Source organism: Pseudohongiella acticola (assembly GCF_001758195.1).
GTDB classification, from domain to species: domain Bacteria; phylum Pseudomonadota; class Gammaproteobacteria; order Pseudomonadales; family Pseudohongiellaceae; genus Pseudohongiella; species Pseudohongiella acticola.
Genome location: NZ_MASR01000001.1, coordinates 2,650,207 through 2,707,877 on the forward strand (window position 1 = coordinate 2,650,207; position 57,671 = coordinate 2,707,877).

General features: G+C 56.4%; 45 protein-coding genes (1 of these 45 running past the window's edge). 32 read left to right on the forward strand and 13 right to left on the reverse strand.

Going from position 1 to position 57,671, the window contains the following annotated elements:
• Positions 1 to 267: the 3' end of a carboxylesterase/lipase family protein gene (locus tag PHACT_RS11500; RefSeq protein ID WP_070117896.1), read on the forward strand. The gene continues 1,329 nt to the left of window position 1, outside the view; the window shows 267 of its 1,596 coding nt (coding positions 1,330-1,596); its start codon lies beyond the left edge, outside the window; the stop codon is at positions 265 to 267.
• On the opposite strand, the gene PHACT_RS11505 is transcribed toward PHACT_RS11500, so the two are convergent.
• The gene (locus PHACT_RS11505) at positions 248 to 1,198 is read right to left on the reverse strand and encodes a LysR family transcriptional regulator (protein WP_070117897.1); all 951 of its coding nucleotides are present in this window, start codon (positions 1,196 to 1,198) and stop codon (positions 248 to 250) included. The two genes, PHACT_RS11500 and PHACT_RS11505, sit on opposite strands and share 20 nt — an antisense overlap.
• Before the next feature lie 144 nt (positions 1,199 to 1,342).
• Between PHACT_RS11505 and PHACT_RS11510 the strand changes: the two genes are divergently transcribed.
• Together PHACT_RS11510 and PHACT_RS11515 are read left to right on the forward strand one after the other, a co-directional pair.
• Positions 1,343 to 2,212 (forward strand): pirin family protein, encoded by an 870-nt coding sequence (locus PHACT_RS11510; protein WP_397389506.1) that lies wholly within the window; start codon positions 1,343 to 1,345, stop codon positions 2,210 to 2,212.
• Between the two features lie 108 nt (positions 2,213 to 2,320).
• On the forward strand, positions 2,321 to 4,093 hold the full coding sequence (locus PHACT_RS11515) for an SLC13 family permease (protein ID WP_070117898.1): 1,773 nt from the start codon (positions 2,321 to 2,323) through the stop codon (positions 4,091 to 4,093).
• Between the two features lie 20 nt (positions 4,094 to 4,113).
• Here the strand turns inward: PHACT_RS11515 and PHACT_RS16255 are convergent, their stop codons facing one another.
• The gene (locus PHACT_RS16255; RefSeq protein ID WP_070117899.1) at positions 4,114 to 6,252 is read right to left on the reverse strand and encodes an outer membrane protein assembly factor BamB family protein; all 2,139 of its coding nucleotides are present in this window, start codon (positions 6,250 to 6,252) and stop codon (positions 4,114 to 4,116) included.
• A gap of 92 nt (positions 6,253 to 6,344) precedes the next feature.
• Between PHACT_RS16255 and PHACT_RS11525 the strand changes: the two genes are divergently transcribed.
• Both PHACT_RS11525 and PHACT_RS11530 read left to right on the forward strand, forming a co-directional pair.
• Positions 6,345 to 9,851, forward strand: coding sequence for a 7TM diverse intracellular signaling domain-containing protein (locus tag PHACT_RS11525; RefSeq protein WP_070117900.1), 3,507 nt, complete (start codon positions 6,345 to 6,347; stop codon positions 9,849 to 9,851).
• Between the two features lie 37 nt (positions 9,852 to 9,888).
• Positions 9,889 to 12,168, forward strand: coding sequence for an outer membrane protein assembly factor BamB family protein (locus PHACT_RS11530; RefSeq protein WP_070117901.1), 2,280 nt, complete (start codon positions 9,889 to 9,891; stop codon positions 12,166 to 12,168).
• Between the two features lie 26 nt (positions 12,169 to 12,194).
• Here PHACT_RS11530 and PHACT_RS11535 read toward each other — a convergent pair whose 3' ends face one another.
• Positions 12,195 to 13,133: a helix-turn-helix domain-containing protein gene (locus tag PHACT_RS11535; protein ID WP_070117902.1), complete on the reverse strand. Its 939-nt coding sequence runs from the start codon at positions 13,131 to 13,133 to the stop codon at positions 12,195 to 12,197.
• Positions 13,134 to 13,233: 100 nt separating this feature from the next.
• On the opposite strand from PHACT_RS11535, the gene PHACT_RS11540 reads away from it, so the two are divergent.
• The gene (locus tag PHACT_RS11540; RefSeq protein ID WP_083264537.1) at positions 13,234 to 13,719 is read left to right on the forward strand and encodes a rhodanese-like domain-containing protein; all 486 of its coding nucleotides are present in this window, start codon (positions 13,234 to 13,236) and stop codon (positions 13,717 to 13,719) included.
• Positions 13,697 to 15,040 (forward strand): inositol monophosphatase family protein, encoded by a 1,344-nt coding sequence (locus tag PHACT_RS16625; protein ID WP_083264538.1) that lies wholly within the window; start codon positions 13,697 to 13,699, stop codon positions 15,038 to 15,040. Before PHACT_RS11540 ends, PHACT_RS16625 begins: the two co-directional genes overlap by 23 nt.
• A 15-nt stretch (positions 15,041 to 15,055) precedes the next feature.
• On the opposite strand, the gene PHACT_RS11550 is transcribed toward PHACT_RS16625, so the two are convergent.
• On the reverse strand, positions 15,056 to 17,398 hold the full coding sequence (locus PHACT_RS11550; RefSeq protein ID WP_070117903.1) for an efflux RND transporter permease subunit: 2,343 nt from the start codon (positions 17,396 to 17,398) through the stop codon (positions 15,056 to 15,058).
• Positions 17,395 to 18,309, reverse strand: a complete 915-nt coding sequence (locus PHACT_RS11555; protein WP_070117904.1) for a LysR substrate-binding domain-containing protein — start codon at positions 18,307 to 18,309, stop codon at positions 17,395 to 17,397. The genes PHACT_RS11550 and PHACT_RS11555 overlap by 4 nt, the downstream gene beginning before the upstream one ends.
• A 135-nt stretch (positions 18,310 to 18,444) precedes the next feature.
• Here PHACT_RS11555 and PHACT_RS11560 point away from each other — a divergent pair, with 135 nt between their 5' ends.
• Positions 18,445 to 19,215, forward strand: a complete 771-nt coding sequence (locus PHACT_RS11560; RefSeq protein ID WP_070117905.1) for a ferredoxin--NADP reductase — start codon at positions 18,445 to 18,447, stop codon at positions 19,213 to 19,215.
• A gap of 84 nt (positions 19,216 to 19,299) precedes the next feature.
• Here the strand turns inward: PHACT_RS11560 and PHACT_RS11565 are convergent, their stop codons facing one another.
• The gene (locus tag PHACT_RS11565) at positions 19,300 to 19,896 is read right to left on the reverse strand and encodes a redoxin domain-containing protein (protein WP_070117906.1); all 597 of its coding nucleotides are present in this window, start codon (positions 19,894 to 19,896) and stop codon (positions 19,300 to 19,302) included.
• 289 nt (positions 19,897 to 20,185) lie between these two features.
• On the opposite strand from PHACT_RS11565, the gene PHACT_RS11570 reads away from it, so the two are divergent.
• Complete coding sequence (locus PHACT_RS11570; RefSeq protein ID WP_070117907.1) at positions 20,186 to 22,693, forward strand: efflux RND transporter permease subunit; 2,508 nt, start codon at positions 20,186 to 20,188, stop codon at positions 22,691 to 22,693.
• Between the two features lie 90 nt (positions 22,694 to 22,783).
• Entirely contained in the window at positions 22,784 to 23,371 is a 588-nt protein-coding gene (locus PHACT_RS11575; RefSeq protein WP_070117908.1) for an ATP-dependent Clp protease proteolytic subunit, read from the forward strand.
• A 68-nt stretch (positions 23,372 to 23,439) separates the two neighbouring features.
• On the opposite strand, the gene PHACT_RS11580 is transcribed toward PHACT_RS11575, so the two are convergent.
• Positions 23,440 to 23,895, reverse strand: coding sequence for a hypothetical protein (locus tag PHACT_RS11580; RefSeq protein ID WP_139141517.1), 456 nt, complete (start codon positions 23,893 to 23,895; stop codon positions 23,440 to 23,442).
• Positions 23,896 to 24,288: 393 nt separating this feature from the next.
• On the opposite strand from PHACT_RS11580, the gene PHACT_RS11585 reads away from it, so the two are divergent.
• Both PHACT_RS11585 and PHACT_RS11590 read left to right on the forward strand, forming a co-directional pair.
• Entirely contained in the window at positions 24,289 to 25,191 is a 903-nt protein-coding gene (locus PHACT_RS11585; protein WP_070117910.1) for a hydrogen peroxide-inducible genes activator, read from the forward strand.
• Positions 25,192 to 25,335: 144 nt separating this feature from the next.
• Entirely contained in the window at positions 25,336 to 27,324 is a 1,989-nt protein-coding gene (locus PHACT_RS11590) for a hypothetical protein (protein ID WP_139141518.1), read from the forward strand.
• A gap of 64 nt (positions 27,325 to 27,388) precedes the next feature.
• Here the strand turns inward: PHACT_RS11590 and PHACT_RS11595 are convergent, their stop codons facing one another.
• A complete protein-coding gene (locus PHACT_RS11595; RefSeq protein ID WP_070117912.1) occupies positions 27,389 to 29,623 on the reverse strand; it encodes a xanthine dehydrogenase family protein molybdopterin-binding subunit in 2,235 nt (744 codons plus the stop codon).
• On the reverse strand, positions 29,620 to 30,117 hold the full coding sequence (locus tag PHACT_RS11600) for a (2Fe-2S)-binding protein (protein ID WP_070117913.1): 498 nt from the start codon (positions 30,115 to 30,117) through the stop codon (positions 29,620 to 29,622). The genes PHACT_RS11595 and PHACT_RS11600 overlap by 4 nt, the downstream gene beginning before the upstream one ends.
• 140 nt (positions 30,118 to 30,257) lie before the next feature.
• Here PHACT_RS11600 and PHACT_RS11605 point away from each other — a divergent pair, with 140 nt between their 5' ends.
• Together PHACT_RS11605 and PHACT_RS11610 are read left to right on the forward strand one after the other, a co-directional pair.
• Entirely contained in the window at positions 30,258 to 31,436 is a 1,179-nt protein-coding gene (locus PHACT_RS11605) for an iron-containing alcohol dehydrogenase (RefSeq protein ID WP_070117914.1), read from the forward strand.
• A 252-nt stretch (positions 31,437 to 31,688) separates the two neighbouring features.
• Positions 31,689 to 32,060 carry a hypothetical protein gene (locus PHACT_RS11610; protein ID WP_070117915.1) on the forward strand — a complete coding sequence of 124 codons (372 nt, stop codon included), beginning with the start codon at positions 31,689 to 31,691 and terminating at the stop codon, positions 32,058 to 32,060.
• Positions 32,061 to 32,249: 189 nt separating this feature from the next.
• Here the strand turns inward: PHACT_RS11610 and PHACT_RS11615 are convergent, their stop codons facing one another.
• Positions 32,250 to 32,513 (reverse strand): MoaD/ThiS family protein, encoded by a 264-nt coding sequence (locus PHACT_RS11615; protein ID WP_070117916.1) that lies wholly within the window; start codon positions 32,511 to 32,513, stop codon positions 32,250 to 32,252.
• 180 nt (positions 32,514 to 32,693) lie between these two features.
• On the opposite strand from PHACT_RS11615, the gene PHACT_RS11620 reads away from it, so the two are divergent.
• Together PHACT_RS11620 and PHACT_RS11625 are read left to right on the forward strand one after the other, a co-directional pair.
• On the forward strand, positions 32,694 to 33,884 hold the full coding sequence (locus tag PHACT_RS11620; protein WP_245730714.1) for a TAXI family TRAP transporter solute-binding subunit: 1,191 nt from the start codon (positions 32,694 to 32,696) through the stop codon (positions 33,882 to 33,884).
• Positions 33,884 to 35,827 carry a TRAP transporter permease gene (locus PHACT_RS11625; RefSeq protein ID WP_070117917.1) on the forward strand — a complete coding sequence of 648 codons (1,944 nt, stop codon included), beginning with the start codon at positions 33,884 to 33,886 and terminating at the stop codon, positions 35,825 to 35,827. The genes PHACT_RS11620 and PHACT_RS11625 overlap by 1 nt, the downstream gene beginning before the upstream one ends.
• A 34-nt stretch (positions 35,828 to 35,861) precedes the next feature.
• On the opposite strand, the gene PHACT_RS11630 is transcribed toward PHACT_RS11625, so the two are convergent.
• Positions 35,862 to 38,198 carry a DUF6351 family protein gene (locus tag PHACT_RS11630; protein WP_139141520.1) on the reverse strand — a complete coding sequence of 779 codons (2,337 nt, stop codon included), beginning with the start codon at positions 38,196 to 38,198 and terminating at the stop codon, positions 35,862 to 35,864.
• A 119-nt stretch (positions 38,199 to 38,317) separates the two neighbouring features.
• Here PHACT_RS11630 and PHACT_RS11635 point away from each other — a divergent pair, with 119 nt between their 5' ends.
• Positions 38,318 to 39,088, forward strand: coding sequence for a DUF4159 domain-containing protein (locus PHACT_RS11635; RefSeq protein WP_070117918.1), 771 nt, complete (start codon positions 38,318 to 38,320; stop codon positions 39,086 to 39,088).
• A gap of 29 nt (positions 39,089 to 39,117) precedes the next feature.
• On the opposite strand, the gene PHACT_RS11640 is transcribed toward PHACT_RS11635, so the two are convergent.
• Positions 39,118 to 39,930 carry a ChaN family lipoprotein gene (locus PHACT_RS11640; RefSeq protein WP_070117919.1) on the reverse strand — a complete coding sequence of 271 codons (813 nt, stop codon included), beginning with the start codon at positions 39,928 to 39,930 and terminating at the stop codon, positions 39,118 to 39,120.
• Positions 39,931 to 40,072: 142 nt separating this feature from the next.
• Entirely contained in the window at positions 40,073 to 40,570 is a 498-nt protein-coding gene (locus PHACT_RS11645) for a SixA phosphatase family protein (protein WP_070117920.1), read from the reverse strand.
• 211 nt (positions 40,571 to 40,781) lie between these two features.
• On the opposite strand from PHACT_RS11645, the gene PHACT_RS11650 reads away from it, so the two are divergent.
• The 15 genes from PHACT_RS11650 (at position 40,782) to PHACT_RS11720 (ending at position 57,574) form a co-directional block, all read left to right on the forward strand.
• On the forward strand, positions 40,782 to 41,513 hold the full coding sequence (locus tag PHACT_RS11650; RefSeq protein WP_070117921.1) for a DUF481 domain-containing protein: 732 nt from the start codon (positions 40,782 to 40,784) through the stop codon (positions 41,511 to 41,513).
• Between the two features lie 74 nt (positions 41,514 to 41,587).
• Complete coding sequence (locus tag PHACT_RS11655) at positions 41,588 to 42,460, forward strand: FAD binding domain-containing protein (protein ID WP_070117922.1); 873 nt, start codon at positions 41,588 to 41,590, stop codon at positions 42,458 to 42,460.
• Positions 42,457 to 42,948: a (2Fe-2S)-binding protein gene (locus tag PHACT_RS11660; RefSeq protein WP_070117923.1), complete on the forward strand. Its 492-nt coding sequence runs from the start codon at positions 42,457 to 42,459 to the stop codon at positions 42,946 to 42,948. Before PHACT_RS11655 ends, PHACT_RS11660 begins: the two co-directional genes overlap by 4 nt.
• Positions 42,945 to 45,227 (forward strand): xanthine dehydrogenase family protein molybdopterin-binding subunit, encoded by a 2,283-nt coding sequence (locus PHACT_RS11665; RefSeq protein WP_070117924.1) that lies wholly within the window; start codon positions 42,945 to 42,947, stop codon positions 45,225 to 45,227. The genes PHACT_RS11660 and PHACT_RS11665 overlap by 4 nt, the downstream gene beginning before the upstream one ends.
• Positions 45,228 to 45,297: 70 nt before the next feature.
• Positions 45,298 to 45,735 carry a MarR family winged helix-turn-helix transcriptional regulator gene (locus PHACT_RS16260; RefSeq protein WP_070117925.1) on the forward strand — a complete coding sequence of 146 codons (438 nt, stop codon included), beginning with the start codon at positions 45,298 to 45,300 and terminating at the stop codon, positions 45,733 to 45,735.
• A gap of 3 nt (positions 45,736 to 45,738) precedes the next feature.
• Positions 45,739 to 47,313: a bifunctional ADP-dependent NAD(P)H-hydrate dehydratase/NAD(P)H-hydrate epimerase gene (locus PHACT_RS11675; RefSeq protein ID WP_070117926.1), complete on the forward strand. Its 1,575-nt coding sequence runs from the start codon at positions 45,739 to 45,741 to the stop codon at positions 47,311 to 47,313.
• Entirely contained in the window at positions 47,297 to 47,809 is a 513-nt protein-coding gene (gene tsaE, locus PHACT_RS11680) for a tRNA (adenosine(37)-N6)-threonylcarbamoyltransferase complex ATPase subunit type 1 TsaE (protein ID WP_070117927.1), read from the forward strand. Before PHACT_RS11675 ends, tsaE begins: the two co-directional genes overlap by 17 nt.
• Before the next feature lie 31 nt (positions 47,810 to 47,840).
• Positions 47,841 to 49,367, forward strand: a complete 1,527-nt coding sequence (locus tag PHACT_RS11685) for an N-acetylmuramoyl-L-alanine amidase (protein ID WP_169819452.1) — start codon at positions 47,841 to 47,843, stop codon at positions 49,365 to 49,367.
• A 75-nt stretch (positions 49,368 to 49,442) separates the two neighbouring features.
• Positions 49,443 to 51,329 (forward strand): DNA mismatch repair endonuclease MutL, encoded by a 1,887-nt coding sequence (gene mutL / locus PHACT_RS11690; protein WP_070117929.1) that lies wholly within the window; start codon positions 49,443 to 49,445, stop codon positions 51,327 to 51,329.
• A gap of 73 nt (positions 51,330 to 51,402) precedes the next feature.
• On the forward strand, positions 51,403 to 52,365 hold the full coding sequence (gene miaA, locus PHACT_RS11695; protein ID WP_070117930.1) for a tRNA (adenosine(37)-N6)-dimethylallyltransferase MiaA: 963 nt from the start codon (positions 51,403 to 51,405) through the stop codon (positions 52,363 to 52,365).
• Positions 52,366 to 52,467: 102 nt separating this feature from the next.
• Positions 52,468 to 52,743, forward strand: coding sequence for an RNA chaperone Hfq (gene hfq / locus PHACT_RS11700; RefSeq protein ID WP_070117931.1), 276 nt, complete (start codon positions 52,468 to 52,470; stop codon positions 52,741 to 52,743).
• A gap of 13 nt (positions 52,744 to 52,756) precedes the next feature.
• The gene (gene hflX / locus PHACT_RS11705; RefSeq protein WP_070117932.1) at positions 52,757 to 54,025 is read left to right on the forward strand and encodes a ribosome rescue GTPase HflX; all 1,269 of its coding nucleotides are present in this window, start codon (positions 52,757 to 52,759) and stop codon (positions 54,023 to 54,025) included.
• Between the two features lie 146 nt (positions 54,026 to 54,171).
• Positions 54,172 to 55,389: an FtsH protease activity modulator HflK gene (gene hflK / locus PHACT_RS11710; RefSeq protein WP_070117933.1), complete on the forward strand. Its 1,218-nt coding sequence runs from the start codon at positions 54,172 to 54,174 to the stop codon at positions 55,387 to 55,389.
• Entirely contained in the window at positions 55,390 to 56,256 is an 867-nt protein-coding gene (gene hflC, locus PHACT_RS11715) for a protease modulator HflC (protein WP_070117934.1), read from the forward strand.
• Positions 56,257 to 56,380: 124 nt separating this feature from the next.
• Positions 56,381 to 57,574, forward strand: a complete 1,194-nt coding sequence (locus PHACT_RS11720; protein ID WP_070117935.1) for an ATP phosphoribosyltransferase regulatory subunit — start codon at positions 56,381 to 56,383, stop codon at positions 57,572 to 57,574.
• Positions 57,575 to 57,671: the final 97 nt, after the last annotated feature.

A 57,671-nucleotide genomic window follows, 5' to 3' on the forward strand; every position in this document is an offset into this window, starting at 1 on the left:
TCGGAAATAGCCTATGTGTTCAATAATGTCGACACGTTGCCCAACCAGGCGTCGGCCATGGATCACCGTCTCGGCGATATCATGTCAGACTACTGGGTAAATTTTGCTCACCATGGCGTCCCCAGTGCAGCGGGCCAGCCGGAATGGCGCCCCTACACCAACGCCGAGCGACATTATCTGCTGCTGGGCACTCAGGTGAGTGCTGAACAGGATCTGCTGCCAGACAACTGGGCCGTGTTTGACCGTGTCATGGACCGTCGTCGCTAGTGCAGCCTGACGGCGTCCGTAATGGGGCCAGGTCGCCCGAGCCAGCAAAATGCTGCTTAAGCAATTCAGCCAGGGCGGATGTTGCCGGGCCGCAACTGTCGCTGGCTGCCATCATCATATAGATGGGCAGCTGGCGTTCCGCGCCCAGACTCAACGGCACTATTTTTAGCGTGCCCTGCTGGATGTCCGTTGCCACCCAGTCATAAGGAATAAAGGCGAAAGCGAGACCGACTCTGAGCACTTTCAATGTCGTGGAGAAATGGCTGACAGTCCAACGTTGCTCGGAGCCCAGCCAGCCAGCATCCTGTTCGCGACGGGTGCCACTGTCACGCAGGACAACCTGTCGCCAGCTCCGTAACTCCCAGTCATTGATGCCTGCGTCTGCTCCGGTCTGGCACAATGGGTGATCGGGATGGGCGACAGCAACCATGCGAATCGACTTTAGCGGCGTGCCCAGGTGGCCAACGGGCACCTGATTGCCAAGCACAATGTCAGCCTTTTTTTCCAGCAAGGCTTCTGTCGTGCCGGACAATTGTGTCTCCAGGAGACGCAGGCGAGTCAGGGGGTAACGTTGCGAAAATTGGTCGAGGACAGGAATCAGTTGTCCCGGTTCCAGCAAGCCGTCGATTGCCAGCACGATTTCTGATTCAATGCCACGCGCCAGCAGTTGCGCGGTTTGCTCTGCCGCCTCTGCCTGGGCCAACAGTTGTGTCGCCCGTCGGTACATGACCTTGCCTTCGCGCGTCAGCACCGCTTTGCGACCCGCCAGCTCAAGCACGGGTGCGGGCAACAGGTCATTCAGTCGCGCGATGGCGTAGCTGACACTGGATTGGCTCTTGTTGAGTGATTCAGCCGCTCTGGCGAAGCTGCCCTCGTCGACCACCGCTTTAAACGCGGCCCATTGTTCCAGGCTGATACGCGGTAACTTCATCGTTGAGTCCTGCCGCTGAATACGGTGCCACGGTGGATAGTTCGGATAATTGAATATAAAAGCCGTTAAAATTGCATCATAACATCAGATCATTGCCGGTAATATAGATCCCATAGGTCATCATGCTGATGACAGGAGGTGAAAATGATGAACATTAAAGCGGTCCAGGAAATTATTGCTGCTCGTGCGTCTTCCGATGGTGATGGTGTGAAGCTGCTGCGTGTTTTCGGTGGCGCTGGCGATCCCGCCCGTTTTGACCCGTTTCTGATGATGGATGAATTCGGCTCCTACGATGCCAGCGATTATATTGGTGGTTTCCCGCCACACCCTCATCGTGGTTTCGAAACTATCACCTACATGCTGGAAGGCCATATGGAACATCAGGACCACATGGGTAATGTTGGTGATCTGCGCAACGGAGATGTGCAATGGATGACGGCTGGAGCGGGCATCATACACTCGGAGATGCCGAAGCAGATGGAAGGTCGTATGCGTGGTTTTCAGGTATGGTTGAACCTGCCATCGCACAGCAAGATGCAGCCTCCTGCCTATCGGGATATTGCGTCAGCGACGATTCCTGTTGTCGAGCTGTCAGGCGTACGAGCCACACTGATTGCCGGTCATGCCGATCTGGACGGACAAGCACTCGATGGCCTGGTATCGCGTCCTGACACGGCGCCGGTTTATCTGGATCTGGAATTCAGCAAGAGCCAGGCAGTTCATACGCTAAAAGTAGCTGAGGGTCATACTGTCATGGTTTATGTTTATGAAGGCACAGTGGCCCTGGGCGAGGACGCAACGCAGGTTAAACGGGGGCAGGTTGCCCGGTTGGATCGTGATGGTAATACGGTTACGATCACACCAAAGGACGCGGATACCAGGCTGATAGTGTTGACTGGCAAACCCCTGCAGGAGCCGATTGTGCAGTATGGCCCCTTTGTCATGAACACACGGCAGGAAATTGAACAGGCGCTGGCAGATTATCAGCGTGGCGAGCTTGCCCAGTCTTTTTAAGCCATAAAAGGAATATCTTAATTATTAAATATTCTTTAATGGAATAAGAAAGACAGTCTATACTGTCGCTCCATTGGTTCATAAACAGACACCGGAGAGACGTTGATCATGGAGTGGCAGGGCTGGTTATCGTTGAGTTTGACGCTGGGCGTGTTGGGCGTGCTGATCGTCACACGCCTGGCGCCGCACGTTGTGTTGCTCGGCGCGCTGGCCGTGTTGAGCATGACGGGTGTGCTGACTGCAGGGGAGGCGCTTGCCGGCTTTGGCAACCCGGGTCTGATCACGGTGGCTGCCATGTTTGCAGTGGCGGGAGGCCTGCATGCCTCGGGCGGTATTGATCTGCTGGTCAATAAATTGCTGGGACGCCCCAAAACCCTGCGTGCCGCCATGACCCGGATGTTGTTGCCGGTTCTGCCGTTAAGTGCATTTCTCAATAATACGCCGGTGGTGGCGACCATGATTCCGGCAATCAATGCCTGGTCGCGCAAAATCGGCATTGCACCGTCTCGCCTGCTTATACCATTAAGCTACGGCGCCATTGTTGGCGGTACCCTGACCATGATCGGCACCAGCACCAATCTGGTGGTGTCCGGCCAGTATGAAGCCCTGACCGGCAACAGCGGGTTCGGTATTTTCGCAATTACGCTGGTTGGTCTGCCGGTAGTCCTGGTGTCCGTGGTGTTCATGTTGCTGGTGCTGCCCCGATTATTACCCGACCGCAGTGCCAAACGCCCTTTTGCCAATATGCGCGAGTTCACCGTCGAAGTGGCGGTAGACGGCCACGGCCCTCTGGTCGGCCTGACCGTGGAAAAAGCCGGTTTGCGCGCACTGGAGCGGTTGTATCTGGTTGAGATTCTTCGTGGCGACACCGTTGTCACGGCGGCACCATCAGAGGAGATTCTGTTGGCTGGCGATCGTCTGGTGTTCGCCGGCGAGACGGAGGCGGTTACCGACCTGCTGCGTATTCATGGCATCACTGCGTCTGTTGGCAGCGGCAATGATACGTTAATGCAGGACCGTGCCGAGCGTCGTCTGGTTGAGGTTGTGGTGTCGCAGTCCTGTGCCGCCGTGGGAGAAACTGTGCGCAGTTCAAGGTTTCATGATCGTTATGGCGCCATTGTGCTGGCACTGGCCCGCAATGGCGAGCGTATCGCAGGCAACCTCGGCAATATTATCATCATGCCGGGCGATACCATGTTGCTCGAAGCGCGACCGGCGTTTGTCACGCGGCAGCAGTACAACAAAGACTTTCTTGTTGTTAACGATCTGGACAAGGAAACGCCCCGACATGAAAAGGCGCTGCTGTCCTGGGGCATTCTGCTGTTTGCTGTAGGCGCCGCCGGCCTGGGCGTGATCTCCATGTTGAATGCGGCCCTGCTCGCGGCTGGTTTGATGCTGGCGACCGGGTGTCTGAGCATTTCACAAGCGGAAAAAAGCCTCGACCTGCCAGTCCTGATCACCATTGCAGCGTCATTCGCGCTGGGGGCGGCATTGCAGAAAACCGGCGTTGCCGGCCTGCTGGCGGAGATCATGGTCACTTACAGTGGCGGGCGCCCCTGGTTGTTGTTGATCCTGATGTATGTCGCAGTCTCACTGCTGACGGAAACCATCACCAATAACGCTGCCGCTGTCATCATGGTGCCGCTGGCACTGGCGATCACGCAGCAGGCGGGACTTGATCCGGTACCCTTCATGTTTGCCATCATGATCGCCGCATCGGCCAGTTTTGCCACACCACTGGGGTATCAGACCAACCTGATGGTATATGGTCCTGGCAGTTATCGTTTCAGCGACTTTCTGCGTGCCGGCATACCAATGAATATCATCGTCGGCATAACCACTATCGGCGTTTTGCTGCTGTTCTGGCCGTTGCGTCTCTAGCAAGTGGCAACGGCGACGATTCAGGGCAACGAGAATACGTAAACAGCGTTACCGTCTGGCGGCGGCGCCAGATCGGGCGCTACCGCGCGTGGCACCATGCGCGGACTGGTACCCCCGTTTGCCGTGGTTACAGCGATGTACTGCTTGCCGTCGATTGTGAAGGTCAGTGGGTGGCCCTGTACGGCGGTGCCCAATCGCGTTTCCCAGACAATCTCGCCATTGCTGACATTGAATGCTCGGAAGCGTCGATCCAGATCCCCGACAAAGGCAAGGTTTCCGGCCGTTGACAGCACACCCGTTATAAAGGATGCGCGCTGTTCGTAACTCCAGAGTTCGGTCAGTGTGCTGACGTCATAGGCGGCGAGTTTGCCCAGGTTGCCATTGGTGCCAGGCATCTCATGAAAGCGACGGTTAGAAGCGAGTCCCCCTGACCCGGCCACCAGTTCCACCGCCCGCGCCCGGTTATCAAGACAGGTCTGACTCAAGGGCGCGATCAGGGCGCCGCTGGGCTCATGGTAGCTCATGGCATGCCAGTTCTTGCCCCCTGCGCTGCTGGGGCAGGCATTGACCCACTCATCAAGACGCGCATTGATGATATCGTCGCGATAGGTCACAGCGCCGGTTTCCGGGTCGATATGAGTAAACACATTCTGATACATGGTTTCGGTGTAACCCAGAAATTCACCGGTATCGCGATCGTTCTTCCACAGAATGCCGTGTTTGCCGATGGACAGCACCAGTTTTTGACCGTCACGGTCGACCAGCACGCGTTCAAAGACTTCATCCAGGTCCAGCGCTTCGCCGGGGACATGTTGGAAGTGCCAGACCAGTTCGCCGGTATCAGCGTCCAGTGCCAGTGTGGAGTTGGTGTACAGACCGGCATCGTGGATTGACATATGGCGGCTGGGCGGTGCCCAGGGTTTGGCCTGAGCCACGCCCCAATAGGTGAGATTTGACTCCGGGTCGTAGCTGCCGGTGATCCAGGTTTCACCGCCGGCGCGGAAAATATTGTCCAGGCCACCCCAGGTGTCACCACCGGTTTCGCCGGCCTTGGCGATGGTGTCAAAGCGCCAGGCCAGTTCGCCGGTGTCAGCATCATAGGCGCTGATATAACAGTCCTCGGGAATATAGCTGGCGCAGCCGGCAAGCCCAACGATAACTTTGTCGCCTGCGATCAGGGGGCCGCTGGAATTGGCAAAACCTTTGTCGCTATCCGCGATAACAACTTCCCAGACAGGCTCACCGGTGCTGGCATCCAGCGCCAGCAATCGCGCATCAGTGGTCGCCTGAATGATCTTGTTGTTGTAGATGGCAATGTTGCGCATGTCTTCACCAGTGGCCGGGCCGGCGGCGTGCTCCCAGATTAACTCGCCATCGCGCGCGTTCAGGGCCTGCACAACGTTGCCCGGGTTGATCAGAAACATGGTGCCGTTGTAGACGATGGGCGCGGGTTCCGAATCACCAACGTGCATGTTCCAGACCCATTCAAGGCGCAGGTCATTGACGTTGTCCAGGTTGACCTGATCCAGCTCACTGTAGCTCCATGCCTGTGGGTTGCCGCGCCACATCAACCAGTCTTCAGGTGAGGGACTGGCAAGTTGTGCAGCACTGACTGGGGTGAAGTCGGCAACAGTACCGGCGACGGTGACCCCGGTGACGGCGCTATCCTGATCGGCTCCGATGCTGGCAACGGCTGCTGAGCGGGGCATGTCATTCAGTGCCGTGCCGGAATCGGCGGTCAGCGGCGCAGTACCAGCGTCAGCACCATTAACCTGCAGAATGTGTGCAGTAATGTTGACGTAGTCTGATGTCTGCAGGGCCTCGTTGCCACCGGGCGGCATGCTGGTGCTGATCAGCTGGATCAGGGCGCTGCTGGTCTGACCACCCCAGCGCGTAACAAAAGCTTCACCACTCAGCGCAGGTGCGGCCGGGCCGCCGCTGAGGTCGGCTGCGTGGCAGGATGCGCAATAGGCGGCATAACCGGCTGAGCCCAGGCTTGCCTGGTTTACAGAGTAGGTAGTGGGTGAGTTGGCATCGGCGACATCCGTTGCGGGCACGCCATCGATGCCACTGCAGGCACTCAATGTCAGGGAAATGGTCAACGTGGCCAAGGGTGTCAGCCGAAGGCGTGAGACGGGGTGGTCGATAGCGTATGGCATGTTGGGATCCGTTTGTTTTATTGTTAGGTTAAACTCTATATGATTCGGGGTGTTGAGTACATAACGGGCTGCAAATGCGGGCAAAGGTACGGATGCAACAAAAACACATATGGAACATTGTTCTGATCTGGCTGAGTTGTTTGCTGGCATCAGGCGTCTCGGCGTTGGAACTGGAAAGTTTTCCCGGCGGCCTCGTGCCCGGCAGTGAAATGATTCTGTTCGAAGATGAAGGTGCCGAGCTCGATTTTGAACAGGCGAGAGCGCAGCTCAGCATCGCCGGATTACCCTGGGTAGCCCCGGGGCAGCCAAACCTGGGGTATCGCCGCAGCGCACTCTGGGTGAGGGTGGATCTCGATAACCGGTTCGAGGAACCCAGGGACTGGGTTGCCTATATCGGCTTTCCCAATCTTGATCGAGTCGATTTCTATTACCAGGACGCAGCAGGTGAGTGGCAAACCCACGCCGCGGGCAGTGCGCTGCCATTTCGCGCCCGGCACCTGTTGCACCGCAGTATCAATTTCGAATTCCAGGTGCTTCCGTCAGAAACCATGTCCATCTACTTTCGTGTCGAAAGCACGGGGTCATTGCAATTCCCGTTGGCGCTGGCCAGCGCCTCATTTTTTGCCTCTGAAGCGCAGCGCACCCTGTTTACATCAGGTCTGTATTACGGACTGATGCTGATGATTGCCATTTACAGTTTCACGGTATGGTTTACCAGCCGGGAGTCAGGTTTTCTGTATTTTGCCTTGTTGGTCGTGTTTGGCAGCCTGTACTCCCTTTCTGCACAGGGCCTGGCATATCAGTACCTGTGGCCGGAGGCGCCGGACTGGGCGAACAGGGCCACCAGTGTGTTCAGCCTGATGGCTAATGTCGCGGGCATTTTATTTGTTCGTTCTTTCCTTAATCTGAAGTCGCTGGACCGGCGACTCGAACTCGTCGCCCGGGCTTTCCTGGTGATGGCAGTGCTGGGTGTTGTCATCAGCCTGTTTGCCGACTCAGGCCTGGTCAATCGCATGGCACTGCTTTATGCCGCATGCCTGACCGTGTTGGTAACACTGTCAGGGCTGCTGGCCAAGCGGCGCCTGGTCAGGGCGGCACGTTTTTTTGTGTCGGCGTGGACAATACTGCTGGTGGGCATTCTGCTCGAACTTCTGCAGCGCCTGGGCGTCATTATTCCCCCATTACTGGCCTACAACGGTATCCAGATTGCCACACTGGCAGCGGTAACCGTATTGGCGCTCGGTTTGAGTGACCGGTTGCAGAGCATGATGGAAGGTTATAAAGCAGCGCAACAGGACCTGTTGCGGGCAAACCAGTTAAAAATTGATGCCCTGCAGCAAGCCGATAATGTCAAAGAAGAGTTTATTGCCAATGTGTCGCACGAATTGCGCACGCCACTGACGGGCATCATCGGACTGGCGGAAATCATGCTGGCTGATCGCTCCAGCGACCTGAATGCATCACAGCGGGAAACGTTGACTCTGATGAAGGTCAGCGCGCAACGTTTGTCGAGTCTGGTAAATGATGTAATCGATTTTTCTGCCATCAAAAACGGTCATCTTGCCTTGAGCAAACGCGACATTGACTTGAAACAGGTCTGCGAGCTTGTGGTCCGCATGACCCGCCCATTGATCGGTGACAAACCGATAAAGCTGGTTGAAAAATATCCAACGGCCAGACTTATCGTTGAGGGCGATGAAGACAGGTTGCAACAGGTACTGTTTAATCTGGTAGCCAACGCCGTCAAATTTACGCCTCATGGCAGTGTCACCATTGGTGTGGAGGTGCTGGAGCTGGATGTGAGGGTGTCGGTACGTGATACCGGGATTGGTATTTCGACCACTGAGCAGCAGAATATATTCAAGCGCTTTTACCAGATTGATTCCGATGAGGCGCGGCAGGCGGGCGGTACCGGGCTGGGCCTGTCCATTTCCCAACGGCTGCTGGAATTACATGAGTCCGAGATCATATTGCGCAGTACGCCCGGCGAAGGCTCGCTGTTCTACTTTGATTTGCCGCTGAAAAAATCGCTGCCGGAAGGCAAAAAGTCCGACAGGGCGGCCTCCGGCGAGGGCGCAGCGACAAAAGGTGATGAGGTGGTTGCGAAGCCGGCCGGTCTGACCGCTGCGCTGCAGGCGACCGGTATGAGTGTTGACCGACGCAGCAACCAGGGTCCGTTAAATGGCGACGACAACAGTGCCGAAAATGACCCGGCTGGCGGCAACATCCATCGGCAAGAGGAAAGAGGCAAGATTCTGGTCGTTGATGATGAGTATCTGAATCTGCGTATAGTGGAGTCGCACCTGGCGGATCGCTACCAACTCACCACCGCACTCAGTGGGGCTGAGGCACTGGAAATACTGAGCAACGAGAAGCCTGACCTTATCATTCTGGACCTGATGATGCCGGTGATGACCGGATACCAGTTCTGTCAGATTGTACGCAAACGATACGATTCAGACGAGCTGCCGATTGTGATCCTGACTGCCAAAAACCGTGTGGAAGATCTGGTCAAAGGGCTGAGCCTGGGTGCGAACGACTATATAACAAAACCGTTCAGCAAAGAAGAGTTGCGTGTCCGCATAGACAAACAGTTCGAGCTGCTCAACCTGACCCATGTCAAGCGCGACAACCAGCGCCTGAGCTGGCAGTTGCAGCGTTACGAAGAAAGTGAAAAGCGGTTGCGAGACCGTGAGCAAAGACTGGCGGCGCTGCTGGATGTGACCGGTGATCCACTGCTGGCGATCGATGAGACGGGTGTTGTTATCTTTATCAATAGCGCCGCTGAAGAACTGTTACAGGTCACTGCTGACTCGGTTTTACATCAATCGGTAAACCGTATATCAGATGAATTGGTGCCTCGCTCCCCGGCACTGGCAGACGCGGTACACTTCCCGTTTAGCGAAGACCGCATCTCCTGTCCCGGCAGCACTGAGTATTTCGATTTCGAACTGGAGTCGACGCGAGGGCGCTTCTGTTTGTTAACCATGCGTCAGGTAGACCAGGAATTCTATTTGATGGTCTTCGAGACCGGTGTGCCCGAAGCGCGCGTTGTCGATGAACAAGACGAAGCACCGGGCTCATTAAGCCTGCCCCAGATTGTCGAAGAAATAAATCGTAATGTTGAGCGCACGCAGTTGCTGGGCGAATATCTGTCGCAGATAAAGCCTGAGGATTTGCACAAGCACAAGGATCTGGTCGAAGAGTTGGGGCATATCGACAAGTTGATCAATCATCTGTCTGGTACGCTGGTGCCAGATGACGACGATGACAGTGAGCTTAAGTACCGTGAGGCCTTAGTCAAGGTGATGCAGGATTGCCACTATTACTGGCAGAAAGTGACCGGTGAGTCGATTATTGATCTCGCTGAGAAAAGCCGTATCTGGAGCGTCAGTATTGACAACGGGCGTTTGCGAACGCGATCAATGAATCGCTATCTGTCACTGGACAAGCTGCCTTCAAATCCAAGGTGGCGCCAGGTCGCCCGTACAGCCTACTTTGTTCTTTCCAAAGTGTCATCCGACGAGGAGGCGAGGAAAGCACTGGAGTCTTCAGTGGCAAGACTGCAGGAAATAGTCGAACAGAAGGCGCTCAACTGACAATATAGAACACGGCGCCTATAATAATGAGATCAGTATGAGAGCGTCCTTCCGTAGACTCGCAGCGCTAGTTGCTGCCACCTGCAGTTTGTCCGGTGCCGGCACGCCGGCGTTAGCGCAATACGGTGCCCCAGACGGTGAGTGGCATACCTGGGGTGGCGATCACGGCTTTACCCGCTACTCCGCACTGTCTCAGATTAATGCAGACAATGTCACCGAACTTGAGGTTGCCTGGCGCTGGCGTGCGCTGCCGCTCGGTAACAGGGCAGACAGAAATCTGAAAGCGACCCCGTTAATGATTGATGGGGTGCTTTACGTGCCGTCCGGTCAGCATCAGGTGGTGGCACTGAATGCCGCCACCGGGCAGGAGATCTGGCGTTACACGCCCGACCCCGCCAGTGTTGCCGAGCGCGGTCTGGGTCTGGGCAGCCGGTCTCTGGCATACTGGCGTGACGGCGAGCAGGCGCGCCTCTTCCACAATACACTCGACGGTCGTTTGCTGGCGATTGATGCGCACACCGGACTGGCAGATCCGGCGTTTGGCAATAATGGCACGGTACTGTTGCGGGAGGGTCTGTATCCCGATGGCAGCGCCGCCGAGTCGGTGGGTTCGTCGTCCCCGCCGGCAGTGGTAGGCGATGTTGTGGTGGCGCAGGTTGTCGGTACAATTACCGCACCCAATCAGGAAGCAACACCGGGCCATATTCGTGGTTATGATGTTCGCACCGGCGAGATGGTGTGGCGCTTCAATACCATTCCCCAACCCGGCGAGCCTGGTCACGACAGCTGGCACGGAGACACCTGGCGCCATACGGGCAATGCCGGGGTCTGGTCCATGATGAGTGTCGATACCGAAACCGGCTATGTCTATTTGCCGGTAGAGGCTGGCTCCAATGACTTTTATGGAGGGCACCGTCAGGGGGACAATCTGTTTTCACAAAGCCTGGTCTGCCTGGATGGCCGCACTGGCGAACTGGTCTGGCACTATCAATTGACGCATCACGGCCTGTGGGACTACGACCCACCAGCGGCGCCGATTCTGGGTGACATCGTGGTTGACGGTGAGCGCATCAAGGCAGTCACGCAGCTGACAAAGCAGGGCATGTCATTTGTCTTCGACCGGCTCACTGGCGAGCCGGTCTGGCCAATTGACGAGCGTGAAGTGCCGTCGAGTGAAGTGCCTGGTGAACGGGTTTCGCCGACGCAGCCATTTCCAAGCTTGCCGGAGCCCTATCTCAGTCAGGGTTATGATGAGGACGAATTGCTTGATTTTACGCCAGCGTTGCGCGCAGAAGCGCTGGAGATAGCGGGGCGCTATGTGCGCGGTCCCATATATACACCGCCGACACCACTGCGAGAGGGGGGCACCCAGGGTACCTGGGTCAATCCCGGCTACCAGGGCGGTTCCAACTGGAACGGCGGGGCATTCGATCCCGTCAATGGCCACATGTTTGTTCCGCTACGTAAGGCGCCAATGGCGGCTGCATTGCTGACGCCGGATCCCGACCAGACCAATTGGCGGTACCTGAGAGCGCCGTCGGTGTTTATACAGGGACCGCGTGACCTGCCCATCGTGCGCCCACCCTGGAGCCTGATTACAGCAACAGACATGAACCGCGGCCGTCATACCTGGTCTCGCAGTATCGGCCCCGCCTCTGACTACATTCGTCAGCATCCTGATCTGCAAGGGCTTGACCTGGATTTTGACAACATGGGTCACCCCATGATCAGGCCATCACCGCTCGCCACCGCCACCCTGTTGTTCCTCGCAGAAGCCGGACATTTAAGTGGCGACCCGGGCGGCCCGATGTTTCGTGCCTATGATAAAAATACCGGCGAAGTGGTCGCCGAGATCGAACTGCCGGCGAAAGCATCGGGTGCACCGATGACATACTTCCATAAGGGCTATCAGTATATTGTGATTGCCGTGGCAACCGCAGAACATCCGGCAGAGTTGGTGGCGTTGGCATTGCCCGGTGCTGTTACTCAGTACGCCCAGCCAGGCCCCGACTCTCTCCGTGGCCCTGGCGCTGACACAGCCGGCGTCCCGGTGCCGGACGTCACGCTGACGAGCGCGGAACGTGCGGCAGCGGCACAACAATTCGCTTTAATGTGTGCGACCTGCCATGGTGAGCAGGGTCGTGGCATCAGTGGAGGGTCGGCGCCGGCATTGACGAACCCGAACGGGTTGGCACAGATACGCAACATCATAGAGAGTGGCGGCGTGGAAATGCCGGCGTTTGGTTTGCAACTGGACGATACCGATGTTTCGTTACTGGCCCGTTACGTTGTCATGCTGTCCGTGCCCGGCCAATGAATCCCGGCTGGCAGCAGGTCTGATGGTCACTGAGCGCGACCGAACTGCGTTCGAAAACGGCTGGGTGAGGACTGCAGATGTTTGCGGAAATGGTGCCTCATGGTAATTGCGTTCTCAAATCCGGCGCGGCTCGCCACCCTCTCAATGGGCAATTGCGTGCTTTCCAGCAACTGTTTGGCAAGCTCCAGTTTCTGCAGAACAAGCCACTCGTTGGCGCTGATGTTCATTGAGGCACGAAACTTTCGGTCAAAATTGCGTCTGGACATGTTGGCCCGTTTAGCGAGCGCGTCGATGGTCAGACCTGTTGTCAGGTTGCTGATGGCCCAGTCCAGGGTGTCGGCGAAGTGATTACTTGTTCTGGCAACGGGTGCTTCGACAAACTGTGACTGTCCGCCGCTGCGGTGAGCGGCCATAACCAGTCTTCGCGCCACCTGGTTGGCGACCCTGTAACCGTGCTGCTGGCGAATAATGGCCATGCCCAGATCCAGGGCAGCGGAACTGCCAGCCGCGCAGCCAAGCCTGTTGTGAAACAGATAAAGTACGTCGTCGACATAGTGAATATCGGGGTATTGGTCACGAAAGACGTCGGCATAACGCCAGTGAGTGGTAGCAGACTGGCCGTCCAGAAGCCCGCTCGCTGCGAGCAGAAAAGCACCTGAACAGAAGCTGACAACGGTGCCGCCACGACCATGAAGTGCCTGGATTTCATCGATAAGGTCCGGGGCTGGCTGCATGTGCAGCGGCCAGCCGGGAATGACCAGCATGTCGTAGTCGGTCAGAGACGCCACCGGTTTTGCCTGCAACATGATATTGCCGGTTGCCCGAACCGCCTGCTCTCCGAAGCAGACCACGTCCGTTTCGTACCAGTCAGGGTACTCCGGCCTGGGCAGTGCAAACAGTTCAACGGCGCAGCCAAGCTCAAACAGGGCGGTGTCGGGATAGATCAGAATGGCGACTCGAGTCATGGCCTGATATTATCGAAGAGTGGCTGTTAAGCCAATAGCAACAGATGGGGGACAGGATAATAATTACCCTGAGTTCATAAATCAGGTCTCAGGAGGTAATATGTCAACGTCAGCCAATACACCCGTTGTTACAGGATCGTCGGCGGTTTCCCGTCCCGCCGCCGCACCCAGCGCCAGTGCTCTCAAGCATTTTGAGCATCTGTTGCAGTTCGAGACCGATTGCTGGGACGTGCACCATGCCATCAGCAATGCTCGACAGGATTTTGTCCTGCTGGATGTGCGAGGTGAGGATTTGTTTACGCGGGGTCACATCGCCGGCGCAGTCAATTTGCCACACACACGTATCAATGCAGACAGCCTGAGCGTATTTTCCGGCGCTTCACTTTTTGTTGTCTATTGCGCGGGACCGCATTGCAATGGCGCCGACAAGGCTGCCGTCAGGCTGGCCCGACTGCAGCAGCCGGTCAAAAAAATGATAGGTGGCATCACCGGCTGGCTGGACGAGGGGTTCAGTCTGGCATGTATGGACCCAAACAGAATCGAACCCTATTCAGGAAAACAGCATGACAAAGCAGGACAACTTTGATTTCCAGCCTACCCTCGAGGGACGAACCATTACGCTGCGGCCGCTGCAGCCCGATGATCTTGAATCACTGTACGCGGCGGCGAGCGACCCGCTGATCTGGGAACTGCACCCGGACCCGCAACGCTATCAACGTGAAGCTTTTGAGGCCCGGTATTTTAATGGGGCGGTCACCGCGGGCAGCGCCCTGGTGGCCATCGATAACGCCTCCGGTGAAATCGTTGGCTGTTCCCGTTATTACGAGTGGGACCCGGTGGCAGAAGAAGTGGCCATCGGCTTTACTTTTCTGGCACGCAGTCGCTGGGGTGGGGCTACCAACCGTGAAATGAAGATGTTGATGCTTGATCATGCCTTCAAGTGGGCCAGACGAGTCTGGTTCCATATTGGCAAGGACAACCTGCGATCGCGTCGCGGCACTGAAAAAATCGGGGCGCGCTTCTCGCATGAGAGCGAGAAGGAAATCAACGGGCAGTTGCACGAATACGCCTACTATTATGTTGACCGGCCACCCGCATCGGTGTCCGAGGTACTGGCTTTCAGCGAACAGGTCGCGCGCGATGCCGGTGCCTTGATGCTGGCAGAACTGCAACGTGATGAAGGGCCGGCAGCGCATTTCAAACATGACGGGCAGGAACTGGTCACCGAGGCGGATATCAAGGTCGACAAACTGATCTGTGACGCCATTCGGGCGCGTTACCCGACGCACCAGATACTGGCCGAAGAGTCAGCGCCGGACCTGACACAATTGAGTGAACGGGAAGGGCCACTGTGGATAATCGATCCGATTGATGGCACCGTCAATTATGCACATGGCCATCAACATTCAGCCGTGTCCATTGCCTGGGTGGTTGACGGTGTCGTGCAGAGCGGCGTGGTCTACAATCCCTACAACAATGAAATGTTTGCCGCCGCCCGGGGCAAGGGCGCAACGCTGAACGGAGAGTCGATACACGTAGCGCAGAAAACCGACCTGCGCCGCGCGCTATTCGCGACCGGGTTCCCCTACATCAAGAAGGACATGGCGCTTCTGGTCAGGCGGGTGGGATTGATGCTGGCGCATTGTGCTGATCTGCGGCGCATGGGGTCCGCAGCGCTGGACATCTGCTGGGTGGCCGCCGGTCGTCTCGATGTGTACTACGAAAACCTGAGTGTGTGGGATTTTGCCGCCGCACAACTTATTGCCATTGAAGCCGGTGCTCGTTACGGACATTTTCTGCCGGTTCCTGATGGTGTCAACCCGGTTTTCCACAACAAGAATATTCTGGTCAGCAATGCCACCTTGTACAATAAGGCCAGAGACATTCTGCTGCAGGCTGAGGACTGAGCCACCGTCAGGAGATCAGGGGCGCGCTGCCTGTTGACGACGCGCAGCAAGGCGTTCGCGCGCTTTCTCCAGGCGCGACAGCAATACGGGCAGAAATGTCAGGTCAAGAATCAGGGCCAACACCACAATCGGTACCAGCAGTCTGGCCGCCTGTTGAAAGTACAGTGTACTGGCCATTAGCAGAATCAATGCGCCCAATGCCAGCACTGCCGTGGTAATGGCCAGTGCCGGTCCGGCCTTGGTGACAGCTGCCTGAATGGCTGAGTCCACCGGCAGACCCTGCTGGCGTTGCCGCTGATAGGTGCTCAGAATATGCACGGTATCGTCTACCACCAGCCCGATGCTGATGCTGAACAGCATCATCACGAAGGGGTCCACGGTCCCGACCAGCAACCCCCAGAGACCAAACACCAGCGTCGCCGGCAGTAGATTGGGCACCACACTGACCAGACCAAAATACAGGCTTCGCAACCCTATTGTCAGGGCGGCCGTAATCATCACAAGGCTGATCAGGTAACTTTGAATCAACTCTACGGTGACGGTCCTGTCCATGCGTGCGAACAGCAGTGTGCTACTGCCGCGCATCAGTCGCATGGCGTCCCCGGCAAAGGCGTCAGTGAAAAATTCGCCTATGGCGACGTCGAGATCTATGATGCCCTGATTGCTCAGCGGGGTTGTGGTTATAAACAATCGTATGGTTGAGAAATCGGTATTAATGAAATTGGCCAGGGCGTAACTGTCCTGCTGCACAGAGACATAGTTCATCAGGTGTTGCTCGACCAGTTCAGCAGACTCCGGTAGGCGATAGTTGTCAACATTGTCACCCGCCTGCGACCCTTCAAGCGTGTCATTGATGGTTTTGACCACGTCTACCAGGCTGGCGGCATCCAGCACGTCCGGGCGCTGGCGCAGCCAGACGGACAGTTCATCAACGCGTTGCAAAAACTCCGGGTCTATGGCGCCATCTGGCAGTGGCGTTGAGTTGGCCGGGTTGTTGGCAACGATGCCGTAGTTCATGACGGTGCCGCGTTGCATGCGTTCGCTTAGCAACGCATAGTAGGCATGCAGCGGTGAATCCTGATCAATAAAATCCAGTCGGTCGAAATCCGGTTTGTTCAACGGCAACAAGGCCGCAGCGATCAATCCAGCTACAATTACACCGTAAAAGATGACACGGTGATAGTGCGCTACCAGATGCTGACAATAGCGCAGGAATGCGTTTGCCAGTCTGATGTCATTGACGGCTGTGCCCGCCATCATGACCAGTGCGGGGAAGCTAAGGAAACTTAGCAGCCAGGCGAATACAACACCCAGTGCGACGATGCTGCCAAATTGACTGATGGCGGGTGCCGATGCATAGTTCAGACTGGCAAAGCCGATGGCGGTCGTCAGTGCTGCCAGGCTGACCGGCCGCAGATTGAACGCCAGGCTCTGCTGCATGGCCTGTGCTGAGGTGACGCCGTCAGCCAATTGCTGACGAAAGACGGACAGAATGTGCGCGGTGTTGGCGACCGCAATAATGACAACAACCAGCGGCGCCATTACCGACACACTGTTCAGCGCGATATCGGCCCATGCCAATGTGCCAACCGTGCAGATGATGGTCAGTAAGGTCACCAGCAATATGCAGGCGCCGTGACGCACTGACTGAAAGCAATAACAGATAAACAGCACGCAGACCAGAATCACCAGCGGCAAAAGCCGGGTCAGATCCTGAATCATGGCGTCGCGCGTGGAGGTTTCAAACAACGCTTCCGCACCAGGCGCGAATGCCACGTTCGGGTGCGCCTGACGCAGGTCCCGCAAAACAGCGCTGATGGCGTCGGCAATTTCGCGATTCTGGGCCGAGGTGCTGGTGCTCAGGCTCAGTGGTGCCGAGAACAGTGCAAGGTCGGCGCCCGGCGATACCAGAATGCCATTGATAAACCGGTCCGCCATGGCTTTTTCGCGCGCTGCCTGCATGGCCTTGGCATCGATTTCATGAAAATTGCGGAAACGTCCGGGGAACAGGCCGATTTCACCAAACGGTGAATCGTAGGCGACCACCGAACTTGCCCCGGTCGTATACGGGATGCGCCGGTACTCTCGATGCAGCGCTCCCAGTGCTTCCAGAATGGGTGCAGAAAAAACGTTGGTAGCGCCCGATGCCGAGCTGACCGCGATACTGATGTCCTGTCGGTTGGGAAATTCGGCGGCCAGCTGGTTGCGATCGTTGACGTAGGCATCATTGTCACCGAGCAGCACCGATATTCGGGTGTCAAAACGGATGGACGATAATGCTGAAGCCAATAGTGCCGAAATCACAAGACAGAGCACCAGCCAGAGCACACGATAACGAACCAGAAGCCCTGGGGTCACTGGTCAGGTCCATAGGTCCCGAATGTGCCGGCATCGTCTTCCTGACACAACGCTATCCAGTTGCGAATACCCGTGCTGCGGAATTTTTGTTTATGCAGGATGAAATAGAAGCGCCGCATCCAGACCCGTTGCGGGGCATACAGTGGCAGCAGACTGCCCCGGCGAAAGGCTTCCTGCAGGGTAATCCGCGACAGACAGCCAATGCCCAGGCCGGCCTCCACGGTGCGTTTAATGGCTTCGGTGTGTTGCAGTTCCAGTCGTAATTTAAGCTTGGGCATCAGGCCATACATGGCGTGCTCAAAAGCCTGCCGTGTGCCCGAGCCGGCCTCTCTTATGATCCAGTCAGCGCTCAGCAGATCCTCATCACTGAGTGTCGGTCGGCCGGCCAGCGGATGGTCGGGAGCACAGAACAGGCTGAGCTCGTCGTCGCGCCAGGGAATGACTTCCAGGGTGGAGTCCTGGAGCTCGCCTTCGACCAGACCAATGTCAAGTTCAAAATTGCGTACTCGCTGGGTAATGGATGCGGTGTTCTCCACCGTCAGGTCGACGCGTGAGCCAGGATAACGATTCATGAAATCGGCCATGATCGGCACCGCCAGATAGTTACCGATGGTCAGGGTTGCGCCTACTTTGATATGGCCGACCTCACCCTGGCGGGCCAGCAATTGCTCGAATTCCGTGGCCTGGTTCAGCAGCGCGACGGCATGAGGGCGCAGGCTTTTACCAAAATCATTAAGTTGAAGGCGCTTGCCGACCCGGTCAAACAGCTGCATGTCAAAGCGTTGTTCCAACTCTTTCAGCGCTGCGCTGGCAGCGGATTGCGACATGGACAGACTATCGGCCGCATGTGAAACATTCTCGTGCCAGGCTGTTGCCAGGAAAACTTCGATCTGCCGCAGGGTGTAGTGCATGGCTGGGACTCCCAAGTGTTATCGTTATTTTCGATTAACCTTATAGCATTAAATCATTTTACTGGTATAGCGGGGCCGTATAGTATGCGCTCATCAAACTAATCCACTTTTTTGCAACAACGACAGGATTTTGAAATGGCTGCAATATCCAAACAGAGTGTGACCAGCGTTCATCACTGGAATGAGTCCCTGTTCAGTTTTACCACAACGCGAGACAAAGGTCTGCGTTTCGAGAATGGCCATTTCGTGATGGTGGGTATGGAAGTGGAAGGCCGTCCGCTGATGCGTGCCTACAGCATTGCCAGTGCCAATTATGACGAAGAGCTGGAGTTTTTCAGCATCAAGGTGCCGGATGGACCCTTGACCTCACGCTTGCAGAATATCCAGATTGGCGATGAGTTGCTGGTGAGCAGCAAGCCTACGGGTACGCTGGTAGCGGACCACCTGCTGCCGGGCCGGAATCTGTATCTTGTCGGGACCGGCACAGGCCTGGCGCCGTTCATGAGCATTATCCGGGATCCGGAAGTGTATGACCGCTTCGAAAAGATCATTCTGGTACACGGTGTTCGACGAGTCGTTGACCTGGCCTATCGGGATTACATCACTCGCGAGCTGCCCCAGAATGAGTTCTTTGGTGAGGAGGTCAGCAAGCAGCTGATTTACTACCCCACGGTTACCCGCGATGAGTTTGAGAATCAGGGCCGCGTCACCGATGTTCTGGAGAACGGCACCATGGCAAAGACGATAGGCCTGCCGCAACCCAGCCCTGAGCACGATCGCTTCATGTTGTGTGGTAGCCCGACTATGCTGAAGGATATGTGCCGGATTCTTGATGCCGGTGGCTTCAAGGAGTCCCGTCACGGTATTCAGGCAGAGTATGTGATCGAGCGAGCATTTGTGGAATAAGCACTGACGCTTGCCGCACCCATAAAAAAGGCCGGTCGCCTGAGGCGACCGGCCTTTTTTATGCCGATATTTAATTAATCCGGTTTAGCTCAGGAAAAAACCAACCAGGCAGCCCTTGGCATCCGGAATATCGCTCATGTTGACACTGCCGCCAGCCATGATGGTATCCAGCGCATCGGTCAGATAATGATTTGACGCGTTATTGCGCTGGGTTTCGTAACCCAGTTGGTCATTGATGGGGCCACGGAAGTGTATTTCGCGTGTTTTCGGATCAATAATAAAGACCTCTGCCGTGCGCTCAACACCCATCGAGCGTGCAACTGACTGATCTGCATCTTTCAGGATCGGAAAGGTGATGTTGAATTCTTCCGCTTCTTTGGCGATGCGGGGAATATCATCCTGAATAAAGGCGTTAATCATCAGGAATTCCACATTTTTTTCGGCATATTCCTCCTCAATCTCAAGGTAGGTCGGTACCGACAGGCGTGCAATCGGGCAGCCTGAACCGTGGACGTACATCACGATATAGTCTTTATCCTGATACTCATCCAGAGTGTGCATGACGCCATTCTGGTCCTGCAGTTCAAAGTCCTTGATCTGTTTCAGATAGTCTTCAGCCTGAGCGACAAACGGCATCAAGGCGAAAACCGAGAATATTAGAAATGTTATTGACTTACGCATAGTCAAACTCCCATTGGTGTGGCTTTATTACGTAACGATACCATTACTAGACCAATTCTGCTCGGACTTATCAAGTCCCTGATTGTGACTAATTGTGAGACTCCAGGGCCGGAATCGGTAATCGGAAACCCTGATCGGTGGAGTCGCCATGCATCGTCGCCCGGTCGGTGAGCCTTTCAGGCTCATTTTTTATGACGGCCTCCTTGTGAGATAACAATTTGCGCGTCAACAGGGTATAGTTCGGAGCGTTATTTTATGCCTTTATTTCTACACAAATGATGGATGCGTTATGCGATTGACACTTTCGCGCTGGTACAGTGCCCTGGTCTTTGACAGACCCTGGCTGGTGATCGCCCTTTTATTACTCTCGGTCGCTGGCTTCGGCTGGTATGCCCAGGATTTCAGGCTGGATGTGTCGGCCGACTCGTTGCTGATGGAGGGTGACGAAGAGCTCGAGTACACCCGTGAGATCAGCCAGCGCTACGGTGCCACTGACTCAGTGACAATTGCATTTACCCCACGCAACATGGACCTGCTCAGCGATGAGTCGCTGGCAATCATGTCGGCGATTGGCGACGAACTGCTGGCGATGGAACGTATTGAGTCAGTCAACAGCCTGCTTGATGTACCCATCTTCGGGGACACACCGCTTACCGGCATCTCTGAGGATTACCTGACCATCCTCGATGAGGAGGTCGATCGTGAAGCCGCGCGCGAAGAAGTGCGCACCAACCCGGTCTTCAGAAATGCCGTGATCAGTCCGGACGGCACCACCGGTGCGATGCTGGCGAGCTTCGAAGCCGACACCCGTTACACAGAATTGATCAACCGGCGCACGGAATTGCGCAACAAGCGCGATGCGGAAGGCCTCAGTGACACAGAAGCAGAGGAGCTGGCGCAGGTCTCCGAGCAGTTTGATGCCTATAGCGCTCGTGCTGCGGAACTGCGCCATCAGGACATCGCCGCCATTCGTGACATCCTTTCGCAATATGACGAGGAAGTGCAGTTGTATCTGGGTGGTGCGCCCATGATCGCTGATGATCTGGTGACCTTTGTACAGAACGATCTGGCGACCTTCAGTCTGGGCGTCTTCGCTTTTATTGTCATCGCGCTGGGGCTGATATTCCGACGCCTGCGCTGGGTTCTGTTGCCGCTGGCCTGCTGTGCCGTGGCAGGCATTATTGTGGTGGGTATTCTTGGCATAATGGACTGGAAGGTGACCGTGGTCTCTTCCAACTTCATGTCCCTGTTGCTGATTATCACCATTTCCCTGACGGTACATCTGATGGTGCGTTATCGCGAGCTGCGCGCCAGCCGTCGCTTCAGCAATCAGCAAAAAATTGTTCGCCATGCGGTGCGGGCCATGTTCCTGCCCTGCCTGTATACCGCATTGACCACCATTGTTGCGTTTGGCTCACTGGTTGTCAGCGGCATCTCTCCCATCATTTCATTTGGCTGGATCATGGTCATGGGCGTACTGACGGCGCTGATTGTGGTTTTTCTGCTGTTCCCGGCGCTTATGACGCTGCTGCCCGCCGAGAAGCGTGAGCGGCCCAATGCCATGCGCGCCAGTTTCACGGCCCTGCTGGCGAAAACCACAGACCGGCTCGGCAACAAGCTGTTGTGGGTTTATGCCCTGGTGTTTGTTGTCAGTGCCATTGGTATTGCGCGACTTCAGGTAGAGAATAGTTTTATTTCCTATTTCAGTGAAGACACCGAGATTTATCAGGGCATGAAACTGTTCGACGAAAAGCTCGGCGGCACACTGTCATTTGACGTGGTGGTGAAACTGGACGACAGCGCCAATGCTGATGATGGCTTTGATGACGGTTTTGACGATGGGTTTGGCGAAGAGGAAGCCGCTGGCAGTAACGACCCTTACTGGTTTACCGCAGACAAGATGAATCGCATAGAGCGCATGCATGAGTTTCTGGACTCGCACCCACAAACCGGCAAGGTCCTGTCTTTTGGCGCTGTGGTGCAACTGGCTGAAGAGCTTAATGGCGGCGAAGTTGACAGTTTCCTGTGGGCGCTGCTGTACACCATGTTGCCGGAGACGCTGCGCTCAACAGTATTGACGCCATTCATTGCCATTGAGGAAAACGAGATCCGTTTTAATGTCCGGGTCATCGAATCCGACCCCAACCTCAATCGCAATCAATTGATCGAGGAAGTCCGTACCGGCATGCAGGAAAATTTTGACCTGGCACCGGAGCAGGTGCGGGTCACCGGCACACTGGTACTGTACAACAATGTTCTGCAGAGCCTGTATCAGTCCCAGATCCTCACGCTGGGTGTGGTGCTTGCTGCCATCATGCTGATGTTCCTGGTCCTGTTCCGGTCGCTGAAGATTGCTGCCATCTGTATAGTTCCGAACATCATCGCAGCGGCGCTGGTGCTGGGTATCATGGGCTGGCTGGCAATTCCGCTGGACATCATGACAATCACCATTGCTGCGATCTCCATTGGCATAGGTGTTGATAACACCATTCACTACATGCACCGGTTCCGGCGTGAATTCAATCGCATCGGTGATTATCGGCAGACCATGTACTACTGTCACAGCAGTATTGCCAGGGCGATGTATTTCACATCATTGACCATTGTGGCAGGCTTCTCGATTCTGGTGCTGTCGAATTTTATTCCCACCATGGTGTTTGGTCTGCTGACCAGCATCGCCATGCTGGTTGCGCTGCTGGGTGCGTTGACATTGCTGCCGCAGTTGCTGATCGCTTTCAAGCCGCTGGGTGAAGAGTCTCACCCCGGGGCTTCGCAAAGCTCGGGCGTGGTACAATAGCCCTGTTGTTAATGAATTTTTATGGCCCTGCCTGCAGGTTGCGGGCAGGCCATGACGCCGGTTTTTGCCGATTTTTGGAGAGTATAGAATATGCAGATAATGTCGTCCGCCAACGAAGCGCCAGCGCAGCCATCCAGCCGGCTGCTTGACGAGAAGCTGTTCAAGGCGCGTGCGCTGACCATTTTTGGTGAAATCAATGACCGTCTGGCTCGCAATATCACCGAGCGTTTGCTGGCGCTGGCCGCGGACAGCAATGACCCCATTACGCTGTATATAAGCTCACCTGGTGGGCATGTGGAGTCGGGCGATGTGGTCTATGACATCATCAAGTTCATCGAACCTGATGTTCACGTGGTGGGCACAGGCTGGGTTGCCAGCGCGGCGACCACCATCTATCTGGGCGCCAAGAAGGAACACCGATTTGCACTGCCCAATACCCGCTTTTTGGTGCACCAGCCCATGGGTGGATCACGTGGCAGCGCGTCAGACATCAAGATCCAGGCTGAACAGATCATTAAAATGCGTGCCCGAATCAACAAATTGATCGCTGATGAAACCGGGCAGCCGCTGGAACGTGTGGCCAATGACACTGACCGCGATTACTGGATGACGGTCGATGAGGCGATTGAATATGGCATCGTCGGCAAGCAGATTCGTTCCATGTCGGACATAAAATAAATTGGCTTGAGCCGCACTGCCATCAGGCGGTGCGGCAAGGTCAGTCAGGCGGACCCGGTTTGAAGGACTCAGTTTGAGGTATTTAACTTGATGAACCTGGCCTGTTGATTGCGTACCAGTGTGCAGACCACATGATAATCCGGCTGGCAGGACATCGATCGCACGATCGCTGATTCCGGGCTGGTCAGTTGTACCATTACCTGAGCAACAACACCCTGATAACTGACTTCAATGGTACCACTGCTGCCATTGATCATACCCTCACCCGCATGCCATTCGATGCCCGCCGGTCGCATTGGTTCGACCCTGAAGATTGTTCCTGACGGCAATACCCGCAATGTGAAATCCGTATCCTGCACCTGCCACTCGCCCTGCCAGATATCGGGGTCGCTGAGCTCGTCCGCCGTGGCCGGGTTGCTGGCACAGACTGCCAGCGTCAACGCAGCCAGCATTCCTGGCACGGACGCTCTGGCAGCGGCGCCTGTCCGCTCTGTGACTGGAGTGAGTAATCTGGAATCGGTCATTTGCTACTGGGTCCTGTCGCAGTCCGCCGATGGAAGCCACGAGTATAGCAGCTATTTCTGCGTATGCTAAAAGTGCTGCGCCGTTGCCGGACGGCGACAACAGGTCAGGCGCGAGCGAGGTGTCTGCTACTGTTGCCAATGGCTGGGTAAAAAAAAACCGGAACGATCTTTGGGGATCGTTCCGGTCAAGAGGGAGCGTACAACTGGCATTCATCCATCAGTTGCAATTACCTTCCTGCGAGCAGCATTGAAGTGTCGTTGATCGCAATGTCAGTCATGGTAGAACAACGGCATGAATAGATAAAATGCATTAAATGTATTACAGTGATATGGATAATGTATCACGGGAGACTGTCTTGACGGCGAGGTCGACCGTTGTCGCGAGGAACTGTCATGAACCATCTGCCTACAACCAAGCAGCTGCGCTATTTTGTGGCCCTGGAGCATCACGAGCATTTTGGTAAAGCCGCTGAGTCATGTTTTGTGTCACAACCGGCCTTCAGCGTTGCCATCAAAGAACTGGAGAATATGCTCAATATCCAGCTGGTGGATCGCACCAACAAGAATGTCACTGTCACCAGTCTGGGCCGCGACATTGCTCGCCAGGCCAGAGTGGTATTGCGCGATCTGGAGGACATGGTTGATATTGCCAGAGGCAATCAGGCACCGTTAACAGGTCAGCTTAAGCTGGGCGTCATCCCCACAATTGCGCCATTCCTGCTGCCCAGGCTTTTACCGGCATTGCGCAAATCCTACCCTGAACTAAAACTGTACCTGAAAGAAGATCTGACTGACCGGGTGTATGACCGGCTCATGGATGGCGAACTGGATCTGATTCTGGTGGCGCTGCCTTACGAGCTGCGTAACGTGACAGATATGCCTTTGTTCGATGATCATTTTTTTCTGGCGCACCATCAGCACAGCAACTTTGTTGATCCGGAGCATTACAATACCAACACTCTGCCCACTGATAGCATTCTCCTGCTGGAAGATGGCCACTGCCTGCGTGACCATGCGCTGTCTGCCTGCAATATCAGAAATGCAGACAAAGTCAGCAGCATAACCGCGACCAGTCTGCTGACGCTGGTGCAGATGGTCGATGCCGACCTTGGCATTACCTACTTGCCGGAAATGGCCGTGAAGTCGCCCCTGCTAAAAAATACCAAAATCAAAACAATCGCAATGGATGGCAGTAGCTATCGGCAGATTGGTCTGGTGTGGCGCAAAGCCAGTACCCGAAGCGATGAATTTGCAATGCTGGGAAATTTCATCAAACAACACTATCAGGCTGGTTAAGGCCTGGGTAACCGGATTTTTAGACGGGTTGATGCTGCTCTGCGATGAATTTGGTTGACCTGCTGTTGAACCGGCGGTTCAATGGCGGCGTATCTTGTTGACAATCTGTCATTTCGTAACAAGTCGAATCTGGAGTTATGTTTCATGAGCATTCATCAACGCATCCTCAGCACCCTTGCCTCGGTTTCAGGCAACGTGTTTGATGCCCAGTTTGCTGTCGCGGTCCTTCTGAGCGTTGGTCTGATCGGCACGGCGGCAGCCGCTGACAATCCCGACGATCCGGTAACCCGGGCGTCCGATTTCACCCTGATTGACCAGCACGGCAAGGCGTTCAACCTGCATTACCATGAGCAGGTACCTGCCATTGTGCTGATGGGGCACCGCAACGGCTCAACGCATGTGAGTGCCGCCATTGCCGACATCAGCGAACAGTGGTCAGAGCAGGGCGTTGTATTTGCACTGATCAATCCGGCACCGGGTGAGTCACGGGCAGACATTCTGGCGGACACCCAACAGCACGAATTGGATATGCCAGTTTTAAAAGACGAAGCTGGCCTCGTTGCCGAGACGCTGGCACTGAATCATGCTGCAGAGACGCTGATCATAGAACCCGGTCGCTGGCAGATCGTCTATCGAGGTCCTGCCGCTACTGACGCGTTTTCGACAACCCTGCAGGCGCTGCTGGCGGATGAGAGTGTTGCTCTGACCGAGCAGGCCATGCCCGCGGACGCTGAGCTGCTGCCGCAACACGCCGCCGCAGCGGAGTTGCCTGACGCCATGTACAGCGACACAATCGCGCCGTTGCTGGTGGAAAAGTGCGCCGACTGTCATCGACCGGGTGGCATCGGTCCATGGGCCATGACCAATCATGCGATGATACAGGGCTTTTCCCCCATGATTCGCGAAACCATACTGACCAAACGTATGCCGCCCTGGCATGCTGATCCGAAAATCGGCGAGTTTCTGCATGACCTCAGTCTGAGCGTTGATGAAGCCAGACAGCTGGTGTCGTGGATTGATGCCGGCGCCCCGCGCGGCGAAGGTGAGGATAAACTCATGTCGGTAGTGGAGCAGGCCGAGCAGTGGGAGTTGGGTGAGCCTGACCTGGTGGTGACATTGCCCAAATTTGATATTCCGGCCACTGGCACACTTGACTATCAGTTTTTTGAAGTCAAGAACCCGCTAGATCGCGATGTCTGGGTGCGTGCGATTCAGATTGCGCCAGGTGACAGGCAGGTTGTGCACCACGCGATTGCCACCTTCGGCGCCAGCTCCAATGAGGCCGGGCAGTCCAACTCCAGTGAGTCACTGTTCCAGCCGCAACTGATGACATTTGTGCCAGGCAATGAGACCTATGAGTATCCGGAGAATACCGGGGTTTATGTGCCTGCTGGCTCGTCGTTCTATACGCAGATGCACTACACTACCTATGGTCGTGCCACCAGCGACGAAACCAGAATAGGCCTGTATTTCCGCGATGAGGCGCCGGAGCATGTACTGCAGCACTACTCCATCGTGAATCCCGAGTTGCGAATTCCGCAGGGTGTGGCTGAACATGAAGAAACGGCCTACTATCAGTTTCAGCGCGATGCCGTCATCTATAGTCTGTTCCCGCATGCGCATTATCGCGGCCGGTCCTCCGAGTTTACCATTCGTTATCCCGATGGTCGGGAAGAAGTTGTGCTGTCGGTACCGAACTACGATTTCAACTGGCAGCGTTACTTCCAGTTTCAGGAGCCTATTGAAGCGCCTGCCGGTACTTTTGTCATTCATCGCACAGTCTATGACAACTCGACAGCAAACCTGAGCAACCCGGACCCTTCAGTAACCGTCCGATTTGGCGAGCAGACCTGGGAAGAAATGCTCTATGGCGGCATCTCCTTCCGGTACGAGGAGCCAAGCGAGAGTGACCATGAGATCAATGAGGATGACTACATGGCTGCACTGGCGATGGGCTTCATGGACGTGAATATTGATGGCAAGATCGCTCTGGATGAAATGCCTGAGCAATCACGTCAGCAGCTGGCGCTGCCGTTCACGATCATGGATCGCAACAAAACCATGGGACTGGAATATCCTGAGTTCCGTTCATTTATGGTTCAGAGCAACATGCTGAGTCGCGACGCATTCTGATGCCGATAATGCAATGTCACCGGCTGTGCCGGTGGCATTGCATTATCGGCGCGTCAGTGGCTGATCAGACGGTTTCCGCCGCCTCAGTGGGAGGTGGCAGGAAGCGGTAGTTCTTTAACGGAAGTTCACGTACACGCTGACCCGTCAAGGCATAAAGCGCATTGGTAACCGCAGCCGAAATCGGTGGTGTGGCCGGTTCACCAAGCCCTCCGACAGGCGCATCGTCAGACTCCAGTAAAATCACCTCAATCTCGGGCGAATCAGCCAGCCGCAACATTTCGTAGTCGTGGAAATTGCTTTCCTTGACGCGACCATTCTCGATACTGATCTGACCGTACATGGCCGCCGTCAGGCCGTAAATGATGCCGCTTTCAACTTGTGAAGCAGCCGTGTCCGGATTGACCACGCGACCGCAATCGATGGCGCAGGTAACTTTTTCGACCCGGACTTCACCGGCCTCGGTCAGTGATACCTCTGCGACTTCAGCCACAATGCTGCCAAAACTTTCCTGCAGTGCGATACCACGGGCACGACCTGCTGGCACAGGCGTAGTCCAGGCCGCACTGGCGGCTGCCTGTTCCAGTACGCGGCGGTGACGTGGTTTGTCCTGCAGCAACGCCAGCCGATACTGTAGCGGGTCCTGCCTTGCATGCCAGGCCAGTTCGTCAGTGAACGATTCCAGAAAAAACGAATGCTGTGAATGCGCCACGCTGCGCCAGGCGCCAAATGGCACATGAGTCGGGCACTCCACATAATCGATCTGCTGGTTAGGCACCTGATAGGCAATATGCGCCGCTTCCACCGGCTCGTTTTTGCCGATGTAAACGTTTTCCCAAGCGGTCAGCTGACCATTACTGTCCAGTGCGGCCCTGAACCGGCTGCTGACAGCAGGCCGGTAATAATCCTGACGGGTATCTTCTTCCCGACTCCACAGGGTCTGCACCGGGACATCAAAATAGCTGGCGATGCGGGTTGCCTGATCAATGGTATTGGTTGATTGTGGCAATCGACGGCCGAAACCACCACCCAGATAAAACGGATGCACGGTGACAGCATTCTCGTCCATGTCCGCGACTGACGCCACGCGTCCGCGAATGCCCAGATTATCCTGGGTACCGGTCCAGACATCACAGCGGTCGTCATGAAAGTGAACGGTACAGTTCATCGGTTCCATGGCGGCGTGCGCAAGATACGGTACACGATAATTCGCGGTGACTGTTTCCGCCGCGCTGGCGAAAGCCTGGGTCGCTTCACCGGCGTGCACATCTTCATGGCGATCGCCGTTATCCAGCGCTGCATCGAATTCGGCAAAAATGTTACGTGTGCTGCTTTCGTCAAAGTCGGTGTCGGTGAACACTGGCTGTAACTGTTTTAATGCTTCACTGGCGCGCCAGTAATTATCGGCGACTACGGCAACGGCATCCTCAAGCTCAATGACGCGTTTTACGCCACGGCGCTGCATGACAGCGTCAACATTATCGACTCGGGCCAGCTTGCCGCCAAATACCGGAGCCGTGGTCACTGCTGCGTAAAGCAGGCCTTCGGGTCGGGCGTCAATGCCATACATGGCAGTACCATCGACTTTGGCAGGAATATCAACACGCGGCACGGGCGTGCCCATCAGGGTGAAGCGGTCCGGCGTTTTTAGTGTCGGGTTACGAGGCGGCTCTAACTGAGAGGCGGCGCTGGCAAGTTCGCCAAAACTGGCAGAACGACCGCTGGCTTCGTGATAAACAAAACTGTTGCGGGCATCGCATTCGCTGGCATCAACGTTCCATTGTCCGGCAGCGGCTTCAAGGAGCATCTGCCTGGCGGCAGCGCCGGCAGCACGCATGCCCATCTCGCCGGTAAAGCGCACGGAACTGCTGCCACCGGTGATCTGCATGTTCATGATTTCGGCGGCTTTCAGCGTTGCAAAATCGACGCTGCGATCCAGAAACGCGGGCACGTTCAGGCCCATGGACATGGCAAAGCCCTTGATCAGCACGCCATTGGCAAACAGGTCGGTTGCCGGCGCCTGTTCTACCCGCACCAGATTCCAGTCGGCATCCATTTCGTCAGCGGCCATCATCGGCAACGATGTCAGCACGCCCTGACCCATTTCTGAATGTGGCACCACAACCGTGACCTTGTTGTCAGGGTCAATACGCAGCCAGGTAGTCAAAAATGTCTGTCCGGCTTCCGCGTGATCGCGGTTGGCCAGAGACTGACGTGTTGGGCGAGTTACCGCGTAACCCAAGAGCAATCCGCCGCCAATGACGGTGGTGCCCAGCAAAAAACGGCGTCGATTCATTTTCATGCGGTTTCTCCCTGGGGCGTATTGGTCGTGGCCTGTTCGGCAATCAGTGCCTGAATCGCCTTACTGACACGAGGGTAGGTACCACATCGGCAGACGTTGCTGACGCTGCGCTCAATAGTTGCCTTATCCGGGTTCGGATTGTCGGCCAGCAGCGCACTGACAGCCATGATCATGCCCGACTGGCAGTAGCCACATTGTGGCACCTGATGATCTACCCAGGCCTGTTGTACGGCTGTTATGGCGCGGTTGCCGGTGGCATCAACAGCAAGGCCCTCGATGGTGGTGACCTGGCCGTTTTGCACGGCACTGACAGGCGTCATGCAGCTGCGCACGGGCTGGCCGTTGACATGAACGGTGCAGGCGCCGCAAGCGGCAATACCACAGCCAAACTTGGTGCCGGTCAGCCCCAGTTCATTGCGAAGCGCCCAGAGCAAGGGCATTTCCGGCTCAATATCCAGTTGCCGGGTGGTTCCGTTAATAGTAAGTTCGATCATGACAACCTCGTAGCCGGGTGCACAGAATAAGCAGAGTTAATTAAAGGCAGTTAGCGTTAATTGCAGAGCATATAGCAGAACATGAACGGCTTCAATTTTAACATACCAACTTGCGTGGAGCGATAAACTGGGAAATCATGATGGAGCCTTTGATATTTGACTACACCGGGCTGCAACGGGTGCGCCTGGGGGCTACTGTTCAGGAGTCCCTGGCTGCCGAGCTGGCAGGGCTGCCCAAGGCGCGGGTATTTTTGGTGGTGTCTGGGACTCTGTCCCGCCAGACGTCGCTGGTTGACGACCTGAGACAGGTTCTGGGCGATCGTCTGGCCTCGGTCTTTGACGTCATGGGCGCGCACTCGCCACGACGGGACGTGTTGAATGCCTTGAGCCAGGCGCGTGCGGTGGATGCAGATATCATCCTCACGGTCGGCGGGGGTTCCATGATTGATGCCGGCAAGGTGATCCAGTTTTGTCTGAATGCCGGTATTGAGCAAGAGGCCGAACTGCTGGAATTCGCTCAATTCAGCAATGGCTCGCGGGGGGCGCTGTGTGGCACCGAGCCAGTGCTGCGCCGTCAGTCTCCGGTTTACCAGATCGCGGTGCCGACGACATTGTCGGCAGCCGAGTTCAGCAATAATGCAGGCGTCACTGATAGCGATAAACGTGCTAAAGAGGGCTACAAGGCACCTGGCTTGGCGCCCAGGCAGATTATTTACGACCCTGCGCTGACATTACATACGCCGACATGGTTATGGTTGTCGACCGCCATCAGGGCGCTGGATCACGCTGTCGAAGGCTATTGCTCGATGGATTCACATGCGTATGCGCAGGGTCACTTTCTGCATTCCGTGAAATTGTTCGCCGAATCACTGCCTGCCATGAAAACAAACCCTGCCGACCTCGCTGCCCGTGCTCTCAACCAGCAGGCAACCTGGCTCGCCGGCACGGGTCTGGGGCGGATAAGGCACGGTGCCAGCCATGGCATCGGCTATATTCTGGGGGCCATGTGCGGCGTTCCTCATGGCTATACTTCCTGTGTCATGTTGCCGGCGGTACTGCGCTGGAACGAGCCGGAGAATGCAGCGCGGCAGCAGCAAATAGGGCGCGCACTGGGCTGCGATGAGAACAATACAGCAGATTTTTTGCGGGACTGGTTGCGACGCCTGGAACTGCCGGTCAGTTTGAGGGAAGTAGGTGTGACGGCCGACCAGTTGCCGGCTATTGCGGCAGCGGCAGCGCAGCACAATGTGGTCAAAGCCAATCCAAGAAAGATAGCCTCAGCCGATGATGTCATGGAGATCCTGCAACTGGCCTGGTGAAATCTGACGAATTTTTGCAAGTTACATGAATTCGTCAGAGTTTTTGGGTGCTTTAACGAAAAAGCCGTTGACCTGAGCGCAATTCAATATCAAAGTAGGCCAGCTTCCAGCCGCTGTCAGTCTCGGGCGGTCCGGGCACGCAGGACAGTTGCCGGGTTCTGCCTGGATGCACAACAGCTGAATATCCAAACACGGTTGTGCATAACGTAAAAGATCATACAACACTTAAATTACCATGAAGGGGATTTCACTATGCGAACAAGAATTGGCTCACTCATTACGGGTGTCATCGTGGCGCTGTTCATTACTGCCTGCGCAAATATGTCTGAGCCGCACCCACTGGTGGGCGGGTGGGTCATCACGATTGATACGCCGATCGGCGCGATGGATGCCAACCTGACTGTCAATGAAGACCTCACTGGCGAAATGTCGTCACAGGATCTGGGCGGCGCACCGCTGGACGCGGTTTCAGTTGATGGCGAAGCCGTCAGCTTCAGCACTACCGTTGATGCCCAGGGCCAGACCATGACACTGGTGTTTAACGGTACCGTGATCGACGATCAGTTGAACGGCAGCTTCAATACTGACTTCGGTGCCATCCCGGTCTCAGGTCGACGTATGTGAAGTCTGTAAAGTACCTCCGGTAGATTCGGCGTATTGCTCCTGCAATTGCGTCGAATCAGCCAGACGGGAGCGCCGGCGGCTGCCATAAGCAGCTGACGGTGCTGTCAGTCGCACGTCCCCGAGCTTTCTATCGTCAGAGTTTTCTACCCTCCGTACCTCCTGCTACCGCCGCGTCCCGCGCATTCTCGCTCATCCGCCTTCAATCGCCGGGATAAACACCACCTCACTTGTCTCGTTCAGTGGCTCTATCAGTGCATCGGTATAGATGTCGCCATCAATGGCCACCGCGGCAGACGACAGGGCGTTGCGACATCCCGGGTATTCCGCATCCAACGCTGTAAACAGACCGCGCATTGACGTTACAGGAATCTCCAGATTGCCGGCCGGGTCCAGGGTCGATCCGGCATCGCCAAGGGCGTCCCTGAGGAAGCTGTTCATGATAACTCGGGCCATAGGGGCACCTCGAAACTGTGTTGATCTTACCGGGCGTTGATTATCGTCTCAGATCATCGTTACGCGCCTACCTGATACCGCAAAGTATGGCATATTCCTTCCACTCTTTTAGCGACCTTGATACTCTCTGAACGCAACAGCCGGACACCCGCAGCTTTTGCTTCGGGCAGGAGAATAATAATGCGTTTGAACAAACTGGTATTGGCGTCGCGGATTGGTGGAAAATTGATGGCCTCAGCCACCCTGGCTGTGGCCATGTGTCTGTCAGGGTCAGCTTTCGGGCAGTCCGAACAACCTGAACTGCCGCGTCAGATGGCGTGGACGGCCTACAATCTGGGTACCACCGGCTACAACCAGGCGGTCGCCATCGGCGCCATGTTACGTGATCGCTACAATATTACCCTGCGGGTGATTCCGGGGCAGAATGATGTATCCCGGTTGTTGCCGCTGGATACCGGCCGGGTGCAGTTTTCCGCTAACGGTGTGGCAACCTACTTTGCCCAGGAAGGTATGTTTCAGTTTGCCGACCCGCAATGGGGCCCCAAACCCCTGCGACTGTTGATGAGCTCCAATGGTCTGAGTAATCAGGCAGTTGCCGTTGCCGCAGATACTGGCGTCACCAGCTTTGCCGAGCTCAGAGGCCGACGCGTGCCGTATGTGCGCGCTGCGCCCGCCCTCAATGTTTCAATGGAAGCCTATCTGGCTTGCGGCGGTTTGACCTGGGATGATGTCGAACGGGTTGATTTTCCGGGCTATGAGGCTATGTGGGAAGGCGTCATTAATGGCGATGTCGATGCCGCGTTTGGCACCACTGTGTCCGGACCGACACGCCGGCTGGAAGCGTCGCCTCGGGGAATTCGCTGGTTACCGGCGCCCCACGATGATGAGGCCTGCTGGCAGCGTATGCTGGCAATTGGCCCCTATTTCAATCAATACAACGCCACCCGGGGCGCCGGAATCAGTGATGATGAGCCACATCAGGCTGGAACCTATCCCTATCCGATTCTGATTGCGCTGGAGAGCCAGGACGAGGCGACGGTGTACTGGATGACACGGGTGATCAACGAAAACTTTGATGATTTCAAAAATGCCGACCCGGGTGCCATCGGGTGGGCGCTGGAATCCCAGGTCTTTAACTGGGTAGTGCCCTATCATGAAGGGGCGGTCCGTTACTGGCGTGAGATTGGTGCCTGGACCGATGAGTATGAGGCGCACAATCAGTCGCTGATTCGGCGTCAGGCGGTGCTGGCCGACGCCTGGGCGGAAGTTGAAGGCGAAGGCATTGATGATCGCGATGCCTTCATGACGCGCTGGCAACAACTGCGGGCAGAGCGATTGCAGGAGGCCGGGTTCGATCCGGTCTGGCACTGATGCCGCGTACGCCCACGTCAATGCCTGCGCCGGTGCGCTGGCTGGTTGCCATCGCGGCGGTGCTGAGTGCATTCCTGGCGATGGATTCGTTGCGTCTGTTTTCCGAAACACCGCTGATGGATTTTGTCATTACGGTACAAAATCACTATTACTACGCACTGCTTGCGTTATTACTGCCGTTGGCTTTTCTGATTTATCCGGCGCACGCCAGGGCAACCCATTACTGGTATGACGCTGTGCTTGGCGCGGGCGCTTTTGCTGTCTGTGGATTCTTTTTCGTTAATGCAGAAACCATGCTGGACTATGGCTGGGAGTTCGCAGCACCAACCTACGCCGTGTGGATGAGCTATCTGTTATGGGCGTTGGCGCTTGAGGCGGTGCGGCGATGCGGTGGCCTGACTCTGTTTGTGCTGGTGCTGGTGTTCTCCCTGTATCCGATCGTGGCAGAGCGTCTGCCGGGTCCGATCTCTGGCATGACGTCATCGGTCGCCGAAACCGCGTCCTACCATGTCATGAGCATCGAAAGTATTCTGGGGCTGCCGTTCAGGGCGTTTGCACAACTGGTCATCGGCTTTCTCATTTTCGGTATTGCTCTGCAGCATACCGGTGGTGGCAGGTTCTTTATCAATCTGGCTTTTGCCATGTTCGGTCACGTGCGTGGCGGCTCGGCGAAAGTGGCGATTGTCTCCAGCGGTCTGATGGGCTCCATGAGTGGCAGTGTTATCACCAATGTGCTGACCACAGGGCAAATGACCATCCCGGCGATGAAACGCGATGGTATGTCCAGTGAATATGCTGGTGGCGTCGAAGCCTGCGCGTCAACCGGTGGCGTGTTGTTGCCGCCCATCATGGGGTCGACAGCGTTTGTCATGGCGACCTTTCTGAATGTGCCTTACACCACAGTGGCACTGGCGGCCGCAATACCCGCGTTGTTGTACTTTTTCGGCCTGTTTGTCCAGGTCGATGCCTATGCAGCGCGCACCGGCCTGCAAGGCACACCGCGAGAACAGTTGCCCAGTCTGGCTGCGACCATGCGAGAGGGCTGGTTTTACATCGCCTCATTTGCCGTGCTGATCTTCTTGCTGGTGTATCTGCAGCGAGAAGCGGTTGCACCCTTTTACGCCACAGGGCTGTTGCTGGCGCTCAATCAACTGTCGCGCAACCGCTGGGACGTCAGGGCCGCCGGTGCGTTCCTGGTGGCTGCCGGTAAACTGCTGGTGGAGTTGCTGGCAATCATGGCGGGTGTTGGGCTGATTGTGGGCGCTTTGTCGCTGACCGGGCTCTCAGGTACGCTGGTTAACGATCTGTTGTACCTGGCCGGTGACTCGGTGTTGCTGCTCTTGCTGATGGGGGCGTTGACCAGTTTTGTGCTCGGCATTGGCATGACGGTGACTGCCGCCTATATTTTCCTTGCCATCATTCTGGCGCCGGCGCTGATTCAGGGCGGTCTGGACCCGATGAGTGTACACCTGTTCATTCTATACTGGGGCATGCTGTCGTTTATTACACCTCCGGTGGCGCTGGGCGCATTTGCCGCTGCCAGTATTGCCGGCGCGTCGTCGCTGACAACCGGCTTCAAGGCCATGCGGCTGGGCAGTGTCATCTATTTTATCCCGTTCTTTTTTGTGCTTGATCCGGCGCTTACCATGGCGGGCAGTTTCTGGGATACCTTGTCGGCGACCGTAACGGTTGGTGTTGGTGTGTTGTTGATTGCCGGGTCCTTGCAGGACTATTTACCAGGATTGGGTTTTCTTGATCGCAGTGGCGCGGCTGGCAAAGCGGGGCGACTACTGGCCGGCGTGGGCGGAGGCCTGGTGGCATTGCCGGGGCTGGACCTGATTGGTTTTGATGTGGGTGATATGGCGCTGCTTGTTGCCGGTGGCGCCATGGCTCTGCTGGGCGTTGTGCTTGCACGCCGCCCGGCAGAACCGGTACCCGCTTAGTCCCGGAAGTATCCAGCAGTATTGGTTGCTGGTACTAGTCGTTGCTGCCCTGAGTGGTCTCATAACGGTTGACCGGTGATGGGCCAAATGACAGCCAGGTCTGGTTGCTGCCCTGGCCGACACCAGGGCGACTCCAGTCGCAGACACCCTCGGGGAAGATGTCATTCAGTCGGGCTTTTTCCTCGTCATTAAACGTCACCCGATAGTCGTCATAGTCGATCGCTTTCAGCTGACATTTCATGACGTCATTGGTTAACGGACCTCCGGCGACCAGACGAAGGCCTGCATGCGGTGGATAGAGCTGGTTGCAGCGACCTGCCGTGTTGTCGTACAGGCGACTTGTGTTAAAGGTCGCTTCTTCCACGATGCGTTCACCTTCAGCGGTAAAGCAGTCGTCACGCAATGCTTCCGGTTTTGCCTGCACGATTCGCTGCAGCATGGGTAGTTCTTCGCGAGTCGCCTTGATTGCATCAAGCCACTGGTTCATCAGACTGAGATTTTCATCCGCCAGCGACAGCTCGGCCGGATGACGGCGGATAACATAATTGTCGGCATGGCCATTGTCGCGCTGCAAGCGTGCACGCGTGGTGAAGGAGTAGATGCTGGCATGGAAATTACCCTGATGGTCAAGGTAGGGGCGGTCATCAATGATGGGCACACGGGACAGACCGGCGCCGCCGTTGGTGATGCGGCCGGTTTCATAAGCGGCGCGAATTGCCTGCGGGTCGCCCTGGGTGCGTGCGTCAGTGCGCTGGTAGTCAATGTCCCAGCCGCCAAAGTTCTGGTTGATGTCGAGAAACTGCGTTTTGTCGATCAGGCCTTCGTTCAGGGCAACCAGACCATATTGCACTCCGACATTGTCATGCGGGCTGCGTGCGACGCTACGGCTGATGGCAGGGTCGGGGTGAGGACGTTCGCCAAACACATTACGCATGCCGTCATAGATAGAACATCGGATGCCAGTCGGATTGGTTTGCGGATGGTACTCCATGCCTGGCGGAATTTCTGACGGACAATCAAACGGTGATATGCGATCCGGGCGGCTGCCAAGCGATTGGTCACACAGGTACCAGTTGGGCCAGCCACCAATGGCGGTTCGGGTGTCCTCATCCAGGTTGTTGGCGGGCGCATTTGCATAGTTGCGCCAGGGGCCTGAACACTCCTGCGCGTCAGTAAAATAGGTAACGGCATCAGAAAATGTCAGGCCAACCAGCAGGCCGTCCAGAATGCCCGGGTAGGCACCGGCAATAAGGAGTTGCTGCATGGCACCGCCAGAGCCGCCGCTGCCGATCGTATGCACGGGCTCGCCGTAGTACTTGGTGACGTGTTCCTTCACCATCATGGCTGTTTCTGCGGAGACGACATCATTGCAACCGCCCTGGGCATTGACGTTGAGCGTTGACGAGGCAATTGCGTAGCCTTGCGCCAACACGGATTCGCGTAATACGCCACCGGTCCCCGTGCCCTGAAAATAGCCTGCCTCGCAACCACCTCCGAAGGTGTAAAGCAGGCGCTGATTCCAGCCCTGATTGGGGGTCAGGGCCGACGGTGCGGGCGTGGCAGGGTCATGTAACATGGCAATCTGGTAGATGGCGCGGTTCAGCGTCCCGGTCTCCAGGCGGACAATAAATGGCACCTCGGCACCGTTGCTGGTTTGGGTCATCAGTACATTGGCGGGAACCGTGTTGTCATCGGGCAGCGGCAAAAAGCCCTCCTCGCCGGTGCTGCGGTAGACATAATCAAACCGTGTGGGCAGAGAGCAATCGGCGTCCTGTTGCGTTGTGTCGAGGAATTCGCCATTGCCGATGGCGAAGCGTCTTGGCTCTCTATCGCCCTCTCTATTGCCCTCTCCATTGACCCGCTCAGCAAGCGAATCCAGGCAAAGGTAAGGCTGTTGGCGGGGGCCGGATATGACCGGCCCGGAACCGGGGTAGTTGGTCAGCGTGAGGCTGGCACTTGACTGCCCGATGTCGACCTCAAGGTTGTTGTTGCCTTCGCTCAGACCAGTGAGCAGGAATCGGGTGGTGGTGCCTGCCTCATCAGTGATGGTCTCGGTGTCGGCGGGCAGCTCGACAGGGCTATCGTTCAATCTGAGTCGAGGGGACATATCGTCGTCAGCGTCATGTTGCACAGCGATCAGTGCGCTGCCTCCCGTGACCAGGTGCGGTTGGCTGGAAACCACTTCGACACTGAGCCTGTTGACCATCGGAAGCGTTGACACGGGATCGCTTTCGTTCGATCCGGAGCATGCACTGATGGCCACTGCCAGCAACAGAGTCAGGCCTCCGGCGGCAGACCGGGCAGTGTGGCGATGTGATCTGGGTTGCGATTGGCAAGAAAGAGGACGTGTTGTTGTTATTTTTGCGTTCATGACATGAGCTCCGCTATTCTGCGTTTAGCTGTTGAATTCTGCTGCAGCTTACACCAAACTTGGCTTGCGGGCATCCGGCCTGCAATCGACTGAGTCCCCCCATCGTTACAGGTGTAGTCATGGTCAGTGTTGGTTTTTGTTCTCGTTCGCGACGGTTCTGTTTAGCGGTAGCGCTGTTGATGGCGCTGCCCGCGATCCCGCTGAGCGCCAACACCGAGGACGATCTGGCCGGTGAATTTGCCTTTGTGCGATTGCAGTATGACTCCTATTTTCGTGGTGGTTTCGGATACGGCCCCTGGTCTGTGGACTTTCCCGACGCCGACCGCAATTTTCTGCGTGGTGTGTCGCGGTTGAGTCACGTCAGGGTCATGCCAGATCCCATCGTATTGCGCCTTGATGATGAACGAATCTTCGAATACCCTTTTATCTATGCGCTCGAAATGGGACGTAACGGCGGGCCGTATTTCTCTCCGCCGGAGATCGCCAATTTGCGGGAATACCTGCTGCGAGGCGGTTTTCTGTTGATTGACGATTTCTGGGGCACGCGCGAATGGGATGCTTTTGCCAGCTCCTTCAGCAATATTTTCCCGGAGCGCGAAATGATACAACTGCCCCCGGATCATGAAATCTTCCGCTTGTACTACGATACCGATGGCCCTCAGATGGTGCCTGCTCTGGGCAATGCGGACAATGTGCCCGAGCGCGATATAGATCAGGCGTCTGTGCACGCGATTCTGGATGACAGTGGCCGGATCATGGTGCTGATCAACTGGAATACCGACATGGGTGATGGCTGGGAGCATACCTATCATCCCCGCTACCCAACCCAGTTTGCCAACACCGCCTATCAGCTTGGTATCAACTACCTGATCTACTCAATGACGCATTGACGCATGGGTGGATTGATGGCGCGGAAACGCTACCGTGCCTGCGTGGCTCTCATGTCAGCGCAGTAATCATTCTGTCTCAGGGCGGGCGTGAACCAGATGACATCGTAAGGCAGGGTCTCCGAGAAGGCCTGCGAATACGGCGCCGGTGCCGTATATTCCGGGTCTACTTCCAGGAAGGCAACGCTCAGAGGTCGCTGGCTCAGATAGTTGGGCACGCCCAGATCGTGGCGAATATGATAGTTGCCTGCCAGCAGAATACGCTGGTCAAACACGTCATCCCCGGGCAGCAGCGCGGTGCTCATTTGTTGATCTCTGGTCTGCTGTACGCGAACCATGGCCGGAAACTGGCTCGACGGCAACATGCCGCAGTGGCTGCTGTCGATATCGCGCTCGAGCTGGGCGATCTGCTCAGTGTTCAATGGCTGCGAGTTGTGCGGCGTGTCATCCTGATAGATCTGCATGACGTCGCCAGTGTTGATATTGCCCGCGCGTAGCTGTACGTCGCGCTCAAATGCCAGCATCACGGCGGGGCCATAAAACTGCCAGGGCCAGCCGTCAGTGTCCCAGGCCAGCTGGCTGACCAGTGAGTCGGACTCGGTGGGCAGACTTGTTCCGGTAAGCCTTTCAATGGCGGGTTGTTGGTCGCGCGTCATCATCTCAAGCACCAGCAGACTGTTGCTATCGGGTGAGATCAGATCCTTCAGCAATTCCAGGCGCAGGCGATGGTGATCCGGGTTGTCGTGCTTCTCACCCAGAAGCAGCAAAGGGTGAGAAGCCAGTCGCAAAAGCAGCCCGTCGCGCGAAATGAACTGGTTTTCTGCAGGCAGCCAGATTTTGCCCACGAGGGCATGATCCTGGTGCAGGGGGCTTTGCCAGTTCGCGGGGCTTTGCAATCTCGCGGCGCTTTGACCAGAACCTGGCGTAGCGGGCGAGGTGCAGCCGAGGCACAGCAGTGTCAGTAGCAGGGCCGACAGTAGTCGTATCTCAAATGATCTTCTTCGGGTAATCAATGTACTTCAGCTCCGCCTGACCGATGAGCAGATCAGACCATTGCGTGATCGGCAGGCTCAGCTCTGCGACACAACACGTGGGCATGTTATCCAGTGTTGCTTCACCGCAGAGGTCGTTAAAAAGATCTGTCAGCGCCGGGTTATGCCCGACCAGCATGACTGAATCCAGCTTGTCATCCTGATTGCGGATCAGTTGCAACAAATGTGCACTGCCCGCCAGGTATATCTGGCGCTCAAGATGAATCAGCTCTTTGGGGATAGACAGATGATTGGCAAAGATTTCTGCCGTTGAGGCCGTTCTTAGTGCCGGGCTGCACAGGATGCGTTGCGGGTGTGTGCCGCGTTTGTCCAGGTTATCTGCCATCAGGGGAGCATCATGGCGGCCACGCTCGTTCAGTGGGCGATCAATGTCACGCTGGGCCTGATCATTCCAGCTTGATTTAGCGTGTCTAACCAGAATCAATGTCTTCATGATCTATTTGTCTCTAGTTATTACGGGTGGCCCTGCCAAGGACAACTCATTGTACCTGCAAAGTGCCGGGAAACATACCACGACCCGGCTTCCCGCAGGTCCGGATCGGTGCTGGACTTTAGTGGCGTAATTGCTCAGAATTCAGGTCTTGTCGGGCGAGTCTGAAGCTCTTTCGCTGTAATCACCACAACTCACACGCAAGGAGTGTTGAATGTTGCCACCGCTAAAACGTCTGTTAACTTCCGTTTTTCTATTGGGTGCCGTATCGGCCAGTACGCAGTTGTCTGCACAGGAGTGGGATCTGGCGACCGAGCTGGAGCTGGGTGCCATTTTCACTTCCGGCAATACCAATGACGAAAATATCCGGTTTCGCGGTCGCTTTGATGCTATTCGGGATGATTGGTCCTACCGCTTCTCCATGGACGGGTTTCGTTCCTCCAAGGACGATGAACTGGCAGCTCAGAGGCTCTATACGGTGGGCAGTGCGATGTACAACTTCGACCCGGACACATTCGTACAAGGCCGGGTGGCTCACGAAGATGACCGCTTTAGCGGTTACGAGGGCCAGACAGACGCATCCGTAAGTTATGGTCAGGTAGTTTTGCGCGATATCGACAATATGTCGCTACGCTACACGGTCGGTGCGGGTGTTCGGGTCTCTCGTGCAGAGGCAGCCGGCGGTGATGACTTTGAGGAAGCAATTATCCGACTGTCGACCGACTACAGCTGGGATATTTCTGACACGGCCCGTTTTAATCAGATCCTGAGTGTGGACGCTGGTGAGCGGTCAAGCATTGGTCGTTCGGAGTCATCGATCGAGACTGATATCATGGAAAGTCTGTCGATGAAATTCACCATCAATGTGAAGCACCAGACGGAAGTTCCAGCAGGACGTGAAAAGACCGACACAGAAGCATCGATTACACTGTTGCTGCGGTTCTGATAAAAAAGCGCGGGTAACGTTCGAGCTGAATTCTTTCAATAATTTATACAGTTATTCCATAATGAGGCGTATGCATGCAGTACGAAGCACCCACAAAGCTTGCTGATGTGGTGCCGCTGCTGGCATCGGCCAACGGGCATGGCAGGGTGTTGGCGGGCGGTACCGATCTGCTTGCCCGGTTTGCCACCGGCGCGGCGCGCCCGACATTGCTGGTAGATATCAAACACGTTGCCGAGCTCACCGTGATCGAGCGGGACAGCGACGGAGGCTTTACCATTGGCGCCGGGGTCTGCGGTGCAGCCGTCAGTGAACACAACGGGCTTTGCTCTGCGTGGCCAGGTGTCACCGAAGCAATGGAGTTGATTGGCTCGGTCCAGATTCAGGGGCGTGCCACCTTGGGCGGTAATCTGTGTAATGCCTCGCCGGCCGCCGATTCAGTGCCAGCGCTGATCGCGGCCGCGGCGCGCTGTCGAATTATGGGCAGCAGCGGTGAGAGATACGTTGATGTTGCCGACATCATTCAGTCACCTGGCAAGACCTGTCTTGCCAAAGACGAATTTATTGTCAGTTTTTATTTGCCGCCTCGACCGCCACGCAGTGCCGATGCCTATCTCAGGCTGATTCCCCGTAGTGAAATGGATATCGCCGTTGCAGGTGCGGCAGTTGACCTGACACTGGATGATGCTGGCAAGGTTCAGGCTGCGTCGGTTGCGTTGGGCGCAGTGTCGCCCGTGCCTTTGTTGGTGCCAAAAGCATCAGCGTTGCTAGTCGGTTCGCAACTTGACGCCGCCGTCATGGCGCGTTTCCAGGCCATCATATCGTCCTCGTGCCGCCCACTCGATGATAAACGGGGAACCATCGAATACCGCAGTCACGTTGCAGGTGTGCTTGCCGTACGCGCTGCGTTGATTGCAGGCCAGCGTGCAGCAGCCGGGGAGAGAACATGAAGCAGCATATCTGTACTCACATCAATGGCGAGGCCACCGAGTTTTTGTGTGACGCCAGTGACACCTTGCTGGAAGTGCTTCGTGACACCCTGCAGTTGACCGGCACCAAGGAAGGTTGTGGCTCGGGCGACTGTGGAGCGTGCAGTGTCATGCTGAATGATCGGTTGGTGTGCTCATGTCTGGTGCTGGCCGTGGAAGCAGAGCAGAGTCGCATCGAAACGGTGGAAGGGTTGGCATCGGGCGACGTGCTTCATCCTTTGCAGCAGGCTTTTCTGGATCACGCGGCGCTGCAGTGTGGTATCTGCACACCGGGTCTGCTGGTAGCAGCCAAAGCACTGCTTGATCGTAATCCATCACCCACAGAAACGGAGGTCCGTTTCTGGATTGCCGGCAACCTGTGTCGCTGTACCGGGTATGACAAGATTGTCCGCGCCGTGCTGGCAGCGGCAGAGACTATGCGCCAGGCCCGGGCCGGGGTGACATCATGAGCCGCTCTACTGACAAGGTTCTGCGTTCAGTGGGTACCAGGCCGTTACGGCCGGATGGCGTCGACAAGGTTACCGGCCGCGCTGTGTTCAGCGCCGATTTTAACTTGCCCGGCGCGTTGCACGGCGACGTGCTGCGCAGTTCATTCGCCCACGCCCGGATTCTGCGAATCGATACCCGCAAAGCGCTGGCGTTGCCAGGCGTGAAAGCCGTAGTGACGGCGAAAGATCTGCCCGAGATTAGCGACGAAAAAGCCATGATAAATGCACAGCCGCCGGACTTCCGCGACCTGTCAGCCAATATTCTGGCCCGGAACAAGGTGTTGTACGCCGGACACGCGGTGGCCGCCGTTGCGGCGCTGGACGCGGAAACGGCAAAGCAGGCATTACAGTTGATCGAGGTCGAATATGAAGTGCTGCCACATGTGATCGACGTGCAACAGGCGATGGAGCCTGATGCACCACTATTGCATGAGAGCATGATCACGAAGGGCATTAAACCGGTGCCAACGCAGCCTTCAAATATCGCCAGTCGACACGAGCAGGTGCACGGCGATGTTGAGGCCGGGTTTGCTCAGGCTGACATAATATTGACCGAAGAGTTTAGCACGCAGCCCGTGCATCAGGGTTATATAGAACCCCACGCCTGTATGGCAAGCGTGGCCAGTGACGGTCAGACCGATATCTGGTGCAGCAGCCAGGGGCAGTTCATGGTGCGGGCTTACTGCGCGCGACTGCTTGATATGCCTTTATCACAGATTCGCGTAACACCACTGGAGATTGGTGGTGGGTTTGGTGGAAAGACCACCGTCTACCTGGAACCGTTGGCGATACTGTTGGCCCGCAAAAGCGGTCGACCCGTCAAAATGGAAATGTCTCGGACCGATGTTTTCAGGGCCACGGGACCCGCGTCGGGAAGTTATATCAGTATGAAGATCGGTGCGCTCAAGGATGGGACGCTGGTCGCTGCCCAGGGCGTATTGTGTTACCAGGCAGGCGCGTTTGCCGGCTCACCGGTGAAGCTGGGCTGCATGACGGCGTTTGCTCCTTATGACATCGCCAATGTAAAACTGATTGGCTACGACGTCGTCGTCAATCGCCCCAAGAGTGCTGCATATCGGGCGCCCGGCGCGCCAATGGCATCCTTTGCCGCAGAAACGCTCATCGATATGCTGGCGCAACGCTTGGGTATGGATCCGGTCGATTTGCGTATAAAAAATGCCGCTCGTCAGGGCACACGTACTGCCTATGGTGCCAGCTTCAAGGAGATTGGTTATCTGGAAACATTGCAGGCGGCACGTGCCCACCCTCATTATTCGGCGCCATTGGCCAAAAATCAGGGGCGTGGTGTCGCCTCCGGATTCTGGTTCAACATTGGCGGTCAGTCCAGCGCCGCCATGACCGTGAATGAAGACGGTACAGTCATGGTGACAACCGGTAACCCTGATATTGGCGGCTCTCGCGCGTCGATGGCATTAATGGCGGCAGAAGTACTGGAGATTGATGTCAGTCTGGTGCGGCCGCAGATTGCTGATACCAGCTCGATAACGTATTCCGATTTGACCGGCGGCAGTCGCGTGACGTTTGCAGTCGGCATGGCAGTGACGCAGGCGGCGACTGAACTGGTAGAAAAGTTGTGCGCTCGCGCGGCGCTGCTCTGGGATATTCCGGTTGATCGTGTGCGCTGGCAGGATGGTGGCGCTATTGCCAGTATCGACGGGACAGAAGCGCGCCAGTCGTTGGCGGCATTGGCGGCGCAGGCAGTCAAAACCGGTGGCCCCGTGTCTGCGCATGTCAGTATCAATGCCCAGGGTGCTGGCCCCGGATTCGGCACCCATATCTGTGATGTCGAGGTTGACCCTGAGACCGGCCGCGTCACCGTTCTGCGCTACACCGCGATTCAGGATGTTGGCAAGGCAGTGCATCCATCCTATGTCGAAGGGCAGCTGCAGGGTGGTGCAGTGCAGGGAATCGGATGGGCCCTGAACGAAGCGTATCTGTACGACGACAATGGTGCCCAGCTCAACCCCGGGTTTCTCGACTATCGGATGCCGGTTGCGTCGGACCTGCCGATGATTGATACAGTGCTGATTGAAGTGCCCAATCCCCGGCACCCATTTGGCGTAAGAGGTGTCGGTGAAGTGCCGATTATTCCGCCGCTGGGCGCCGTGGCTAACGCGGTGTCGCGCGCGACCGCTACCCGACAGCTGGATTTGCCCATGTCTCCGCCTGTGGTGCTGAAGAGTATACTCAAGGCCGCGCGCAGACAGCGTCAAGGCTAAACCACAGATTGACAACATTCGGTCAAAGTGACAGCATCCTTGCATTCTAATAATTGAACGGGTGTCAGTCGTGCATTCTCCAAAGCGTAAACTTTTTCTCGACCTGGTACGGGCGATCTTTCGTGTCAATGGATTACTGTTGGCGGACGGCGACCGCATGGCCGAGCGCGCGGGCCTGACCAGTGCTCGCTGGAAGGTTATCGGCATTGTGGCATTGACCAGTGCGGGTGTGACCGTGCCGGGTATTGCGCGAGCATTGGGGCAGTCGCGCCAGGCCGTGCAACGGATAACGGATGTGATGCAGATAGATGGGCTGGTGCGCTACGAGATCAATCCCCGGCACAAACGTTCGTCGCTGGTGCAGCTGACCGATCATGGTCAGCAGGTCTATAACGAATTGCGTGCAGTGCAGGATCCCTGGGCAATAGGACACACTGAAGACACCTCAGTCGAGGAACTGGAAAGCGCCTTGCGACTGATGCAACGCCTGATAAACCGGATGGAGTAGACGGTGAGTTTTCCTTTGTTTACGGCGCAACAGGTACGCGATATCGACCAGCGGCTGATCGCCGCGGGTACGCCGGGCAGTCAACTGATGCAGCGGGCCGCGGAAGCGGCGTTGACAGCGTTGCGGCTGCGCTGGTCGCAGGCCAGGGCAGTGATTATTCTTTGTGGCCGGGGCAACAATGGTGGCGATGGCCATGTTCTGGCTGGACTGCTTCGGCAGACCGGTACCACCGTTCATGTTCTGCAGCTGGGTGATAGCACCAGGCTCGCAGGCGACGCCCGGCTGGCAGCCGAGCAGGCGGCCGCCTTGGGCGCCTGCGCCAGTCCCTATGAGGCTGAAGCGCTGGCGGCGCTGCTGTCAAAATACAGTGATGACAGGATTGTCATCGTCGATGCGATGCTGGGAACAGGTTTTCACGGAACCTTGCGCGGCGAGTTCGCCGATGCTGCCAGACTGATCAATGCCAGTGCACAGCCGGTGATGGCGATGGACATACCCAGCGGACTGCATGCCGATACCGGGCAGGTCGGTGAAGAGGCGGTTGTTGCCACGGTTACGGTGACGTTTATCGCCCGAAAGCGAGGGTTGTATACCGGATCCGGTCCCGACCACGCCGGAGAGGTAGTATTTGATGATTGTGGTGCCGAGTCCGCGGCTGTCGACGTGGATGCTCCCGGCGTCCGTGCTATCGATGCGGGTTTGCTCGGGGCGGTGCTGAAGCCAAGAGCGCGGTCTACCCATAAAGGTCACAATGGCAGTGTACTGGTAGTGGGGGGTGATGCCGGTTACGGTGGTGCCGCGATGCTGGCGGCAGAGGCCGCAGTGCGCAGCGGTGCTGGCACCGTCAGCCTGCTGACCCGCACTGCGCACATAACGGCCATGCTGACACGACGCCCTGAAGTCATGGTCTGCGGTGTCGAGGCCTGGCAGGGGGATGCGGGTGCGATGGCGCAGCAGCTGGTGGAGAAGGCCAGCGTCGTGATCATTGGTCCGGGGCTGGGACAATCGGCCTGGTCCCGGCAGATGCTTCAGTGCAGCGTCATGTGGGCAACGATGTTGGGCAAACCCTTGGTGCTGGACGCGGATGCGCTTAACCTGGCGGCTAAGGACGCCGGCTTCTGGTCTGAATCGGCGCCTTCCGGGCAGCGACAACACTGGGTTGTGACGCCACACCCAGGCGAAGCTGCGCGCCTGCTGGGACTAAGCACAGCGCAGGTGCAGGCAGACCGTTTCGCCGCGATCGGCCAGTTGCAGCTGCTAACCGGGGCCCAGTGCCTGCTGAAAGGCGCTGGCTCATTGCTGGCATTCGCACCCGGGACCAGCGGTGATACAGACACGCTGGACGTCTGTATTGAAGGCAACCCCGGTATGGCGTCCGGTGGTATGGGCGACATCCTGACCGGCGTGATTGCGGCTTTGATGGCGCAAGGTCTGTCGTCTGCCGATGCGCTGAGGTGCGGTGTCTGCGCTCACGGTGAGGCTGCGGACCTGGCGGTAGTATCAGTCGGAGAGCGCGGACTGCTGGCATCGGACGTCGTGTCATTTTTACCCAAGGTGCTGAATGTCAACGATAAATAAAACATTTTCTTACCTGCTGGCAGCGGACGAAGATACCCAGACTGCGGGCGCGAGTCTGGGTCGGGCGGTGGGCGAAACAGGGGCCATTATCTATCTGCGTGGAGACCTGGGTGCCGGCAAAACCACATTGAGTCGTGGGCTGATTCGAAGCCTTGGTTATGAGGGGGCGGTAAAAAGCCCGACCTATACCCTGGTAGAACCTTACGAATATTTTGACTTTCCTCTCTATCACTTTGATCTGTATAGACTAATGGATCCAGAGGAGGTAGAATTTCTAGGCGTTGAAGAATACTTTGAGCCGCCAGCGTTGTGTCTGATTGAATGGCCGGACCGGGGGCGAGGGGTTTTGCCGTCACCGGACCTGACTGTAAGGCTGGAAATCGCGGGTACCGGTCGTTGTCTGATATGTGAATGGGACAGTGTCCGGGGCCAGAAAATTGCTGATCGTTTACAGGTTTTGTTGCACGATGCGGGACTACAGGAAATGCCTCGGTAAGGGTGATGGCTGGCACCGGTTGCAGACAGCAATGCTGCAACTGTGGCTGTGCGCTGCGCTGCTGTTTCCTGCTCTCGCGCAGGCCGGAGATATCCGTGATCTGAGGGTATGGCGATCGCCAGATTACACTCGTGTCGTGATTGATGTGGACAGCCGTGTCGAATACAGCGTGTTTGTGCTTGAGAACCCCCATCGTGTGGTCATTGACGTGGCTGATTCGCGTATGTTTGCCGATGTTGCCCGGGTAGATCTGGCCGACAGTCCGGTCAGGTCGGTGCGCAGTGCCGCACGTAATCAGAGCGATACGCGCATTGTGCTGGATATGGATAATCCGGTGAATCCATCCAGTTTTTCCTTGCCTCCCAATGCCGAATTCGGTGACCGTCTGGTCGTTGATCTGTACGATCTGGGCACTGAGCCGCCAGCCCAGCCGGCAGAGATCACCCCCAGCAGTCCGGCTGAGCGACAGACGGCCGTTGCCAGCAGTCAACGCAACATTGTCATTGCCATTGATGCCGGGCATGGCGGTGACGATCCCGGGGCGATTGGCTACGATGGGCGTATCCGTGAAAAAGACGTGGCACTGGCAATCTCACGGGCGGTCTATGAGCGACTGCGCAATATTCCGGGTTATGAGCCGGTGATGATCAGGCAGGGAGATTATTACGTACGCCTGCAGCAGCGACCTCAGCTGGCCCGGCAGAATCGGGCTGATATTTTTCTGTCCATCCATGCCGATTCGTTTAGCACTTCCCGAGCAGAAGGGGTGACAGTTTATGCGCTGTCGCAAACCATTGCCGAGGATGAAAATATCCGCAGAGTCGCAGAAAAAGAGAACTCGGCCGACCTGCTTGGTGGTGTGTCTGGCGACACCAGCCTGAAGAACTTTGAAGATGATCTGGCGCTGACGCTGCTGGATCTGTCGATGGCCTGGAGCATCGAACAGAGTGTGGCTGCCGGGTCTTACATACTCAACGCCCTTGGCACGGTAGCCAAATTGCGACGGGACGAGCCGCAGCAGGGCAATCTTTGGGTACTGCGCTCACCGGACATTCCGTCATTGTTGATTGAAACCGGCTACCTGTCCAATCCTACTGAGGCCAGGCGACTGAACTCTGGTGATTATCAGCGCCGGCTGGCTGACGCCATTGTGCAGGGGGTGATGAATTATTTTTATGAACGGCCCCCGGAAGGCACCCTGGTCGCGTGGCAAAAATCCAATAATCAGGGACCGGATCGCCATTATGTTGTGCAGCGCGGCGACAGCCTGTCTTTAATAGCGCAACGCCATAACGTCAATATGGCGCAGTTGCGCGCCGCCAATAAGCTGAGCGGTGATATCGTCCAGCTTGGTCAGACGTTGACAATTCCTGGCGGCGGGCCAGCGCCATTGGCCGCTGCGCCACCGGTGGTATCCGAGCATACCATCAGTCGTGGCGAGACCCTGTCGGGAATTGCAGAGCAATATCGTGTCAGTTTATCGCGCCTGCGTGAGGCAAACGATCTGCGCAATGATACAATCCGCATCGGACAGGTGTTGCTGATTCCCGCCTTGTGACAGACGGGCAGGCTGCGTCTGTGCATGCTCCGGTTGCCCGAAACAGACGGGTGCCTCAATCGAACAGGTCTGCCCATGAATAGAATTGCATTGCTCAGTCAGCGGCTGGCGAATCAGATTGCCGCCGGCGAAGTCGTCGAGCGGCCGGCATCTGTGGTCAAAGAACTGCTGGAGAACAGTGTTGACGCAGGCGCTGTCCGTATTGATGTCGAGGTCGAGCAGGGCGGCAGCAAGCTGATCCGCATACGCGACGATGGTCAAGGCATTAACAAGGAAGACCTGGCGCTTGCGTTGAGTCGCCACGCGACCAGTAAAATTGCTGACCTGGATGATCTGGAGAATATCGCCAGTCTCGGTTTCCGGGGCGAAGCGCTGGCCAGTATCAGCTCGGTTTCGCGACTTTTGCTGGCGTCCCGTTCCGCCGATGCGGTTGACAGTGGTGGCTGGCAGGTAGAAGCCGCTGGTCAGGAAATGACGCCGACGCTGGCACCGGCGGCGCATCCGCAAGGCACCACCGTTGAAGTGCGCGATCTGTTTTTTAATACCCCTGCGCGTAAGAAATTCCTGCGTACCGAGAATACAGAGTTCGGTCGCATCGACGAGGTTGTCAAGCGGCTGGCGCTGAGCCGGTTTGAGCTTGGGTTCTCGCTACGGCACAATCAGCGTACGGTGCATCAGCTGCAGCCAGCACAGTCGATACAGGAAAAGCAGCGGCGCATAGGGCTTGTCTGCGGCCCTGCATTTCTGGAACACGCTGTCTATATTGATATTGAGGCATCTGGCCTGCGTCTGTGGGGCTGGGTGTGCCTGCCAACGTTTTCACGCAGTCAGCCTGACCTGCAATATTTCTACGTCAATGGCCGTGTCATCCGGGACAAGCTGGTGTCGCATGCGGTCAAGCAGGCCTATCGCGATGTTCTGTTCCATGGCCGCCATCCAGCCTTCGTGCTTTATCTGGAACTGCAGCCGGCACTGGTTGACGTCAATGTGCACCCGACCAAGCATGAAGTCCGTTTCCGCGATCAGAGACTGGTACACGACTTTCTGTTTCGCTCACTGCACAAGGCGCTGGCCGATGTGCGCCCGGCGGATCACATGGAGTCACCTTCTGCCACAACCGGCATGACGGAGACGAATGCGACTGCTGAGTCTCCGGTGCAGCAGGTGCCGCTAGGCCTGCGCCTTGACGAGAATACCGGTGAACTGTACGCCCCGGCCGATGACAGGCCTTTGTCTTACCCCGGCGGGGCAGGTTTGGCCAGTGCCGCTGGCTCGGGAAGCTCGGGCGGTGATCGTGGCCACTGGGGCGGTGCGCCGTCTGTGACAAGCCTTGCAGATCAAAGTGCACTCTATCAGCAGCTCAGTGCAGATGCGGAAATACCCCCACTGGGATACGCGCTGGCGCAATTGCACGGCGTTTATATCCTCGCGCAGAACCAGCATGGTCTGATTGTGGTCGACATGCATGCGGCGCACGAGCGCATTACTTATGAGCACATGAAAAGTGCCAGCGACAGCCAGAGTATCAAAGCACAGCCATTGCTGGTGCCCATTTCCATTGCGGTCAGTCAGGCGGAAGCGGATTGCGCCGATGCGCAGGCGAGCGAGCTGGCCATGCTGGGCTTTGACATTGCCCGGGTTGCGGATGAGTCGGTCATCGTGCGGCAGGTGCCGAGTATTCTTGCCCGGGCCGACATTGAACAGCTGGTGCGCGATGTGCTGGCAGATGTTCGGGAGCATGGGCGTAGCGAGCGCATCAGTGCGTATCGGGATGAGTTGTTGTCGACAATGGCCTGTCACGGTTCAGTACGCGCCAACCGGCAACTGAGTATTGCAGAGATGAATGCGCTGTTGCGCGACATGGAGCGCACTGAACGTAGCGGTCAGTGTAACCACGGACGACCCACCTGGGTTTATCAAAGCATGGCAGACCTCGATAAGTTATTCCTTCGAGGGCAGTGATGATCTTTCTGTCGCTTGATAGCAAAGGATTAAAGGCAGGATCGCGAGTGACACAGGCAACGGGATTTGCGTCATGGAACTAAACGCTCAGCAATGCCCGGCGATCTGCCTGATGGGTCCGACGGCGTCGGGCAAGACCGCACTGGCCATTGACTTGGTGCAGCGTCTGCCGTTTGACATCATCAATGTTGATTCCGCGCAAATATACAAGGATATGAATGTTGGTACGGGTAAACCCGACGCCGACACGTTGCGGCGAGCGCCTCACCGGTTGATCGATTTTCTGGATCCATCGGAGTCCTATTCAGCGGCGCGTTTTCGTAGTGATGCCATTGCTGAAATGGCGGCCATTCGTGATCAGGGCCGCATCCCTCTGTTGGTCGGTGGCACCATGCTTTACTTCAAGGCCCTGCGTGATGGCCTGGCGGTCCTGCCGGAAGCCGACCCCGGAGTCCGGGCCGACATCAGTGCGCTGGCGCAACGCGAAGGCTGGCCCGCCGTGCATGCTCGCCTGGCCGAAGTCGACAGTGTTGCTGCGCAGCGCATTCACCCCAACGATCCGCAGCGACTGCAGCGGGCGCTTGAAGTATTCATGGTGACAGGCCGGTCGTTAACGTCGCTGCAGGCGCTTGACCAGAGTACCCGGAACCAAGTCGACAAGGCGTTGTCAGAAGATCTGATGTTTGTGTCAATCCAGCCGGTCGAGCGAAGCGTATTACATTGCAAGATCGAGCGCAGATTCCGGCAAATGCTGGATGAGGGTCTGGTTGACGAAGTGCGTGCCCTGCACCAGCGGGGTGACCTGCACCCGGGTCTGCCGTCGATCCGAAGCGTGGGTTACAGGCAGGTGTGGCAGTATCTGGACGGTGAAATCAGCTTTGATGCCATGGTGGAAAGAGGTATCATTGCCACACGACAGCTGGCTAAACGGCAGATGACCTGGTTACGAAGCTGGGATAGATTGCACAATTTCGACAGCGAAAGTCCGGAAACCCTGGCCCAGGTCTTGAAATTGATTCAGGCGGCCTCCATATAACGGCTCTACAGAGATAATTCCGGGTCGTTGGATTAGTAAGTTGCTGGACGGATCCATACTGCTTTTTAACGTTTATAGCTGAATTTTTTAAGGAGAATAGCAATGTCAAAAGGGCATTCCCTACAAGACCCTTTCCTGAATGTGTTACGTAAAGAGCGCATTCCGGTTTCCATCTATCTTGTCAGCGGCATCAAGCTGCAGGGGCAGATTGAGTCATTTGACCAGTTTGTCATTTTGTTGAAGAACGCTGTCAACCAGATGGTCTACAAGCACGCAATTTCCACTGTTGTTCCGGCGCGTACGGTGAAAATACCGACCACGAACGGCGGTGAATTCACTCACGAAGACGACGAGTCTGCACCAGGTAATATGGCCTGAATCGAGGACATGATTGTTTTTTGAACGTCCCGAGGGTGGAGAATCCTCAATTCTTGTTCACATAGATCTCGATTCTGAGCGCGAACAGGAAGATCCCGTAGAATTTGAAGAACTGGTGCGCTCATCCGGCGCCGAGCCGGTTGCTTTTATCAAAGGCAGCCGGAAATCGCCGGACGCACGGCTCTTTGTCGGCACCGGCAAACTGGCAGAAATCGCTGACGCTGTGCGTGAACATGAAGCTCAGCTGGTGCTTTTTAACCATTCCCTGTCCCCCAGCCAGGAAAGAAACCTGGAGAAAGAGCTCAAGTGCCGGGTGCTCGATCGCACCGGGTTGATTCTGGATATCTTCGCCCAGCGCGCCCGCACCTACGAAGGCAAGCTTCAGGTTGAACTGGCCATGTTGCAGCATACAGCGACCCGCCTCAAGCGTGGCTGGACGCATCTGGACCGGCAAAAGGGCGGTGTCAATCTTCGTGGCGCGGGCGAAACCCAGCTGGAAATGGATCAGCGGATGATTCGGCAGCGCATCAAGAATATCAATAAAAGCCTGGCCAAAGTGCGGGCTCAGCGCGAACAGGGGCGGCGCTCCCGAAAACGTGCAGAGACACCGGTGATCTCGCTGGTCGGCTACACCAACGCGGGCAAGTCATCGGTTTTTAATACCCTCACCAGTGCCGGCATTTATGCCGCAGACCAGCTGTTTGCTACGCTGGACGCAACGCTGCGCCGCATCCAGCTGCCTTCCTTTGGCGAGGCTGTACTGGTAGATACAGTCGGCTTTATCAGTCACCTGCCGCACAAGCTGGTGCAGGCCTTCAGGGCCACACTGGAAGAAACCGTGCAGGCAAACCTGCTGCTGCATGTCGTGGATGTGGCCAATGAAGCGCATGATTACTACATTGAACAGGTCAATGAAGTGCTGACAGAGATTGGTGCCGACGATATCCCCTGTCTTCAGGTCCTTAACAAGATCGATCTGGCGCAAGGCTTTCAGCCCCGGGTAGATCGGGGCGAAGACGGTATGCCGACCCGGGTCTGGGTATCGGCCAGGACCGGCGCCGGCATGGACCTGCTGCTGGCCGCAATCAGTGAAATGCTGGGCGAAGATGTCGTCCAGCAGGCGTTGACGATTGGTCCGGATGAGGGGCGGTTGCGGGCAAGACTGTATGCGCGCGGTGCGGTGGCCACGGAAAGTACTGATGAAAATGGCAGACTGGTGCTGCAGATCAAGCTGCCCCGGCTGGATTTTGAGCGCCTGCTGCAGGAAGAACGACTGCCCTGAGATCTGTAACGCTATCACCAGCTCCCGGCAAGCCGTACAATGTCAGGCCGGTCTGCCGACAGACCTCGCATGCTTGTCTGAAAAGCTGGGTTAATGCGTAATAATTCGTTAAAATCATCCGGCATTCGCTGGGTACGGAGTAAACGATGGCTTGGAATGAACCTGGAAATAACGGTAAAGACAAAGACCCCTGGGGCAGTGGCGGCGGGGGTGGTCGACGTGGTGATGACCAGGGCCCACCTGACATTGATGAGCTGATCAAAAACCTGGGCAAGAAATTCAACGGCCTGTTTGGTGGCAAAGGTGGCAGCGGTTCATCCGGCAGCGGCAGCGGCGGCGGTGCGGGTGCATCAGCGGGTCTGCTGGGTGGTCTCGTCGTGCTGGCCGTTGTGGTCTGGGCGGCAATGGGCTTTTACACGGTCGACGAAGCCGAGCGAGGCGTTGTTCTGCGTTTCGGTGAATTACGCGATGAAGTGGTCATGCCAGGCCTGCGCTGGAATCCACCGTTGATAGATGATGTCCAGAAAGTCAACGTTTCTCGTGTTAATACAAGATCTTACTCCAATGACATGCTGACCACCGATGAAAACATCGTCACAGTGTCCTTGTCGGTGCAATACATTGTGCAGGACCCAGTTCAATATGTGGTGCGTGTTCGCGATCCGCAAAGTGGTCTTGACCAGGCCGTTGAGTCGGCCATTCGCCACGTCGTTGGCGGCACTACCATGGATCGTGTGCTGACACAGGGGCGTGCCGATGTGGCTGCCGAAGTACGTGAACGCGCGCAAAGCTACATGGAAAACTACCAGACCGGTATCATGGTAACGCAGGTGAACGTCGAAAACGCTCAGCCGCCAGTCGCAGTGCAGGGCGCCTTTGATGACGTCATCCGTGCACGTGAGGATGAACAGCGTGTGCAGAACCAGGCACTGGCCTACGCCAACCGGGTCATTCCGGAAGCACGTGGTGAAGCTCAGCGAATCATTGAGCAGGCAAATGCGTATCGCGATGAGGTGGTTGCCCGGGCAGAAGGTGAAGCCTATCGTTTTGAGCAACTGCTGACTGAATACCGGGTTTCCCCGGAAGTGACCCGGGAACGTATCTACATTGATGCCATTCAGGAAGTGCTGCGAAATTCTAGCAAGGTGTTGATCGACGTTGAAGGCGGCAACAACATGATGTTCCTGCCGCTGGACCGTATGATGCAGCAGGCGGGTACTGGTGCCATGGGCAACAACGTGACCAGTCTGCAGCTTAACAATCAGCAACTGCGAGAGCTTGCCGATCAGGTCAGCCGCGAACTTTCTGCCCAATCAACCACAGATCGGTCTCGTACGCAGATGCCGGCAAGGGGGCCTCGTTAAATGAAGAATTTTGTTGCAGGTGCAGTTTTATTCCTGATCGTGGTGGTCGGTGCCAACTCGGTCTTTGTTGTCAGTGAAACCGAGCGCGCAGTCATGCTGCAGTTCGGTAACATCGTGGAGACCGATATTCCTCCCGGTCTGCATTTCAAAGTGCCCTACGTGAACTCGGTGCGCAAGTTTGACGCCCGTATCCTGACCGTGGACGCAACGCCGCAACGCTACCTGACACTGGAGCAGAAGGCATTGCTGGTTGATTCCTATGCCATGTGGCGGATCATTGACGTTGAGCGTTTCTATACCGCCACCTCCGGTGATGAATCTCGCGCCAATGCGCTGCTGGCGCAACGTGTCAATGACGGTTTGCGTAACAAGTTTGGTGAACGCGATCTGCAGGAAGTGGTGTCTGGTCAGCGTGACGCATTGATGAATGAATTGACCACGGAGTTGAATACCTATGTGGCCAATGAATACGGCATCGAAGTCATTGATGTCCGGGTCAAGCGTATCGATCTGCCAGACGATGTTCGTTCGTCGGTGTATGAACGAATGACATCAGAGCGGCAGCGTGAGGCACAGCAATTGCGTTCGCGTGGTAACGAGCTGGCCATTGGTATCGAAGCTGACGCCGATCGTCAGGAAGCGGTTCTGTTGGTTGAGGCCTATCGGGATTCAGAGCGAATCCGCGGTGATGGTGATGCACAGGCGGCTGCTATTTACTCCGGGGCATACACTCAGGACGCGGAATTCTATTCGTTTACCCGTAGTCTGAACTCGTATCGCGATACTTTTGCCTCAAAAAGCGACGTCATGTTGCTGGATCCTGAAAGTGACTACTTCAAATACCTTCGCAGCGACGAGACCCAATAACAGGCAAAGCCGGCCTCTGGCCGGCCAGACCTGACGCAGGCAATACACAGAACCATGCTGGCAAGAACGGCGATCAGGTTCGAAAACAGATTCAGCACCAAAAAGATTAGGCAGGAAGGGATACATGACACGCGCTGACCGCTGGCTGCTGCCGGAAGGGGTTGAGGAGGTTTTGCCTCCGCAGGCCCACAGACTGGAAACCTTGCGTCGCGAGATCCTGGACCTGTACCGGGGCTGGGGCTATCAGATGGTGATCACGCCCATGATCGAGTATCTCGACTCGTTGTTGGTGGGGTCGTCACACGACCTGGACCTGCATACGTTCAAGATCACCGACCAGCTCAGCGGCCGCATGATGGGCGTGCGCGCCGACATCACCCCACAGGTAGCGCGCATTGATGCACGTAATCTGCATCGTGATGGACCGGCCCGGCTCTGTTACGCAGACAGCGTATTGCATACGCGGCCACAGGGTCTGTTGAGCTCGCGCGTGCCAATCAAGATAGGCGCTGAGCTGTTCGGGCATGCCGGTGTGGCCTGCGATACCGAACTGATCGTGCTGATGGCCGAAACCTTGCGTCTGGCGGGCATACGCCCGATCCACGTAGTGCTGGGTCATGTTGGCATTTTCCGCGCACTGGTGGCTGCCGCTGGCCTGAACGCCGACGCTGAAACCGAGCTGTTTGATCTGGTGCAACGCAAGGCGCACGCGGAAACAGATGCCTGGCTGGATGCCAAGGTGTCGGATGCCGGTATGCGGGAGCAGTTACGAGGTCTGTCGCAGCTTAGTGGCGGTGCCGAGGTCATGAATCAGGCAGAAGAACTGCTGCTAACTGCACCGGCACCGGTGCGCGGTGCTTTGAACGAACTAAGACAAATCAGTGATGCCGTTGGCAAGCGCATTCAGGATATCAGTCTGGGCTTTGACCTGTCAGAGCTGCGCGGCTATCAGTACCATACCGGCACCGTATTTGCTGCCTATACACCGATGCATGGTCGTGCCGTCGCCAAAGGCGGTCGGTACGACGAAATAGGTAAGGTTTTTGGTCGTGCGCGTCCGGCTTCCGGTTTCGATGCGGATCTGAAAATTCTTGCCCAATTAAGCAGTCGCGACTATCCGTCGCCCCGGGTTGTGCTGGCGCCGGATCAGGTTGACCCGGCACTGCAGACCCTGGTCGGGCAATTACGCGGTCGTGGCGAAATCGTTATTCAGCACCTGGGCACCGATGAGCCCGATGACAGACTGTTAAAGGAATTGCAGTGCACAGCGTGTATTGTGGCCGATGACACGCGTGGCTGGATTGTAGTCGACCGGTAGCGCAGAGCGGAACGAACGAATCTGGACAATCCGGTTTAAGCTAGCAAATTGGAAACTGGAAGCCAGAGAATCTAATAAAGTACATTTATTTCAGCAC

Bases quoted from the DNA above. Each gene is read 5' to 3' on its own strand.
- PHACT_RS11655 (WP_070117922.1), top strand. From the start codon at position 41,588: ATGCAGTACGAAGCACCCACAAAGCTTGCTGATGTGGTGCCGCTGCTG.
- PHACT_RS11560 (WP_070117905.1), top strand. From the start codon at position 18,445: ATGGCTGCAATATCCAAACAGAGTGTGACCAGCGTTCATCACTGGAAT.
- PHACT_RS11590 (WP_139141518.1), top strand. From the start codon at position 25,336: ATGAGCATTCATCAACGCATCCTCAGCACCCTTGCCTCGGTTTCAGGC.
- PHACT_RS11555 (WP_070117904.1), bottom strand. From the start codon at position 18,309: ATGCACTACACCCTGCGGCAGATCGAAGTTTTCCTGGCAACAGCCTGG.
- PHACT_RS11585 (WP_070117910.1), top strand. From the start codon at position 24,289: ATGAACCATCTGCCTACAACCAAGCAGCTGCGCTATTTTGTGGCCCTG.
- PHACT_RS16255 (WP_070117899.1), bottom strand. From the start codon at position 6,252: ATGCCATACGCTATCGACCACCCCGTCTCACGCCTTCGGCTGACACCC.
- PHACT_RS11620 (WP_245730714.1), top strand. From the start codon at position 32,694: ATGCGTTTGAACAAACTGGTATTGGCGTCGCGGATTGGTGGAAAATTG.
- PHACT_RS11525 (WP_070117900.1), top strand. From the start codon at position 6,345: ATGCAACAAAAACACATATGGAACATTGTTCTGATCTGGCTGAGTTGT.
- PHACT_RS11650 (WP_070117921.1), top strand. From the start codon at position 40,782: ATGTTGCCACCGCTAAAACGTCTGTTAACTTCCGTTTTTCTATTGGGT.
- PHACT_RS11575 (WP_070117908.1), top strand. From the start codon at position 22,784: ATGCAGATAATGTCGTCCGCCAACGAAGCGCCAGCGCAGCCATCCAGC.
- hflC (WP_070117934.1), top strand. From the start codon at position 55,390: ATGAAGAATTTTGTTGCAGGTGCAGTTTTATTCCTGATCGTGGTGGTC.
- hflK (WP_070117933.1), top strand. From the start codon at position 54,172: ATGGCTTGGAATGAACCTGGAAATAACGGTAAAGACAAAGACCCCTGG.
- PHACT_RS11505 (WP_070117897.1), bottom strand. From the start codon at position 1,198: ATGAAGTTACCGCGTATCAGCCTGGAACAATGGGCCGCGTTTAAAGCG.
- PHACT_RS11660 (WP_070117923.1), top strand. From the start codon at position 42,457: ATGAAGCAGCATATCTGTACTCACATCAATGGCGAGGCCACCGAGTTT.
- tsaE (WP_070117927.1), top strand. From the start codon at position 47,297: ATGTCAACGATAAATAAAACATTTTCTTACCTGCTGGCAGCGGACGAA.
- PHACT_RS11510 (WP_397389506.1), top strand. From the start codon at position 1,343: ATGATGAACATTAAAGCGGTCCAGGAAATTATTGCTGCTCGTGCGTCT.
- PHACT_RS11610 (WP_070117915.1), top strand. From the start codon at position 31,689: ATGCGAACAAGAATTGGCTCACTCATTACGGGTGTCATCGTGGCGCTG.
- PHACT_RS11570 (WP_070117907.1), top strand. From the start codon at position 20,186: ATGCGATTGACACTTTCGCGCTGGTACAGTGCCCTGGTCTTTGACAGA.
- PHACT_RS11665 (WP_070117924.1), top strand. From the start codon at position 42,945: ATGAGCCGCTCTACTGACAAGGTTCTGCGTTCAGTGGGTACCAGGCCG.
- PHACT_RS11515 (WP_070117898.1), top strand. From the start codon at position 2,321: ATGGAGTGGCAGGGCTGGTTATCGTTGAGTTTGACGCTGGGCGTGTTG.
- PHACT_RS11530 (WP_070117901.1), top strand. From the start codon at position 9,889: ATGAGAGCGTCCTTCCGTAGACTCGCAGCGCTAGTTGCTGCCACCTGC.
- PHACT_RS11685 (WP_169819452.1), top strand. From the start codon at position 47,841: ATGCTGCAACTGTGGCTGTGCGCTGCGCTGCTGTTTCCTGCTCTCGCG.
- PHACT_RS11540 (WP_083264537.1), top strand. From the start codon at position 13,234: ATGTCAACGTCAGCCAATACACCCGTTGTTACAGGATCGTCGGCGGTT.
- PHACT_RS11645 (WP_070117920.1), bottom strand. From the start codon at position 40,570: ATGAAGACATTGATTCTGGTTAGACACGCTAAATCAAGCTGGAATGAT.
- PHACT_RS11630 (WP_139141520.1), bottom strand. From the start codon at position 38,198: ATGAACGCAAAAATAACAACAACACGTCCTCTTTCTTGCCAATCGCAA.
- PHACT_RS11615 (WP_070117916.1), bottom strand. From the start codon at position 32,513: ATGGCCCGAGTTATCATGAACAGCTTCCTCAGGGACGCCCTTGGCGAT.
- mutL (WP_070117929.1), top strand. From the start codon at position 49,443: ATGAATAGAATTGCATTGCTCAGTCAGCGGCTGGCGAATCAGATTGCC.
- PHACT_RS11565 (WP_070117906.1), bottom strand. From the start codon at position 19,896: ATGCGTAAGTCAATAACATTTCTAATATTCTCGGTTTTCGCCTTGATG.
- PHACT_RS16625 (WP_083264538.1), top strand. From the start codon at position 13,697: ATGACAAAGCAGGACAACTTTGATTTCCAGCCTACCCTCGAGGGACGA.
- hfq (WP_070117931.1), top strand. From the start codon at position 52,468: ATGTCAAAAGGGCATTCCCTACAAGACCCTTTCCTGAATGTGTTACGT.
- PHACT_RS11625 (WP_070117917.1), top strand. From the start codon at position 33,884: ATGCCGCGTACGCCCACGTCAATGCCTGCGCCGGTGCGCTGGCTGGTT.
- miaA (WP_070117930.1), top strand. From the start codon at position 51,403: ATGGAACTAAACGCTCAGCAATGCCCGGCGATCTGCCTGATGGGTCCG.
- PHACT_RS11580 (WP_139141517.1), bottom strand. From the start codon at position 23,895: ATGACCGATTCCAGATTACTCACTCCAGTCACAGAGCGGACAGGCGCC.
- PHACT_RS11600 (WP_070117913.1), bottom strand. From the start codon at position 30,117: ATGATCGAACTTACTATTAACGGAACCACCCGGCAACTGGATATTGAG.
- PHACT_RS11535 (WP_070117902.1), bottom strand. From the start codon at position 13,133: ATGACTCGAGTCGCCATTCTGATCTATCCCGACACCGCCCTGTTTGAG.
- PHACT_RS11635 (WP_070117918.1), top strand. From the start codon at position 38,318: ATGGTCAGTGTTGGTTTTTGTTCTCGTTCGCGACGGTTCTGTTTAGCG.
- PHACT_RS11605 (WP_070117914.1), top strand. From the start codon at position 30,258: ATGGAGCCTTTGATATTTGACTACACCGGGCTGCAACGGGTGCGCCTG.
- PHACT_RS11720 (WP_070117935.1), top strand. From the start codon at position 56,381: ATGACACGCGCTGACCGCTGGCTGCTGCCGGAAGGGGTTGAGGAGGTT.
- PHACT_RS11595 (WP_070117912.1), bottom strand. From the start codon at position 29,623: ATGAAAATGAATCGACGCCGTTTTTTGCTGGGCACCACCGTCATTGGC.